Source organism: Marinifilum flexuosum, from assembly GCF_003610555.1.
GTDB lineage: Bacteria > Bacteroidota > Bacteroidia > Bacteroidales > Marinifilaceae > Marinifilum > Marinifilum flexuosum.
In genome coordinates, this window is record NZ_RAPQ01000009.1 from 515,823 (window position 1) to 573,493 (window position 57,671).

53 protein-coding genes (1 of these 53 only partly in view) are annotated in these 57,671 nt (G+C 35.2%); 31 read left to right on the forward strand and 22 right to left on the reverse strand.

Features of this window, described 5'->3' with window-relative positions; genetic code table 11:
* Positions 1 to 156 precede the first annotated feature (156 nt).
* The 8 genes from BXY64_RS12075 to BXY64_RS12110 all read right to left on the reverse strand — a co-directional run bounded on the left by BXY64_RS12075 (position 157) and on the right by BXY64_RS12110 (position 6,066).
* On the reverse strand, positions 157 to 309 hold the full coding sequence (locus tag BXY64_RS12075; RefSeq protein ID WP_211334487.1) for a GNAT family N-acetyltransferase: 153 nt from the start codon (positions 307 to 309) through the stop codon (positions 157 to 159).
* A 4-nt stretch (positions 310 to 313) separates the two neighbouring features.
* On the reverse strand, positions 314 to 805 hold the full coding sequence (locus BXY64_RS12080) for a hypothetical protein (protein ID WP_120240250.1): 492 nt from the start codon (positions 803 to 805) through the stop codon (positions 314 to 316).
* Positions 806 to 857: 52 nt separating this feature from the next.
* Positions 858 to 1,349, reverse strand: coding sequence for a GNAT family N-acetyltransferase (locus tag BXY64_RS12085; protein WP_120240251.1), 492 nt, complete (start codon positions 1,347 to 1,349; stop codon positions 858 to 860).
* A gap of 223 nt (positions 1,350 to 1,572) precedes the next feature.
* A complete protein-coding gene (gene menB / locus BXY64_RS12090; RefSeq protein ID WP_054717253.1) occupies positions 1,573 to 2,397 on the reverse strand; it encodes a 1,4-dihydroxy-2-naphthoyl-CoA synthase in 825 nt (274 codons plus the stop codon).
* Positions 2,394 to 4,139, reverse strand: a complete 1,746-nt coding sequence (menD, locus tag BXY64_RS12095; protein ID WP_211334488.1) for a 2-succinyl-5-enolpyruvyl-6-hydroxy-3-cyclohexene-1-carboxylic-acid synthase — start codon at positions 4,137 to 4,139, stop codon at positions 2,394 to 2,396. Before menD ends, menB begins: the two co-directional genes overlap by 4 nt.
* 102 nt (positions 4,140 to 4,241) lie before the next feature.
* A complete protein-coding gene (locus tag BXY64_RS12100; protein WP_120240252.1) occupies positions 4,242 to 5,345 on the reverse strand; it encodes an isochorismate synthase in 1,104 nt (367 codons plus the stop codon).
* 3 nt (positions 5,346 to 5,348) lie between these two features.
* Positions 5,349 to 5,765 (reverse strand): PaaI family thioesterase, encoded by a 417-nt coding sequence (locus tag BXY64_RS12105; protein ID WP_120240253.1) that lies wholly within the window; start codon positions 5,763 to 5,765, stop codon positions 5,349 to 5,351.
* A 109-nt stretch (positions 5,766 to 5,874) separates the two neighbouring features.
* Positions 5,875 to 6,066, reverse strand: a complete 192-nt coding sequence (locus BXY64_RS12110) for a cold-shock protein (protein ID WP_110360691.1) — start codon at positions 6,064 to 6,066, stop codon at positions 5,875 to 5,877.
* Positions 6,067 to 6,237: 171 nt separating this feature from the next.
* Between BXY64_RS12110 and BXY64_RS21360 the strand changes: the two genes are divergently transcribed.
* Both BXY64_RS21360 and asnA read left to right on the forward strand, forming a co-directional pair.
* The gene (locus BXY64_RS21360) at positions 6,238 to 6,396 is read left to right on the forward strand and encodes a hypothetical protein (protein ID WP_170150643.1); all 159 of its coding nucleotides are present in this window, start codon (positions 6,238 to 6,240) and stop codon (positions 6,394 to 6,396) included.
* A gap of 218 nt (positions 6,397 to 6,614) precedes the next feature.
* Positions 6,615 to 7,652, forward strand: coding sequence for an aspartate--ammonia ligase (gene asnA, locus BXY64_RS12120; protein WP_120240255.1), 1,038 nt, complete (start codon positions 6,615 to 6,617; stop codon positions 7,650 to 7,652).
* A 69-nt stretch (positions 7,653 to 7,721) separates the two neighbouring features.
* Here the strand turns inward: asnA and BXY64_RS12125 are convergent, their stop codons facing one another.
* Positions 7,722 to 8,945 (reverse strand): S8 family serine peptidase, encoded by a 1,224-nt coding sequence (locus tag BXY64_RS12125; protein ID WP_120240256.1) that lies wholly within the window; start codon positions 8,943 to 8,945, stop codon positions 7,722 to 7,724.
* Between the two features lie 273 nt (positions 8,946 to 9,218).
* On the opposite strand from BXY64_RS12125, the gene BXY64_RS12130 reads away from it, so the two are divergent.
* The 3 genes from BXY64_RS12130 (at position 9,219) to BXY64_RS12140 (ending at position 10,501) form a co-directional block, all read left to right on the forward strand.
* A complete protein-coding gene (locus tag BXY64_RS12130; RefSeq protein ID WP_120240257.1) occupies positions 9,219 to 9,743 on the forward strand; it encodes an SRPBCC family protein in 525 nt (174 codons plus the stop codon).
* A 6-nt stretch (positions 9,744 to 9,749) separates the two neighbouring features.
* Complete coding sequence (locus BXY64_RS12135; RefSeq protein WP_120240258.1) at positions 9,750 to 9,965, forward strand: YgaP family membrane protein; 216 nt, start codon at positions 9,750 to 9,752, stop codon at positions 9,963 to 9,965.
* 164 nt (positions 9,966 to 10,129) lie between these two features.
* Positions 10,130 to 10,501: a DUF3795 domain-containing protein gene (locus BXY64_RS12140; protein ID WP_120240259.1), complete on the forward strand. Its 372-nt coding sequence runs from the start codon at positions 10,130 to 10,132 to the stop codon at positions 10,499 to 10,501.
* Between the two features lie 14 nt (positions 10,502 to 10,515).
* Here BXY64_RS12140 and BXY64_RS12145 read toward each other — a convergent pair whose 3' ends face one another.
* The 3 genes from BXY64_RS12145 to BXY64_RS12155 form a co-directional block, all read right to left on the reverse strand.
* Complete coding sequence (locus BXY64_RS12145; protein WP_120240260.1) at positions 10,516 to 10,980, reverse strand: hypothetical protein; 465 nt, start codon at positions 10,978 to 10,980, stop codon at positions 10,516 to 10,518.
* 221 nt (positions 10,981 to 11,201) lie between these two features.
* On the reverse strand, positions 11,202 to 12,551 hold the full coding sequence (locus tag BXY64_RS12150; protein ID WP_120240261.1) for a sensor histidine kinase: 1,350 nt from the start codon (positions 12,549 to 12,551) through the stop codon (positions 11,202 to 11,204).
* The gene (locus BXY64_RS12155) at positions 12,541 to 13,911 is read right to left on the reverse strand and encodes a sigma-54-dependent transcriptional regulator (protein ID WP_120240262.1); all 1,371 of its coding nucleotides are present in this window, start codon (positions 13,909 to 13,911) and stop codon (positions 12,541 to 12,543) included. Before BXY64_RS12155 ends, BXY64_RS12150 begins: the two co-directional genes overlap by 11 nt.
* 180 nt (positions 13,912 to 14,091) lie before the next feature.
* Here BXY64_RS12155 and BXY64_RS12160 point away from each other — a divergent pair, with 180 nt between their 5' ends.
* From BXY64_RS12160 to BXY64_RS12175, 4 genes are read left to right on the forward strand one after another with little or no spacing between them, the layout of a single operon-like run.
* Entirely contained in the window at positions 14,092 to 14,802 is a 711-nt protein-coding gene (locus BXY64_RS12160) for an ABC transporter ATP-binding protein (protein WP_120240263.1), read from the forward strand.
* Between the two features lie 32 nt (positions 14,803 to 14,834).
* Entirely contained in the window at positions 14,835 to 17,180 is a 2,346-nt protein-coding gene (locus BXY64_RS12165; RefSeq protein ID WP_120240264.1) for an ABC transporter permease, read from the forward strand.
* Between the two features lie 11 nt (positions 17,181 to 17,191).
* Entirely contained in the window at positions 17,192 to 19,552 is a 2,361-nt protein-coding gene (locus BXY64_RS12170; protein WP_120240265.1) for an ABC transporter permease, read from the forward strand.
* 51 nt (positions 19,553 to 19,603) lie between these two features.
* Complete coding sequence (locus BXY64_RS12175) at positions 19,604 to 22,015, forward strand: ABC transporter permease (protein ID WP_120240266.1); 2,412 nt, start codon at positions 19,604 to 19,606, stop codon at positions 22,013 to 22,015.
* Positions 22,016 to 22,070: 55 nt separating this feature from the next.
* Here BXY64_RS12175 and BXY64_RS12180 read toward each other — a convergent pair whose 3' ends face one another.
* Together BXY64_RS12180 and BXY64_RS12185 are read right to left on the reverse strand one after the other, a co-directional pair.
* Positions 22,071 to 22,436: a putative zinc-binding protein gene (locus BXY64_RS12180; protein ID WP_120240525.1), complete on the reverse strand. Its 366-nt coding sequence runs from the start codon at positions 22,434 to 22,436 to the stop codon at positions 22,071 to 22,073.
* Between the two features lie 18 nt (positions 22,437 to 22,454).
* Positions 22,455 to 23,615 carry an adenylate kinase gene (locus tag BXY64_RS12185; protein WP_120240526.1) on the reverse strand — a complete coding sequence of 387 codons (1,161 nt, stop codon included), beginning with the start codon at positions 23,613 to 23,615 and terminating at the stop codon, positions 22,455 to 22,457.
* 331 nt (positions 23,616 to 23,946) lie between these two features.
* Between BXY64_RS12185 and BXY64_RS12190 the strand changes: the two genes are divergently transcribed.
* The 3 genes from BXY64_RS12190 (at position 23,947) to pdxH (ending at position 26,584) form a co-directional block, all read left to right on the forward strand.
* Positions 23,947 to 25,452: a NapC/NirT family cytochrome c gene (locus tag BXY64_RS12190; protein ID WP_120240267.1), complete on the forward strand. Its 1,506-nt coding sequence runs from the start codon at positions 23,947 to 23,949 to the stop codon at positions 25,450 to 25,452.
* Between the two features lie 78 nt (positions 25,453 to 25,530).
* Complete coding sequence (locus BXY64_RS12195; RefSeq protein WP_120240268.1) at positions 25,531 to 25,929, forward strand: hypothetical protein; 399 nt, start codon at positions 25,531 to 25,533, stop codon at positions 25,927 to 25,929.
* A gap of 10 nt (positions 25,930 to 25,939) precedes the next feature.
* Positions 25,940 to 26,584 (forward strand): pyridoxamine 5'-phosphate oxidase, encoded by a 645-nt coding sequence (gene pdxH, locus BXY64_RS12200; protein ID WP_245996656.1) that lies wholly within the window; start codon positions 25,940 to 25,942, stop codon positions 26,582 to 26,584.
* Positions 26,585 to 26,766: 182 nt separating this feature from the next.
* On the opposite strand, the gene BXY64_RS12205 is transcribed toward pdxH, so the two are convergent.
* Complete coding sequence (locus tag BXY64_RS12205) at positions 26,767 to 27,756, reverse strand: PfkB family carbohydrate kinase (RefSeq protein WP_170150644.1); 990 nt, start codon at positions 27,754 to 27,756, stop codon at positions 26,767 to 26,769.
* A gap of 304 nt (positions 27,757 to 28,060) precedes the next feature.
* On the opposite strand from BXY64_RS12205, the gene BXY64_RS12210 reads away from it, so the two are divergent.
* Positions 28,061 to 31,549: a hypothetical protein gene (locus tag BXY64_RS12210; RefSeq protein WP_120240270.1), complete on the forward strand. Its 3,489-nt coding sequence runs from the start codon at positions 28,061 to 28,063 to the stop codon at positions 31,547 to 31,549.
* Between the two features lie 546 nt (positions 31,550 to 32,095).
* On the opposite strand, the gene BXY64_RS12215 is transcribed toward BXY64_RS12210, so the two are convergent.
* From BXY64_RS12215 to BXY64_RS12240, 6 genes are all read right to left on the reverse strand, one after another.
* Positions 32,096 to 33,328 carry a hypothetical protein gene (locus BXY64_RS12215; RefSeq protein ID WP_120240271.1) on the reverse strand — a complete coding sequence of 411 codons (1,233 nt, stop codon included), beginning with the start codon at positions 33,326 to 33,328 and terminating at the stop codon, positions 32,096 to 32,098.
* A gap of 175 nt (positions 33,329 to 33,503) precedes the next feature.
* Positions 33,504 to 36,389 (reverse strand): FAD-binding and (Fe-S)-binding domain-containing protein, encoded by a 2,886-nt coding sequence (locus tag BXY64_RS12220; RefSeq protein WP_120240272.1) that lies wholly within the window; start codon positions 36,387 to 36,389, stop codon positions 33,504 to 33,506.
* A 228-nt stretch (positions 36,390 to 36,617) separates the two neighbouring features.
* Positions 36,618 to 38,276 carry an L-lactate permease gene (locus BXY64_RS12225; RefSeq protein ID WP_120240273.1) on the reverse strand — a complete coding sequence of 553 codons (1,659 nt, stop codon included), beginning with the start codon at positions 38,274 to 38,276 and terminating at the stop codon, positions 36,618 to 36,620.
* A gap of 419 nt (positions 38,277 to 38,695) precedes the next feature.
* Positions 38,696 to 38,905 carry a hypothetical protein gene (locus tag BXY64_RS12230; protein WP_120240274.1) on the reverse strand — a complete coding sequence of 70 codons (210 nt, stop codon included), beginning with the start codon at positions 38,903 to 38,905 and terminating at the stop codon, positions 38,696 to 38,698.
* Positions 38,906 to 38,925: 20 nt separating this feature from the next.
* Positions 38,926 to 41,070 (reverse strand): L-lactate dehydrogenase (quinone) large subunit LdhH, encoded by a 2,145-nt coding sequence (ldhH, locus tag BXY64_RS12235; protein ID WP_120240275.1) that lies wholly within the window; start codon positions 41,068 to 41,070, stop codon positions 38,926 to 38,928.
* A gap of 9 nt (positions 41,071 to 41,079) precedes the next feature.
* On the reverse strand, positions 41,080 to 41,553 hold the full coding sequence (locus BXY64_RS12240) for a LutC/YkgG family protein (protein ID WP_120240276.1): 474 nt from the start codon (positions 41,551 to 41,553) through the stop codon (positions 41,080 to 41,082).
* 517 nt (positions 41,554 to 42,070) lie between these two features.
* On the opposite strand from BXY64_RS12240, the gene BXY64_RS12245 reads away from it, so the two are divergent.
* From BXY64_RS12245 to BXY64_RS12330, 18 genes are all read left to right on the forward strand, one after another.
* Positions 42,071 to 42,814 carry a hypothetical protein gene (locus tag BXY64_RS12245; protein ID WP_120240277.1) on the forward strand — a complete coding sequence of 248 codons (744 nt, stop codon included), beginning with the start codon at positions 42,071 to 42,073 and terminating at the stop codon, positions 42,812 to 42,814.
* A gap of 340 nt (positions 42,815 to 43,154) precedes the next feature.
* A complete protein-coding gene (locus BXY64_RS12250; RefSeq protein ID WP_120240278.1) occupies positions 43,155 to 43,526 on the forward strand; it encodes a hypothetical protein in 372 nt (123 codons plus the stop codon).
* 7 nt (positions 43,527 to 43,533) lie between these two features.
* Positions 43,534 to 44,052 carry a GIY-YIG nuclease family protein gene (locus BXY64_RS12255; RefSeq protein WP_120240279.1) on the forward strand — a complete coding sequence of 173 codons (519 nt, stop codon included), beginning with the start codon at positions 43,534 to 43,536 and terminating at the stop codon, positions 44,050 to 44,052.
* 700 nt (positions 44,053 to 44,752) lie between these two features.
* On the forward strand, positions 44,753 to 45,880 hold the full coding sequence (locus BXY64_RS12265; RefSeq protein WP_120240281.1) for a TlpA disulfide reductase family protein: 1,128 nt from the start codon (positions 44,753 to 44,755) through the stop codon (positions 45,878 to 45,880).
* 207 nt (positions 45,881 to 46,087) lie between these two features.
* Positions 46,088 to 46,555 carry an IS200/IS605 family transposase gene (gene tnpA, locus BXY64_RS12270; RefSeq protein ID WP_120240282.1) on the forward strand — a complete coding sequence of 156 codons (468 nt, stop codon included), beginning with the start codon at positions 46,088 to 46,090 and terminating at the stop codon, positions 46,553 to 46,555.
* 68 nt (positions 46,556 to 46,623) lie between these two features.
* The gene (locus BXY64_RS12275; RefSeq protein WP_120240283.1) at positions 46,624 to 47,247 is read left to right on the forward strand and encodes a TlpA family protein disulfide reductase; all 624 of its coding nucleotides are present in this window, start codon (positions 46,624 to 46,626) and stop codon (positions 47,245 to 47,247) included.
* Between the two features lie 57 nt (positions 47,248 to 47,304).
* Positions 47,305 to 48,690 carry a DUF4932 domain-containing protein gene (locus tag BXY64_RS12280; protein WP_120240284.1) on the forward strand — a complete coding sequence of 462 codons (1,386 nt, stop codon included), beginning with the start codon at positions 47,305 to 47,307 and terminating at the stop codon, positions 48,688 to 48,690.
* A 169-nt stretch (positions 48,691 to 48,859) separates the two neighbouring features.
* A complete protein-coding gene (locus BXY64_RS12285) occupies positions 48,860 to 49,135 on the forward strand; it encodes a hypothetical protein (protein WP_120240285.1) in 276 nt (91 codons plus the stop codon).
* Positions 49,136 to 49,351: 216 nt separating this feature from the next.
* On the forward strand, positions 49,352 to 49,993 hold the full coding sequence (locus tag BXY64_RS12290; protein WP_120240286.1) for a SanA/YdcF family protein: 642 nt from the start codon (positions 49,352 to 49,354) through the stop codon (positions 49,991 to 49,993).
* A gap of 287 nt (positions 49,994 to 50,280) precedes the next feature.
* Complete coding sequence (locus tag BXY64_RS12295) at positions 50,281 to 50,850, forward strand: hypothetical protein (RefSeq protein ID WP_120240287.1); 570 nt, start codon at positions 50,281 to 50,283, stop codon at positions 50,848 to 50,850.
* A 31-nt stretch (positions 50,851 to 50,881) separates the two neighbouring features.
* Entirely contained in the window at positions 50,882 to 51,724 is an 843-nt protein-coding gene (lgt, locus tag BXY64_RS12300) for a prolipoprotein diacylglyceryl transferase (protein WP_120240288.1), read from the forward strand.
* Positions 51,725 to 51,735: 11 nt separating this feature from the next.
* On the forward strand, positions 51,736 to 51,912 hold the full coding sequence (locus BXY64_RS21365; RefSeq protein ID WP_170150645.1) for a hypothetical protein: 177 nt from the start codon (positions 51,736 to 51,738) through the stop codon (positions 51,910 to 51,912).
* A 7-nt stretch (positions 51,913 to 51,919) separates the two neighbouring features.
* On the forward strand, positions 51,920 to 52,465 hold the full coding sequence (locus BXY64_RS12305; protein ID WP_147375985.1) for a hypothetical protein: 546 nt from the start codon (positions 51,920 to 51,922) through the stop codon (positions 52,463 to 52,465).
* 210 nt (positions 52,466 to 52,675) lie between these two features.
* Entirely contained in the window at positions 52,676 to 53,275 is a 600-nt protein-coding gene (locus BXY64_RS12310; RefSeq protein WP_120240290.1) for a rubredoxin-like domain-containing protein, read from the forward strand.
* A gap of 38 nt (positions 53,276 to 53,313) precedes the next feature.
* The gene (locus tag BXY64_RS12315; protein ID WP_120240528.1) at positions 53,314 to 55,008 is read left to right on the forward strand and encodes a beta-N-acetylhexosaminidase; all 1,695 of its coding nucleotides are present in this window, start codon (positions 53,314 to 53,316) and stop codon (positions 55,006 to 55,008) included.
* Between the two features lie 111 nt (positions 55,009 to 55,119).
* A complete protein-coding gene (locus BXY64_RS12320) occupies positions 55,120 to 55,707 on the forward strand; it encodes a Crp/Fnr family transcriptional regulator (RefSeq protein WP_120240291.1) in 588 nt (195 codons plus the stop codon).
* 176 nt (positions 55,708 to 55,883) lie between these two features.
* Entirely contained in the window at positions 55,884 to 56,447 is a 564-nt protein-coding gene (locus tag BXY64_RS12325) for a YceI family protein (RefSeq protein ID WP_120240292.1), read from the forward strand.
* Positions 56,448 to 56,508: 61 nt separating this feature from the next.
* On the forward strand, positions 56,509 to 57,120 hold the full coding sequence (locus tag BXY64_RS12330) for an NAD(P)H-dependent oxidoreductase (RefSeq protein WP_120240293.1): 612 nt from the start codon (positions 56,509 to 56,511) through the stop codon (positions 57,118 to 57,120).
* 59 nt (positions 57,121 to 57,179) lie between these two features.
* Here the strand turns inward: BXY64_RS12330 and BXY64_RS12335 are convergent, their stop codons facing one another.
* Positions 57,180 to 57,671, reverse strand: the 3' portion of a protein-coding gene (locus BXY64_RS12335; protein ID WP_120240294.1) for an NAD(P)H-dependent oxidoreductase. The gene runs 177 nt beyond the window's last position; 492 of the gene's 669 nt are visible here — the last part of the coding sequence; its start codon lies beyond the right edge, outside the window; it ends in the stop codon at positions 57,180 to 57,182.

The window sequence follows — 57,671 nt, forward strand, 5'->3', positions numbered from 1 at the left end:
TATCATCAAAACTCTTGAATTCAGAACATCCCCCTTAATCCCCCTTGAAAGGGGGAATTTGGATCTTGCCAAGATTCCCCTCTTGAGAGGGGATAAAGGGGAGTGTTTGTTCAATATCATTGATCCCCTCAACAAAAGTAAGAGCATCAAATTTATTTAGCCTAACTCCTTTTTCAAAACCGACATCACCAATTTGTCGTGAAATTCTCCATCACGATAACAGGCTTCACGTAATTTGCCTTCCAATTTAAAACCAGCTCTTTGGTAGGCCTTTACTCCACCCACATTGGGTTCCGAAACTGTAAGCATGATTCTATTTAAAATTAGATCCTTGCAACTTGCTTAACACCTCATCAAAATCATCAACAAAAACCTCAACCAAATGATATCTTTTATTTGTAGATCTATCTTTCAAAACAAGACCTGCCAATTGTTTATTCTCATAAATTGGGAATTTTTGTTTTGTATGACGAACCTGATCTAAGGACAACACAATACTTTTTGATTTCACCCATAAAACTTGTGGAGTTGATATTAAAAGGTCATTACCTACGAACTCTATAGATTCAATTGTTCTTCCAAGAAAAAAAATGGTTCTTATAGGTATTATTAGTCCCAATAACACAAACAATGCTGAAAAGAATATCGATGAAAAAATGAACATCCCTTCGACATCATGAAAACGTATGGAAGCTGCCTTCATAAATAAAGAGCTGATCAAAAGCACAACGATAAAACCTTTTATTTGGTGCTTCATCATTCGATACAAACTCTTTTCACCCCTTTCATTAATTGTACATTTCATACAGAATCTTCTTACAATATCAATTGATAATTCTTTAATTACTAATTGTTAATTAAATCTCCCTCCCATAATACACATGGCTACACCACTCCCCATCAATATTGGCAATATTGGGAAGGCATGCCCAGCGTTCGAAACCGAACTTTTCCAGTAGTTTAATGCTTGCAGTGTTGGGTTCCAACAAAATTGCAAAAAGATTTTTGATATGGTATTGAGGAGCTTTTTTGATGGCAAAATCCAATAGCTTGCTACCAATGCCTTTGCCCTGGTGATCATCGTGCAAGTAGTAGCTTACTTCTACTGCGGTTTGCAGGGCTCTTCTTCCTTGTCGGTAGGGCGAGTAACACATCCAGCCAATGATTTCATTGTTTTCCTCTGCCACAAATACGGGATGGGTATCGGGATTGTGAGAGGCAAACCATTTTTCACGTTCCTGCATGGAGATTTCTTCCAAATCGGCAGTGCAAAAACGCTTGCGCACGGCTTGGTTGTAGATCTCGTTTATGGTGATTAGGTCGGATTGGGTGGCTGGTCTGATGTTCATGTCGTAGAATTAAACCACAAAGGTAAATGAAGGGGTTCACGAAGTAACACGAAGGAAAACTTGCTAATTATCTGAAACATCCCCCTTAATCCCCCTTGAAAGGGGGAATTTAACCATCTTGCTTAGATTCCCCTCTTGAGAGGGGATAAAGGGGAGTGTTTGTTCATTATCATTGATACCCTCACCAAAAGTGAGAGCATCAATTTATATTTTCGTAATTAAACTATCCCGGGAATTTCGGGAACTTTTGGAATTCAGGGTCGCGCTTCTCCAAGAATGCATTCTTTCCTTCCTGCGCTTCTTCCATTAGGTAATACATCATGGTAGCATCACCTGCAAACTCCATTAATCCGCGCTGTCCGTCTAACTCTGCGTTCAAACCACGCTTGATCATACGAATAGCCATAGGGCTGCGCATCATGATGGTCTTACACCACTCTACAGTTTCGTCTTCCAATCTTTCCAAAGGCACTACGGTGTTTACCATACCCATGTCTTCAGCTTCTTTGGCAGTGTACTGCTTACAAAGGAACCAGATCTCACGAGCTTTCTTCTGGCCTACGTGGCGAGCCAAATAGTTCGAACCAAAACCAGCATCGAAACTACCAACCTTAGGACCAGTCTGACCGAATTTTGCATTTTCAGAAGCGATAGTCAAGTCACAAACCACGTGAAGTACGTGTCCGCCACCAATAGCATAACCGTTCACCATGGCAATTACAGGCTTCGGCATAGAACGGATTGCCTTGTGCAAATCCAATACATTCAAACGAGGCACACCGTGCTCATCGATGTATCCACCAACACCTTTTACATTCTGATCACCACCTGAACAGAAAGCCTTGTCGCCAGTTCCTGTCAACACAATTACACCAATATCGCTGCGCTCGCGGCAGATATCCATAGCATCCAACATATCGAAGTTGGTTTGCGGACGGAATGCATTGTACACCTCAGGACGATTGATGGTGATTTTTGCGATTCCTTCGAAAAATTCGAATTTAATATCTTCGTATTCCTTAATGGTAGTCCAGTTTCTAGTTGTCATACCTTCTCTTTTATAGTTTTAAAATAATTTATTAGCACTTGATCGTTTATCGTTCGTGGGGTTTTAATCTCCAGAACGGCAGCTCTTTCGTTTGCTGCATAGAATTCAGGCAGTACGTTTTCTACCTCTGTTTCATTTTCGGCGTAAAAGTAATCCAATCCGTAGGTTTCTGCCAGTTTATCGGCACGGTATTCCTGTACTGTCTCAAAATATTCTTCCAACTCATCCACACCCGATGGACCGGATATGAATCGGAAAATTCCTCCTCCTCCATTGTTGATGAGAATGATTTTCAGATTTGGCTGCAGGTATTTGTTCCACAATCCATTCGAATCATAGAAAAAGCTGATATCTCCTGTAATCAGCGTAGTAGTTCTGCCATTCACCAAGGCAGCTCCTGCCGCTGTTGATGTACAGCCATCTATTCCACTGGTTCCTCGGTTTGAGTTATAAGTAATTTGATCGGATGTCTTGAACAATTGAGCATATCGCACCACCGATGAGTTTGCCAACTGTAGGTTTCCCCCTTCCGGGATAGCTTCCAAAATCTTCTCGAAAGCTTTCATATCACTCCATTGCAGTTTATCCAGGTATGTCTCATGAATTTTGCCTACTGCTGCATCCCTCTCTTTCCAAAGATTTGCATATCCACTTTGGGTATGATTCAATGCTGGCAACAACTGACGGAAAAATGCCAGTGGAGACACATCAATGTGAGAAGTCAGATTCTTGAACGTATCAATAAAATGATCCTCTTTGCCTACAAACCAATGCTCCTTTGGACGATAATCACGCAAGAAAGATTTGATCATTTTGGACACCAATGGCCCACCAAAATTGATCAACAAATCAGGCTGAAACTCCTTTTTCTCCTCCTCTTTCACCGAGCAGATTACCCTGTCGATACAAGGCAAGAACTCTTCTCCATGCAAATTGGCAACCGATTCGGTCATTACCGCCACATTTGGCTTTTGGGCCAATTGCATCAGCAATTCATTCAGTTCTGGCTGTTGGTGCAGCAAGCCTGCCAATATCAATATCTTTTTGTTCGAATTAAAAGCCTGAGCCAAGTCTTCAACACTTTCTTTGCTCAATTCATCCACCGAACTCACTTTACGGATTACCCTTTCATCGGTATCAGGATATTGTTTTACCCCATACAAAGGTTCACGCAAAGGGAAATTGATATGAACCGGTCCCATTCTACCCGATTGCGCTTTCGTTAAGGCCTCGTTAGCCATGCGATTCAAATACCAGCAATCATCAGGATTATTGGCATCTAATGGCAATTGGTAGCTGTCTTTCACAAAACCTTTGAAAACATCAGGCTGTGGAATGGCCTGGCTATCATCCTGACCGATCCATTCCGTAGGGCGATCGGCCGAGATTACCACCAAAGGCAATCGTTGATAGAAAGCCTCGGCAACAGCAGGTCCGTAATTCAACAGCGCCGTTCCCGATGTACAAACCAAACCCACGGGTTTTCTGGTTTGTTGTGCAATCCCCAAGGCAAAATAAGCGGCACTGCGCTCATCCACAATCACCAAACTTTTAATTCGCTGATCTTTTGCAAAAGAGATGCTTAGCGGAGCATTTCTGGAACCTGGCGATACGATAACATATTCCATTCCTTTGGCCCAACAGATATCAATCAATTCTTTCACTCCTTTGATATCTGAATAATTGCGCTCCATGTATTTTGTATTTTCTTTTTCTATTGTAGAAGTAAATTCTGAATTCATATTTAAGCTTTTAGCTTTCAGACAAAATACTTTGTACTTTCTCCTTGATACTTTGTACTTGAAAGTTTTGCCTTTCGCAATCCAAATTTAAAACAAATTCGCTTATTTAATCACTTTAAGCAAAGTTTGCGCTTTAAAACAGGTTTCCATCCATTCTTTTTCAGGATCAGAATCAGCAGTGATTCCTCCACCTACAAATAGTGCCATACTTTCCTGAAGCACCTTCATACTTCTCAAATTCACAAACAAAGCCAAACCGCCATCAGCATGAATAGGGCCTAAAAATCCAGCATAATACTCTCTCTTATGTTTCTCCACTTTTCGGATTAAATCCATTGCCTTATTTTTTGGCAAGCCACAAACCGCTGGTGTTGGGTGCAAGGCTTGGGCAAAACTGGAGATCTGATCGAAACTTAATGCTGTGTTTGCTTTATAGGTAGTTTTTAAATGAACAACATTACCCGCTTGTACTGTAAAAGGACCTTGCTTCTGATAATCATCAATCTGATAATTGGAAAGAAGCTCTTCGATATATTTACTCACGTATGCTTGCTCTTCTATCTCTTTTTTCTCCCATTCAACAGATTGAACCGCTCTATCACCTAGTTGCTGTGTTCCCGCTAAGGCTACTGTTTCTATTGTTTTCCCATCAGAATTCAGGAATTTCTCCGGGCTAGCACCAATCCACAACCCTACTCCTGGTATATCTACCATGGAAACAAATGCATTAGGATAAGTTTCTTTCAATCGAAGAAAAATTGATGTTGCATCTTTACGTCCTTTGCCATTCAACACATGCACTCTGGAAAGAATCACTTTATCAAGCTTTTTACTCTTTAAATCGGCAAGCATTTCATTGATTTGTTCCAGATAATCCTCTTTCGAACTTTCATAAACTTCCGAATCCTCATCAATCTGATCAGGTAAGCCTGAAAAATCAAAAAACTCTGTTGAATTTGAGCTAAACTCGAATTCTGGATCTATGAAATAAGAAGCTTGTTCTGTGTCTATATCAAAAGGTGCAAATAAAAAACCTTCCTTCCCTTTCAAATCCAATAAATTGGTAAACTTAGATGGACTTGTTTGAATTCCGATTTTGATTTCTTGATCTCCTGGCAAAGAATATGCGTAAAACGAAAGTCGTTTTTTTATGCACTGCTCAAGAAAATATTGTGTTGATTTTTCTTTGTCCTCCAATTGGCTCATTCTCTATTTTTTAATGATCACATTGGTTATTCGACAAATCGACACCAGTTTTTCTTGTTCATTTAGCACATTCACCTCAACAATATGAGTCATTTTGCCTTTGTGAACAAACTTGGCTTTGGCAATAATTTTTCCCTTTCGCAGGCTTCTGATATGATTGGCATTAATCTCCATCCCCTTTACATCGTAGTTTTTCAAATCTGTATGAATTACTGAAAGTGCACTTCCAACAGATTCCGCCAATGCCAGAGTAGCTCCTCCATGCAATATCTTCATGGGTTGCCAATGGTTTGAAGTCACCTCCATCTCAGCCACCAAATAATCCTCACCTACTTCTGTATATATAATTCCCAAATGCTCCATTAAAGTTTCGGAGCACATCTTATTCAAACTTTCTAATGCCTCAGTATTTTTAATCATTCTACAAAAATAATGTTTTCGTTAAGACTACATTCATTACTTGCTTATGGAGCCAAAAAAAGCTCAATTAAATTGAGCTTTACCTTTAGGAAAAATATCTTAATAAAAATTAGTCAATTTTTACATTAACTGCATTTAATCCTTTTTTTCCTTCTACAACATCGTAAGTTACGTTATCACCTTGGTCAACTTTGTCGATCAAACCTGTAACATGAACAAAAATGTCTTCTTGTGTTTCATTGTTTTTAATAAAACCAAAACCTTTAGTTTCATTAAAGAATTTTACTGTACCTGTAGGCATTACTTAAAAATTTTAAAATTATTACGTAGTAAATGTACGTAATTTGATTTAATAAGTACACAAATATCTAATTATTTTCACATTTCTTGACAAAGAATTAGCACACCACTTACATTGACTGATATTCAGATTGATATAAATAAAATGCTTAAACAAGAAAAGTTTAATCTAATGAACAGAAAATCTCAATCTGTAAAAATGACTTTTGGTAGTTTAAATTTTAATCCTACATTTGTAAGCAAGAAAGACAAAAAAATGAGACAATTCAACAACAATAATAACTTCTTTAATAATTTGATGAATAATTCATCAGAACTGGGAAGGCTATAGTTGTTATCGAAAAAATATTTTACACGAGCCTTCCCAAATTGGGAAGGCTTTTTTATTTATAACAAATGGTACAATTTTTCAACAATAATAATAACAATAATAATTCTCCCCCAAGGTGAGGAAGTAGCATTGTTATACCATATTACAAGCCTTTCTCACCACAGAGAAAGGCTTTTTTATTATCAACTTATTTCTATTAACTAAAATTTTAAAAAATCATGAAAAACTTAATTATTCCTAAGGCTTACAAAAGCATCTTATGTCCTGATGCAACTGAAAAAGCAATTAAATTTATTAAAGATCAGTTTCAACTTCAACTCTCATCGGAACTGAAACTACGTAGAGTTACAGCACCAATGATTGTATTGAAGGGTACTGGTTTGAACGATGATTTGAACGGTATTGAGCGACCTGTAGCATTTCCAATTAAAGGCTTGGGAGAACAAACTGCAGAGGTAGTTCACTCCTTGGCAAAATGGAAAAGATACATGCTTGGTGAACTTCAAATTCCTGTAGGTAAAGGACTTTATACCGATATGAACGCCCTTCGTCCTGATGAAGATTTCACCAACCTTCATTCAATTTATGTAGATCAATGGGATTGGGAAAAATCAATCAGTAAAGAAGAGCGAAGCATTGACTACTTGATTAGAACCGTAAAGCAAGTTTATGCATCCATTAAAAGAACAGAGTACATTTTAAGTGAATACTACCCAGCTTTAAGTCCTCAATTGCCTGAGAAAATTACTTTCATTCACTCGGAAGAATTATTGGAAAAGTATCCTGACTTAACTCCTAAAGAAAGAGAAACTGAAGCTGTGAAAGAATTTGGAGCAATCTTTATTATTGGTATTGGAGGAGAATTGAAAAACGGAGAACCACATGATGGTCGCGCTCCTGACTATGATGATTGGACTACTCCTTCGGTTAACGGATATAAAGGCTTAAACGGAGATATTATTCTTTGGAACCCTGTTCTTGAACAAGCTTTTGAGATCTCATCAATGGGAGTTCGAGTAGATGAAAAAGCATTGCAGGAACAGCTTGAATTAAAAGGAGAAGAAAAACGCAAAGAGTTAATGTTCCACAAAAAGTTGCTTGCTGGTGAATTGCCTTATTCAGTGGGTGGAGGAATTGGTCAATCACGTTTGTGTATGTTTTTACTACGTAAGGCTCACATTGGTGAAGTTCAATCAAGTATCTGGCCAGATGAACTGAGAGATACTTGTAAAAAAGCAGGAATTATATTCTTGTAATGATTGTAGTCCCCCTACAAAAAAAGAGGCTGTCTAACTGACAGCCTCTTAAAACTTATGAAAAAAAATCTATCTGTGAGCGATAGGATCTGCATTTCCGTCAGGATCATTATTCACATATCCATCTGTATTAATTGGGCCCAATAGCAACAATCCACAAACGTGAGGTGCAGCCATTGATGTTCCACTCATAGTACCATATCCTCCATTCAAATAACATGACTTAACATTTACTCCTGGAGCACAAACATCAACAGGTGTTCCATAATTTGAGAATGAAGCAAAATTGTCATTGATATCAGAAGCTGATACAGTATAAACATTTGGATGGTTAGCTCTAGCTGGAGAATAATACAAAGCATCATCAGATGAATTACCTGCTGCAATTGAAATCAAAATTCCTAAATCAGCAACAGATTTCACAGTCTCATCGTAAGCATCGTAAGTATAACGAGATTTTGGTCCTAAACTCATATTAACAGCATCACCAGGCTGACCTTCAGCAGCAATATAATCCAATGCAGCCATTGACCAAGACATGTTACCATTACCTCTTCTGTCAAGAACACGACAAGAAACAACTTTAGCATTAGGAGCAACTCCAATTACACCAATTGAATTATCCAAAGCAGCAACTGTACCTGCTACGTGAGTACCATGTCCATGCTGATCGTCTGGAGTAGTTTTACCTTGAGTAATGAAAGTTTTACTTCTTGCAACATCAACGTTCAAGTCTGGGTGATCCATATCAATACCTGAATCAATAATCCAAGCAGTTTTTCCAGTACCATCACCAGCACCACCTACGCGTGTAATTCCCCATGGAGTTTCTTGTGCAGGTTGAGTACTTCCACCTCCTGGTTTTCCCAATGAGATTTGAATATCCTTCTCTACACGCTTTACTCTTGGATCAAGTAACAATTTTGCTACCTGATTTTCATTTAGTTTTACAGAGAAACCTTGAATTGCAGTACTGTAAGTATGCTCAACATTTTCTTCTGAGATTCCATTGCCTTTTAGGAACTTAACTACGTGCGACTTCATGCGAACTGCTTTCTTTTCGTAGCCTTTTAATCCTTTCAATTCACTCTTTAAAACAACATCATCATTAAATTGAACAACATAGGTACTCTTACCGCCTTTATTATCAGCAAATCCCGATTTCACATTTAAGGTAGCTTCTGAGCTTTCATTCAACATTTCATCCTCAATAGAATTGTCACAGGATGTTACTACAGAACCAATTAGCGCTAATAATAGCATGGCTTTCATAGAATTTAAAAAATTCTTCATAAAAATTAAATTTTTATTAGTTAGTGATTAAGTGGTTAATTACAATACCCTTACACAAAATGCTTGTTTTACATTGTCAAGTGCATTGTAAATTTGATATACACCTATATATTCTCCTTTTTCCAAAAAGGTAACCCAAAAAATGAAGTTTTTTTTCAAAAAAATTACCACACAAAACACAACAGATTGATATTTCGCACCTTAGTCTCGTTAATTATTTTTCTTATCATTTCTTTCTGCTTATATTTAGACTTAATCATCAAAATACTCCCTATGAAAATCTTACTATACATTATCGGAGTTCTTGCCCTAGTTGTTGGCATACTCCACTTTATGGCTCCAAAAACTTATCAGGTAGATAGAAAAATTGTTGTTTCAAAAGATGTTGATACAGTTTTCAAAAGCCTATGTTCGTTAAAAGAACAACAAATTTGGTCTCCTTGGGCTGAAAAAGATCCAGAGATGAAAATAACTTATAGTGGTAATGATGGTACCATTGGTTCATTTACACATTGGACAGGAAATAAGGATGTAGGTGAAGGTAAACAAGAAATTAAAAAGATTGAACCAAATTCTTACATCGAAACTGAACTGCGATTTCTGGAACCATGGGAATCTACGAGCACTGGCTTTTTTGAAATTAAACCTGTTGCCGAAGGAACTGAAGTTACCTGGGGCTTTAAAGGCAAAAACACTTTCCCTAGCACTGTGATGATGTTTTTTATAGATATGGATAAAGCCATTGGTCCTGATTTTGAAAAAGGACTGGCGAAGTTTAAAGCTTACATCGAAAAATAAACAGCTATGAAGAAAAATATGGGAACTTTAGATCGCATCTTAAGAGTAATTGTATCAATAACCCTTGCGATTCTTTATTTTACAGATATCCTAACCGGAACCTTTGGTTTAATTGTATTCATTTTTGCCTGTGTAATGTTTCTTACAAGTATAATTGGCAATTGTCCACCATATACATTAATGGGAATTAACACATGCAAGCTTAAACCAGAAAAAGAATAAAAAAATTCGTGCCAAAAATGAACCTCGAAGAGTTTTTCTTCGAGGTTTTTTTGTATTATAAAACATCTTGAAATCTCTGATTTTCTTAGCTATATTTAAACAATTCATGATGCATTTTGCATAAGAATACGGCATGCATAAGTATCATAAAAACCTAGCGACCTATGAACAGAATTCAAGACAAAGATCGGATTGCCTATTGTGGAGTTAATTGCTCAACATGTCCGGCTTATGTTGCTACGCAAAGGCAACAGGAGAAGGTAAAGGTTAGAATTGCTAAACTATGGTCTGATGAAGATCACAAATACGAAGCCTGCGAGATTTCTTGCAAAGGATGTCATGAACCTTGGGGTAAAAAGTTTCGCCATTGCACCGAGTGTGCCGTAAGAGAATGTGCAAGACAAAAACTGTATAACACTTGCGCTGAATGTGATGAATATCCTTGTAACAAACTAGTAGATTTACATCACACTCTGGATAAGAAAATTGCCAGAATTAATTTAGATGACTTAAGACAAAACAATAAAGCTGGTTAATTCCAGCTTTTTTTTTAGAATATTGGCAAGTTAATGGCCAATCTCCGAATTTGAAAAGCCAGAGAAAGACATTTTTCAACAGCTCGATAATTTTCCATTGGTTGCAGAATTACTGTCTCCACATTCTGATTTTTATTATTGAAATACCAGGATCGATGATGCCCATCGTGAACAATGTAACGTATTCTCTTTTCCAGGTACAGATCCCAAACGATAATAGGAGGAAACTCCTCTCCTTTTTCAGCAATATATTCATGAGCCGCATCAACCATGTGCAGTTTTTCTTGCTCTAAACGAACTTGACTAGCCCACAATACTTTTGGATTCATAATTTTAGGTGGTAAAATTTTAATATGCTCAGGTTTCAATTGAAACTGCACACTTGCCAACTTGCACAAATTTGCCGTGGTATTTCCTTTTACCCAATGCGTTCTCCCCAGAAAGGCATTGTAACCTCTCTCCCTTTCTGCCGGATCCATAGAAAGCAATAATTTAGTTATCTCGAATGGGGACTTGATCTGCATCATATACCCTCAAGTTACAAATATCTGTAGACAATGGGGTACTGTTGTACAGGGTATTATAATACCTCACACTCTATAAGCCTAACTATGGATTGTACATTAGCTTAAGGATAGACACTGCATTAGCATAAGGATGTAGAGTCTATTCTTCCACTGTTCTCATTAAGCAAGTTCAATCAAAACTGTAAGGTAAATTCAGTAAGGCAATTGGGCTTGGAACGAACGGCAATAGTACCGCTATGCAATCTCATTATTTGTCTCGACAAGTTTAATCCAATTCCAGAACCTTTTTCCTTGGTGGTAAAAAATGGAGTAAAAACATTGTCAATTACATCTTCTGGAATTCCTGCTCCATTATCTCGAATAATGATAAAATTAACTGGATTCGCTTCTCCCGTGGAAATGAACAAAGTTTTATTTTCAGTTTCTTTCAGTGCATCAATCGCGTTTCGAACCAAATTAATCAATACTTGAGTAATCAATTTCTCATCGGCAATTAATTCCTGATCCTTATCCTGAAGATGATATGTAAACTCTATTTTCTCAGCTTTGAATTCTTCTTTAAAAAGCATTTCAATTTGCATGAAAAGTTTCTCCATCCGAATCAACTCAAAATATGGCTTAGGCAAATGGGTTAGATTTTTGTATTCATCAACAAACGCCAAAAGTCCCTTGCTTCGTTTTCGAATGGTGGTTAAGCCCATAATGGTATTGGAAATCGTTCCCTCATCAATAAAATCATCTTTTGATTTTTCCTCATTGTTCTGATACAATTCAATCAAACTTGCTGATAACATAGAAATTGGACTAACCGAATTGGTAATTTCATGTGCAAAAACACGAATCAACTTGTGCATGGCATCCATTTCTCCTTTGTCAACTGCATTTTTAATATCCTGGAAAGCAACCACTTTCAACTGTTCATCTTCCAGTCTAAAACTTGTGGCTTTAACTGCCAATTTTAAAATTCTGTTTTTAACCAAGTAATTCCTTAACTTTTGCTTGCCCGATTTTGTTCTTTCCAAAAAATCAGGAAACTCCTTATCGATACATTCCAATTCGGATATATTCAAAAAATCCTCCACCAAAAACAACTCTTTAAAAGCAGGATTGCACAACTTCACATTCCCTTCTTTATCAAAGGCTAGAAGTCCGATCCCAACCAATTCCAAAGTATGCTGAAAAAAAATAAAATCCTTTTCCTTCTCTATTTTAACCTTTCCAAACGCATTGATAATATGGTTAAAACTTTGGTGTAGATTTTTAAAGGCCTTGTCTTTTTTTTGCTCATTAAAAACCAGTGTTGCATCCTGATATTGAAAGGCGTCAAAAAAGCGAGACAAATCTCTATTGGTTTTATTCACATAGTGCAATAAATAAACAATTTGCAACACCCATAGTACAACCAAACTATAGGTTGTAACCACCATATATTCTTTCGAATGAACATATAAAAACAACACCGGGGTAAGCGATATTAAAATCACCTGTATTATTATTCCAATATAGAATTGCCTATAAATCATACTTTTTGATTTTGTCGTACAAGGTTGAACGATTAATTCCTAACTCTTTTGCTGCCATACTCATATTTCCTCCCGTAAACTGAATGGCTTTTTTTATCAACACCCGTTCATTTTCTATTAGGTTAAAACTATCAGGCATTACTTCAGTTTTTTTAAGCGATTCCCCAATCATTATGTCCTCAGCATTCAGCTTTGCCGAATCATTTAAGATTACAGTCTTCTCAATGATATGTTGTAACTCTCTAATATTTCCTGGCCATGCATGTTTCTCCAGCTTTACTATGGCTGATTTATTCATCTGCATGCTTTCCTTAGCATATTGCTTTGTAAATTTTTCAAGGTAAAATTGCGATAGCTCTGCAATATCTTCTGATCGTTCTTTTAAAGATGGTAATTCCAATGATATGGTATTTATTCGATACAACAAATCCTCGCGAAATAATCCATCTGCAACCATTTTATGCAAATTGCAATTGGTTGCTGCAACAATTCTAACATCAATTTGTACAGGAGTACTACCGCCTACAGGAATTACTTCTTTTCGTTGAATCACAGTCAACAACTTCGTCTGTAAATGCAAGGGAACATTTCCAATTTCATCTAAAAACAAGGTTCCTCCTGATGCCAATTCAAATCTTCCCATTCGGTCCTCTTTAGCATCGGTAAAAGCTCCTTTCTTGTGTCCAAACAATTCACTTTCGAACAATGATTCCGTAATTGCACCCAAATCAACATGAACAAAAATTTGATCACTCCTGGTCGAACGCAAATGAACTTCACGTGCAACTACCTCCTTCCCTGTTCCATTCTCTCCTGTAATCAGAACATTGGCATCGGTAGCAGCAACTTTATCCACTGTGCGAAAAACCTCCTTCATTCTGGCAGATTTTCCGATTACAAAACTTTTATTTTTGTTGATTTCCTGATTTAACCTCTTCTGCTTCGACTTCAAACTCTTTATTTCCATTTTAGAACAACGAAGTTGATAAGCAGCCAAAAGCGTTGATAGAATATGCTTCTCATCCCAGGACTTTTGAACAAAATCAACAGCTCCCTCCTTCATAGCTCTCACTGCCAATTCGATATCTCCATATGCCGTAATAAATACAACACAGGCATTTTTATCAAAATCCAGTATTTGTTTTAACCAATAAAGACCTTCATTTCCAGAATTAATTCCTGCTTTAAAATTCATATCCAGCAAAATGACATCATATTCCTTCTCTCTTAGTTTTGATACAAGAACATTAGGATTCTTTATGGTATCAATCGATTCAAAGTGTGATTTTAAAAATAGTTGAAAAGCAAACAGTAACTCTTCATTATCATCTACAATTAGAAGTCGTCCTTTTTGTGGCATAACAAGATGTATCGATTGGTTTTATTTTCAAAGTTAACAGATTGTTGTAATTCACAACATGAGGTGTTGGAAATTCCAACACAAAATATTTCACCAAAATACTAACTGTTTGATTTTCTGAAGCAATTTTATTTGGCACGCCAATTGGCATTACAAAAGCGAACCTTTAAATTGAAAATAATGATAATTACAAAAGACCTTTGCAAAGTTTTTAGAACTGAAGAAGTAGAAACCTCAGCATTACATGATGTTAACCTTCATATTGAGAGAGGAGAGTTTGCAGCCATTATGGGACCATCGGGATGTGGTAAATCAACCCTTTTAAATATTATCGGATTATTAGATAATCCCAGCAATGGAAACTACATTTTTAACAATACTGACGTCTCTAAAAAATCAGAAAAGCAAAGAACCCATTTCAGAAAAGGCAATATTGGTTTTATTTTCCAGAGTTTCAACCTGATTGATGAATTAACCGTTTTTGAAAATGTAGAGCTTCCTTTAATCTATATGGGGTTGACAACATCAAAAAGAAAAGCCAAAGTGAACGAAGTTCTTGAGAGAATGAATATTTCGCATAGAGCAAAACATTATCCCCAACAATTATCGGGTGGACAGCAGCAACGTGTTGCCATTGCAAGAGCTGTTGTTACCAGTCCAAAATTAATATTGGCAGATGAGCCTACTGGTAACCTTGATTCGAGCAATGGTACGGAAGTAATGGAATTGCTAAAGGAACTAAACCAATCTGGAACCACTGTTGTAATGGTAACTCACTCGGTAAGAGATTCTGAATATGCTGATAGAGTCATTCATTTGTTTGACGGCAAAGTGGTGTCTGAAAACAAACACAAGCAGATTAAGAGAGAACTTATCAAAGAAAAATTATAATTCTTACTTTTAATCCAAACAAACTTTACAATATGTTTTGGCACAATATAAAGCTTACATTACGAAATCTATATAAAAACCTTACGAATTCCACCATTAACATATTAGGCCTTTCTGTTGGAATGGCAACGGTTATTCTCATCATGCTTTACGTTCAAAACGAATTGAGTTATGATTTATTCAACTCAAAACATGAGAGAATACACAGAATGTATTCAACGTATAATGGAAACTCCGGACCTCGTTGTATGAGACTAACTTCTGAAAATTTCTCCTCAAAAATACCAGAAGTTGAAGAAGTTACTCAAGTATATGGTTTCGATCAACCTATAAACTATGGGAAAAATAGATTTACAGAATTTACTCATTTGTATGTTGATTCTAACTTCTATAAAGTATTTGATTTAGAATTTTTATATGGTCATCCACAAAAAGCACTTTCAAAATTAAATGGATTAGTGCTAACAGATGAATGTTCTAAAATCATTTTCGGTGAGATCAACTCCATAGGAAAGCAGGTTACCATTAATGAATCAACTTATACTGTTGAAGGAATTATAAAGAAATTACCTGTAACATCGCATTATGAATTTGATATTTTAACAACAATGGAATCAAATCCTTGGCTGAAAGATTTAGCTAGTTTAGAATTCATTACCTACGTATTGTTCAATAAAAATATCAATACGGAATTAGCAATTAACAAATCATTAGCTGTTTATAATCAAATCATACAAAATTGGTTTAATAAATATGGGTACGAATCATATGGAAATCTTGAACCTCTTACAGATATTCACTTACATTCTGAAATTGGCAACTATCTTGGAGATCAAGGAGATATTGTATCAATTCTTGTACTAAGTACTCTTGCCCTGCTGGTACTAACAATTGCACTAATTAATTTCATCAATATAATGACGGTTCAATACGAGGCAAAAATGGGTGAAATTGGTTTACGTAAAGCTATAGGCGCAAATCGAATCGAATTAATCAAACAATTTCTTGGTAGCTCGTTCCTGTACTCTTTTGTTTCATTAATATTAGGCATTATTCTATCTGAAATTTTCCTAAATAAATTTAACAACCTAATTCACAGAAACATTACACCTGAATATTTCCATAATCCGTCACTATTATTTGGCTTAATTGGAATATTTGTCTTCACCGGTTTTCTTTCAGGAGTATACCCTGCACTCTACCTAACTAAATTTGATGCTGCTGAAATAATTAAAGGTGATTTAACAAAACGAAAAGGCAGCTTATCTTTTACAAAGATTCTGGTTATTGTGCAATTTACCATTTCAATCAGCTTAATTTCCAATCTGTTAATAATTCGTCAGCAAACCAATTATTTAGAAAGTGCCGACTTGGGCTTTCAGCCTAATAATGTAATGGGAATCATATCCTTAAGCCAACCGATTAGAAGGTCTTTTCCTGCCATTAAAGAAGAATTATCTAATATTCCAGAAATTCAATTCATAAGTGCTAGTGATCACTTTCCTGGTGGTGGAGCAAGTGGACAAGGCTTTTATTTGCTTGGGCAAGAACAAAGCAGTTCAATGGATTGTGCTGAGTATAGAGTACAAGCTGATTATTTTGAAACGTTAGGAATAGAGTTTAAAGAAGGTCATTCTTTTAAGGAAGGCAATAAGTCAGATCGCTATGGCATAATTATTAATGAAGCCGCTGCGAACATGATTAACACAAAACATGTTTTAGGTTCTAAGATTAATTATGCAGATACGATTTACACAATTCAGGGAATTGTTAAAAATTTTCATTTCCGATCACTTCGAAGTAAGATTACTCCTCTTCTATTTAGTAATCGATGTTTTGGATTATATACCATATTAATAAAACACAATACAAAGAATTATAAAGAATTAGAAATAAAAATTGAAAATGCATTACGCAAGTTCGATCCTAGTTACAATCTAAATGCTATCAATGTTGAAAAAAGAAACCGAAGTCGCTACCATCAGGAGAGACGAACAATGAAAATAGCAATGTACACTTCTATTTTATCCATCATCATTGCTTTAGTTGGTTTATACTCGCTAAGCTTATTTATGATTCAAAAACGTACGAAAGAAATTGGCATACGTAAAATAACAGGGGCGTCTATAACTCAAATTTCAAAGCTATTTCTAGGATTATTTAGCAAGTGGATCTTAATTGCTTTTGTCATTGCAATCCCCATTTCATGGATCTGTATGAATCAATGGCTTAATGGCTTTGCGCGAAAAATTGACATCGGAGTTTTACCATTCCTAATTTCTGGTAGTGCAACCTTGCTCATTGCTCTTTTAACAGTTTTCTATCATACCTGGAAATCTGCAAATCAGAATCCAATTGAATCATTACGTTACGAATAAATTATCAAAATATGCTTTGGCACAATATAAAATTATCCTTTAGAGGCTTGTTGAAAGAAAAATTAAATTCAACAATTAACATTGTCGGTTTAGCAATAGGCATGGCAGCAGTACTATTAATTTCTATCTACGTTCAACACGAATTGAGCTATGATAAACACAATGAGAAACATGATAGAATTTTCCGAATACTAACCAAAGTTATACAAGAAGAAAAGGAGGAAATTCTACCAAATTGTCTTCGTTTAACAGAAGATAATTTTGCCAGACATATTCCAGAAATTGCGGAAATCACTGAGGTTTATAATTTGAATTATCTAAATATTAAAATAGCTGATAAAAAATTTAGAGGGATTCAAGCATTGTGTGTTGACACTAATTTTCACAAAGTTTTTACTTTAAAAAAGCTTTCTTCTGCTAATCCGAATAAGCTATTTTCGACACCAAATAGTGCAGTAATAAATAGGAGTACTGCCAAAAAATTATTCAATACAACTGATGCTGTTGGAAAAGAGTTTGAGAGTATGGGAAAAACATTTACCATTGCTTCTGTAGTAGAAGATATTCCTCTTACTTCTCATTACGATTTTGATGTGCTTATTCCATTTACAGCTTCAGAATATATGAATAACATGAAATCTCTGGAATATTTATGTTATACTTTGTTAAAAACAGAAATAAACACACAAAAGGCACTTGATAAAATTAATCGATTATATAACAAAAAATTAAACGATCGATTTGGAGTTTACAATCTTAAGGTAGAATCTCTTACTCAAAAACTAACTGATATCCATCTTAAATCAAATTATGAAACGCACCTTAAACCACAAGGTAAAATCAATTCTATTTACATTCAAATTATCCTTGCAGCATTAATCTTGGTAATTGCAATTATCAACTTCATTAATATTCTTGTTGTTCAATATGATAGCAAACTAAGTGAAATCGGCTTACAAAAAGCCATTGGTGCAACACGCTTTAGTGTGATAAAAAGAATCTTTGTTTTAACTCTTATAATGGTACTTTTTGCCATTTTACTTGGAATTATTATTTCAGAAATACTACTGCCTTTCTTTTCAGATTTAATGAATAGAAGCCTTAATATTAATTATTTTGGTAATCCAATCCTATACTTGGGAATTCCAACACTCGCCATATTAGTAGGAGTACTTTCAGGTTTGTACCCTTCTTTTATCATTAGTAAATATTCACCTGCGAGCATTATCAAAGGGAATACTAAGTCAAATCATAAAACTAACAAGTTATCACAAGCCTTAGTAGTATTCCAATTTACCATATCCATGATACTGATTGCATCCGTTATCATAGTTCAAATGCAGATTAAATTCATGAAAGAAAGCAATTTGGGTTTTGAACCTGATAAAGTAATTGCCATTAACAATTTGAGTGGAAAACAGGCTCAATCATACGAGTCAATTAAACAAGAACTTCTAAACAATCCTAATATCGCAGATGTTAGTGCAAGTTCGCATTTACCTGGAGGTGGCTGTAGCGGACAAGGTTTAAAAATGGCTAATACCAGCGACGAAGCAACTAAATTGATAAATGAATATCGTGTTGCTCCTGGCTATTTTGAACTTTTAGGCATACAGTTTATTGCAGGAAGTGCTTTTGATGATTTTAGTAAGGCTGATGAAAAAAGCATAATTCTAAACGATAAAGCTTTAGAATTATTGAATATTAAAGATGCAGTTGGTAAAGATGTAATTTTTCATGATACCATATATTCCATTAAAGGAGTCGTTAAAGATTTCCATTATGCTTCCATGTCAGAAGAAATACAACCATTAATGTTCAGTTATTCCAAAAGAGTTGACAACATCCTAATTAAAGCAAAACATCATCAATATTCAAGTGTGTTAGATGATATAAAAAGAACCATTACTCAATTTGATGAAGGAAGAGCCATAAACTATGAGTTGATAGATGATATTTGTCGCAACCGCTATCAAAAGGAAGAACAGGAAGAATCCTTAGCCATTTCCTCTTCAATTTTGTCAATTCTTCTTGCTCTACTTGGATTGTATGCTCTAACCTTATTCATTATTCAACGAAGAACCAAAGAAATAGGAATTCGAAAAGTTGCAGGAGCAAGCATTCTACAAATCATTCGTTTGCTATTTTCAACTTATGCCAAATGGTTATTGATTGCCTTTGTTATCTCAATTCCTTCTGTATGGTTTATCATGCATGTTTGGCTTGAAAATTTTGCTTATAAAGTTCAAATAGGAGTACTTCCATTTCTTATTTCCGGAATTATTACTACTCTGTTTGCACTACTAACAGTTTCAGTTCAAACCTGGAAAGCAGCCAATCAAAATCCTGTTGAATCTTTACGTTACGAATAGGGTAATGATTTACAAAATCAAACTAAATACTAACCACCAACAACTATAAATATGATCTGGAACAACCTTAAAATTGCCTTTAGAAACCTTTGGCGAAATAAAATATACTCTTTTATAAATCTTTTTGGACTGGCCATTGGTTTAGCTGGTTGCATAGTACTATCATTATATGTTATAGACGAATACAGTTACGACAAGCACAACAAAAATCACAGTCGAATTTACAGGATGAACACCTCAATTAAAATGAATGAATTCGAATTGACTCATCCAACTTCGTCACCGGTTTTGGCTGCAACCTTAATAGAGGATTTTCCGGAAGTAATTGATGCCTGTAGAATTGTTGAGCTCTTTGAACCAACTGTCATTAAATCGGAAGAAAAAGGTTTTACGGAGAAGAATTTTTATTGGACCGATCCTTCCATCATCGAAATTTTTGACCTTCAAATCCTGAAAGGAAATGGAGAACAAACACTTGCAAATCCTTATCAAGTAATTATTTCTGAAAAGACCGCTTTAAAATATTTTGGGACAATTGATGTAATTGGCAAGCAAGTGAAAATGGAAGATTTCGGTAAAGATCAGGCTTACACAGTATCGGCTGTAGCAAAAGATTTGCCTTACAATTCACACTTTCATTTCCATTTTTTAACCTCTTTCAAAACCAGTTTTAAAAATGAAGTAACCAGTCATTATAACGATGGAGCCTACACCTATGTTCTTTTAGATAAAAAGGCAAACGGAGACGCTTTTATGAAAAAAGTACCGGGCTTGGTAAAAAAATATATTGAACCGGCATTGAAGAGTACCAGAAACATGAGTCTAAAAGAGTTGGAATCCAATGGTGATTATTACCGAATGTTTGCCATGCCTTTAGCAGATATCCACCTGCACTCTACTTCCATATATGAGTTGGAAAAGAATGGAGATATCAACAATGTGTACATATTCCTGTTCAGTTCAATTCTGATACTACTGATTGCCTGTATCAATTTCACCAACCTGAGCACGGCAAAATCAGCTCAAAGAGCCAAGGAAATTGGCGTTCGAAAGAGTTTAGGATCAACCAGAAAAAGATTGATCATGCAATTCTTGTCTGAATCGATACTTTTAAGCTTTGTGGCTTTACTGGTTGCACTTTTATTGGTGGAACTAATGATTCCTGTGGTAAATTCCTTACTTGACAAACAATTGGGCGAGCTTTATTACTCAACTCCTGAACTGATTCTACTTTTCCTTGGAATTGCGCTATTTACAGGATTATTCGCAGGTAGTTATTCTGCTTTTTACCTATCAAAATTCGATCCTGCCAAAGTATTAAAAGGAGAATTAAAATCGGGACAAGGCAAATCACCTCTTCGTCAAACCCTGGTAAGTTTCCAGTTCTGTATCACCATATTTTTATTTGTTAGTACTCTGATTGCTTACCAACAAATGGACTTCATCAAGCAAAAGGATTTGGGATTCGATAAAGAAGATCTTTTAATCGTTAGAAATGTACAAAGCCTGAGTGCAAAGGAAGCATTCAAAGAAGCATTCCTTAAAAATAGCAATGTGATTGATGCCTCTTTAACCAATAATATTCCAGGAGGTTTTTACGATGGCTTCTCCATGTGGAAAACCACTGGGGATGATCAAAATCCATATTCAACTAGATTTACGACAGCTGATTTTGATTTTGCAAAAACGATGGGCATGGAGATGGCAAGAGGAAGATATTTTTCTAAAGATCATTCCTCTGACAAAGATGGTTTGGTAGTAAATGAAGCCTTGATGAAAGATATGAACTTAAACAATCCTGTTGGAACAGTTGTTAAAACACATATGGGAAACAAAACCATTATTGGTGTAGTAAAAGACTTCCATTTTGTGTCTCTACACATGAAAATAGGTCCCCTGGTATTTTTACATCCTGAAGGATTACCACAATCGTACCTGGCAATTAAATATCGAAAAGGTCAAAAGAAAGAGGTGCTTAACCTATTAAAAAACAACTGGAGTCAACAAGGATCAGGATCTCCTTTGGATTACTTTTTTATGGGTGACCAATTTGCCAATCTTCATAAAAACGAGAACAATACCATGCAGCTTTTCTCCATATTTTCCATTCTATCCATTCTGATTACGTGTTTGGGCTTATTGGGATTGAGCTCATTTACAACCGAGCAGAGAACCAAAGAGATTGGCGTAAGAAAAGTTTTGGGCGCAAGCGATTTTAGCATTCTGCACATGCTAAACAAGGACATTTTAAAATGGATGTTGTTTGCCATTATTATTGCCAGTCCAATTGCATGGTATATCATGAACAACTGGCTGGAAGCCTTTGCATATCGTACGACAATTGAATGGTATATCTTTATTATTTCCGGTGCAGCTGCCATGATACTGGCAATGGCAACCATCAGTTGGCAGGCATGGTTGGCTACAAGGAAAGATCCTGTAGAGGCATTACGATATGAATAGTTAATTCCAAATAAAAACTCCCAAGAATCATATTTCTTCGGGAGTTTTTATCCTACTACAAATCACAGGCAACTTTATAAATGGCATGAATTCTATGTTCTTCTGCGAGTGAACTTCCTTTCACATAACCCAAATCACTCAAGCGCAAATGAGTAAAGTTTTTCAGGCCATTGCGCTCCATTGTTAATTTACCACAATCCAAATTACATCCATCAATTACCAAACAGTCTGAATTTTTAACCGAATCAATCATTTTAGGGATTCCAGCACCAACAAAAGCCAAACATTTCATCTGTGCAATCTTGTTCTCGTTCATCTTTCTAGCAACCAAATCTGTTAATTCGCCAACGTCCGCAGCTCCAGAGCAGGCAAATACAACTTTTGAGCTTTTTCTTTCACAATCACATTTTTTATCATTCATCATTCAGGATTATTAGAGTTATTGAATATCATCCTTAATTTCATTTGCAATCCGATCAAAAACCTCATCGAACTCTCCTACTCCATCCACTTTCATTACTCCATGAAGCTGATTGTACTTCTCAATCACAGGAACTGTTTTGTGTTCATGTTCTTGCAAGCGCTTCACAATTTTCGAGGTTTCAGTATCATAAGGCATACATCTATCTGTTTTACTTCTTGCATCTAGCCTATTTATTAGTTCCAGAGTAGGCACCTCAATTTCTATAATCTTACTAATCGATGAATTGTGTTTTTTTAATAAACCATCCAGAATATAGGATTGCACTAGAGTTCTTGGAAAGCCTTTAAAAATAAAACCTTTAACACCATTCGAGTTTTCTATTTTCTTTTCAATCAATTGAACAACTATTTCATCTGGCACCAACTCTCCATTCTCATACAACTGAATAATATGCATGCCAATTTCAGAACCACTTTTAATTTCATGATCCAGCATTTGTCCGGTAGCAACATACTCTAAGCCAAACTCATTTGCCAAAGCGATTCCTTGCGATCCTCTTCCCGATCCTGGATATCCGAACAACACAACATTGTACAAACTCTTGGCTAGTTCTTCATTTATTACTTTCTGGATTTCCAGATTTACTTTATCAATGGATTGATTTCCATTAATTCCATGATAGATCCCTTTGTCTTTGTAAAATTGCAAAATTGGCAAAGTCTTATCTCTATACTCTCTTAATCGGTTTCTTATCACAGCCTCATTATCGTCCGATCTTCCGGAAGTTTTACCCCTATTCAATAATCTCGAAACCGATATTTCTTCTTCCACCTCCAAACTTATCAAGCAATTTAAAGATGTGTTTAGTTTGATCATCAAACCTTCCAGAATATAAGTTTGAATGTAAGTTCTGGGAAATCCATCGAACAAGAATCCATTTGCATCTGGGTTCTCGGTAATGGTTTTTTCAATAATCTGTACAATAATCTCATCAGAAACCAAACCACCGGAAGCAATTATATTTTGGGCTTCTAAGCCTAACTTACTCCTTTCCTTTATTTCTTTTCTCAATAGGTCACCCGTTGAAATATAGAACAGATTGTATTTCTTAATCAAAAATTCGGATTGTGTTCCTTTTCCCGCACCAGGAGGACCGAATAAAGCAATGTTTAGCATAGGCATGAATTTAAACCGTTAGAATTTGTCAATTTACAATACAATGTAGCACATATATAGCTTAAGTTCAAGAGCTTTTTATACTATTGGTAATAACTTGATTGCCTAAAAGAATATCTAAACCGTGCGAACTCGTCGATTTCAAATCGATAATTATCGATTTATCTCCTTATCATTAAAACACAACAAACCATAAGAACCTGATCTACTGCATGTTTGATGGTTTTTAAATTGTAAATCATGAATACTAAGAATAATTTTAAACTACTACACTAAGTAGATAATATTCAGACTTTTCCATAAATTATTGTATCAACCAATAACGAAAACTATGAAACTTCCTAAGTCATTTTACAATTGGACATCAATAGTTGGAACCAGCATTGCAATAACCGCATTCTTTTTAATTGTTTTCTTTTTTTGTGTATCGGTTCTTTTCAATCAAGGTGGCTCCTATTTAGGTTTAGTAATATACATTGTGTTACCAATATTAATGGTCATTGGAATGATACTAATTCCAATAGGTATGCTTATTCAAATCAGAAGAAGAAACAAGCAAATGTTCATTTCAGAAGGAATGAAATGGCCCAAAGTAGATTTGAATGATCAAAAGCACAGAAACGCTTTTACCATTTTTGTTATCGTAAGTTTTATCTTCCTATTTTTATCGTCAATAGGAAGTTACGAGGCATTCGTTTATAGTGAATCCAATCAATTCTGTGGTACACTTTGTCACTCTGTTATGGAGCCCGAATATACCACCTATCAAAAATCGGCTCATGCCAGAGTGGGCTGTGTTGAATGTCATGTTGGCGAAGGCGCCGATTGGTTTGTAAGATCAAAACTTAGTGGTTTATATCAAGTTTATGCTGTAACTACCAATAATTATCCAAAACCTATTCCTACTCCAATTGCAAATTTACGACCGGCTCAAGAAACTTGTGAGCATTGTCATTGGCCAGAGAAATTCTATTCAAAGCGAACCAAGTTTCAAAGGAATTTCCTAACCGATAAAAACAATACTGAATGGAACATTACCCAACTCATGAAAATTGGACCAGATCATCATACACAACAATTATCAGAAGGAATCCACTGGCATATTAATCCAAACATCAAAATAGAATTCATGTCAGCTGATGCTAAAAATGAATTTATACAATGGGTAAAATATACCAACACAAAAACAGGTGAAGTTCACATTTACGAAGACATGATGATGGAGCCTGATTCAGCTTTTTATGCAGATGCCAAACTCAGAACAATGGACTGTATGGATTGCCACAATCGCCCATCCCATGTATACCTGTCTCCTCCTGATTTTATTGATGAATATTTAGCAGCTGGAAAAATTGACAAGAACATACCATTTATAAAAATGGCTGCAATGGAAGCTCTTAAAGATTCCTACTTCACCAAGGATAGTGCAGACCTAATGATAGCACAGAAAGTGAAAGAATACTATACTGAGAATCATCCAGATATTGCGAAAAACAAAGCTGATGACATCATGGCTTCAATTGAAAAAATACAAGAAGCCTATCATCAAAATTCATTTCCTGAAATGCGTGTAAAATGGGATGTTTATCCTAATCACAAGGGGCATTTAGAATCAAATGGTTGCTTTAGATGTCATGATAATTACCACAGCACCAAAGATGGCAGAGTCATTTCCAAAGATTGTAATTTGTGTCATATTATTACCGAACAAGGAAAACCAGACTCTTTGCAACATGCTGTTTATGGTGAACAATTAGAATTTAAACACCCTATTGATATTGGTAGCGATTGGAAAGATTACAACTGTACCGATTGCCATGCATATTTGTATCCTTAAGTAAAGGATTAAACTTATTCTATTTGGATTTGTTTTAATTAAAGAAGATATTCGCATTAAACAAGAACAAATCGGAATATGAGTAAGAGAAGATTGACAGGAGAAGAACTTCACGAATTGGGAATCAAGTGGGTCTACAAACACATAAAAGATGAGTTTGAAGTCCTATCGGTAAATATTGAATTTGATAAGAATCCACAAATTTTAGCCAAAAAGGACGATGAAATGCATTTTATCGTTGTTAAGACTAGCACTTATCCTGATGTTGGATCGTTGACTTCTGTGGCTGCAGAAGAAATTATCAAACACGCCGATAAACACAAGGCTAAAATTCTATTTGCACATGTTGGTGTAGCAAACGCAGATGCCAAAGATGAATCGGGGATGCAATTCCCAGAAAAAGATGGTCATTATTATATCAATTACACGGGATTAACCATAGAACCAAACATTTTGCTTGACCCAACCAGTAACTAAGATCGAACTTATGACAATGAAGGAAGAATTTAAACGCATCAGGCATGAATATGGAAAAAAAGAGCTACTAGAATCAGATATTAGTTCAAATCCATTCGAACAGTTTAATGTTTGGTTTTCCGAGGCAGTAGATCAAAATTTACCTGATGCTAATGCAATGTGCTTGTCAACAGTATCGAATAATGGCAGACCATCATCAAGAATATTATTACTAAAAGACTTTGATGAGGATGGATTTTGTTTTTTTACAAATTACGATAGTAAAAAAGGTAAAGAAATAGAGAGCAATCCTTTTGTCAGCATGGTTTTCTTTTGGCCCAAATTAGAACGTCAGATCAGAATTGAAGGAAAAATTGAAAAGCTGGATACTAAAAAATCCGATGCTTATTTCAATGAAAGACCAATTGGTAGCAGAACCGCAGCAGCTGTATCTCCGCAAAGCAAAACAATTGAGAACCGTGATGAATTGGAGAAAATGTTTTTTGAATTCTCAGAAAAGCATGGAGAAAATTTGAAAAGACCATTTTTTTGGGGAGGCTACAAATTGATTCCTGATTTATTTGAATTCTGGCAAGGAAGAAAAAATAGATTAAACGATAGAATTGAGTACAAACTTGAGAAAAACTCTTGGATTTACCGAAGACTTGCCCCATAAAAATAAACATTCGTCACCACTATTAATCCATTGATACAATAAATCAAAAAAAGCAACTTTCCTAGGGTTACCTATTCCTTATTTCGAGAATAAAATAATGAGATTAATTACCTAAACGAATTTTTCTCACTCAGTAAATTGTATGTAGTAAATTCACCCTTCCCTGTCCAGGAGGGGTGTTTTTATTTCTTCAGTTTACGCACAAACTCAGGCGAAACAAAATTATCAAAACTCATGCATACGTGTTGTGAACAGCAAACTGCAAACTCCACCATTTCCTGTATTTGTTCTGATTTTAATAATCTAATATTCTTTTTACCAATATTGGCAGTAACAATAAAGTGGGCAATGGAAGCATTAAAGGTATCCCCAGCTCCCACTGTACTTACAGGCTGAATTTGTGGCACTACAAATGAATGTAATTTGTCTGTATATACAAATACTCCATTTTTATTAGCCGTATAAATCAACACTGCTGACGAAACCCCTTTTAACCAATGCTTAGCCTCTGTTGCCTTTTTTACTCCACATATCAACTCAAAATCTTCATTAGAAGCCTTTACAATATCGGCTAAGGCCATATTTTCCTTAATGTATGGAAGTACATCTTTTAATAATGGCAAGTGTTGTGCTCTAAAATTAGGATCGTAAATGATTATAGCTCCTTTTTCTTTACAGGATTTTAGAAAGCTAACCAAAGTAGATCTAAATTCTTCCTTTATTGCCAAAAACGAACCGAAAAGTATTACATCATCTTTATTTACATCATCAGGAAATATAATATATGACTTCTTTCCTGCACGAGTTTTATAAAACGCATAATCCGCATTTCTGTGTTCATCGAGAAAAGCCAGTGCTAAGCTAGAGTTGGTATCAGTAAACCTGGATATGTTCTGAGTATCGACTGCATTCTGCTCAAGAAACTTAATAATTTGCATTCCTACTCGATCCTCTCCCAACTCACTAATCAAGGAAACCTTAATTCCTAATCGCCCCAAACTAACCGCAGAGTTTAAAAATGATCCTCCAGGTCTCGCCTCTACAGGTTTATCATCTTCAAAAAACAGATCCAAAACGCAATCTCCTATGGTATATACCTTTCTCATTACATATTCAATTAAAACCAACGCTTCAAAATTATTAGAAAATGTCCAACGAAATGCTAAAATCATCAATTTGGACCCTTTTTTTTCTAAGTCCATGTGAAAAAATTGATCTATTTTTGTATAAAATCGATTCTCGCAAGCCAGTTTTTAATAAATCTCTTAAAAATCTATAATTTAGACTGAGTCTAGATTAAATGCAAACTATCAAGATTAAATCGTTTTCGATTCATGCAATTTTATCTAACTAAAAATAGCAAGGTTAAATTGGAGGGATTGGGGCTATAGTGTGGAATGCAGGAATTTTTGCCAAGTGAAAAAATAAAGTATTTTTGATTCCGTCATTCCCTAAGCAAACAAAAATTGGAGACATATGCAAAGTAAAAAACCAAGCGAAATTAAAAAGAAGGTTAAGGGTAGTCAAAAAGACTTAATCCGTTATATCAACCTTCAATTGGCTTCTATGGGGCAACCTATTTACAAAGGAGATTCCCAAGAGGGGAAAAAGCAATTATCTGATCCTAAATTTATCGAATTGACGGATAGTTTAATCCAAAACTATCGAGCTAAATCTCGTCTATTAGCAGATCATCTTTGCCCTGCCGACCAACGTATACAGAACTTTCTGAATGATTATTTAAAAGATGTAGATGATGAAGTTGCTCAACTTCCTACTGATACATTTATTCTTGACCAACCTGGAATAGCAAGAGAATTAAGTTTGCCTCCAAACAAGGATGAACACATTACAGAACTTTTAAGTTCGTATAGAATAAAACAAGGTGTACTTCACAACCCAAAACACGACAGAAGGACTACTAAAGGTTCATTCCATATTGTAGAAGGTAGTCTTCCTGTACCATTGGATAAAATTGAAGTACCTAAAATAGCATTTTCAAGATTCTTAAAAGCAGCACTTACTCCATCTGCAGAAACCAAATTACTGCCTTTCACATCTGCACAGGAAGACAAAGCTGAATTGATGGTATCTCTTTTACTTCGTCCAATTGTTTGTCCTGAAGTAAAAGATGTAATTAGCCAAAAATCTATGGAAGTTAGATTCTTTGCTCCAGGTAGTCTTGTAAGTAACCTGGACTTTGTAGAATCAATTTTCGGTAATGCTGGTGATCCAAATATCCCTGCTAATGATTCTGGTTTGGATATTGAGCACTGGACAGGACACTCTGGATGTATTATTTTGGCTCCTCAATTAACCAAGCTTACCAAAAAAGAGTTAGGCTTACCACATTACGATGATGCAACAGAGCGTCAGAAAAGAGATGGTGTTTGCTGGATTAAAGAAGACGAACTTTACAACAATGGTACTGCATTTAAACTGACTTGCCGCAGCGAGAATGGTGTTGTAGTTACTTTAATTGCTGATAACTATTTCGGATACTCAAAAAAAGAGATCAAAACACAAATCAGTTTCTCTGCTAACCTTTATGGTCTGGCTGAAGAAGAACATGCTGGTGGTGCTATTGCTTTCCCAAGAAAGAATTTAGGAGATAGTTTTAGCGGATCATTGTTCATGAAGAACGTATTGAAAAAGCAATACAGCTACGATGAAGTGGTAAAAGAGTTCGGAGCTACCATGGATGTATATCCTGAAGGATTTGCCGTTGATAAGGAGTATTCAAACATTTACTACATCAATGAAAATGCAAACATTGATCTTTACCAAAGCAAGGTAAGCTGGGAAAAAGATGGAAAAGAAGAAAGCATTAGATTGTTACCTGACCATTACTATGTGCATCCATCTGGATACAAAATGCACATGGAGAAACACCCAACTGCTCCATCATGGAGATTAGTAAGTACTGCTTCTGAAGGGACTTTCTGCCACAAACCATGTACTGTATCTGGTGGTGGTAAATCTGAAATTTCCAAATCACTTCTGAATGCTATTATTTATAGTTCATTCTATGTTCAAGACATGGAAAAAGACTTTAACCTGGCTGATGAAGTAATTAATCACGATTATACTAAACGTTGGAAAGATCATCCAGATAGAACTGAACCATCAAGATCTTTATTAAGCTCTGATCGTTCTTTAGGATCTGTAGTTAAGTTATTAACTCCATCGAAATATTATACTGCTGAATACAATGCATTTTTGGACACAATTCCAGATCACGTTAAGGCATTGGTGTTATTCGTTAAGAGATTCTATCGTCCGGAACGTACCGATAGCAACTGGAGAGATTACTTTTCTGTGGATGTAATCAACGGTAGAAAAGGACACGAATTGTTATTCAACAACCGTAAAATTGTTGCTAGTTACCTACGTGTAGGATTCGCTGATGATAATTCATGGTACTTGAACAAATTGCGTCAAGATTTTATTGCTGCGGCTAAGATTCAAATGGAAGATGATATTACTGCTTCTGTAGTACTTCCTGCAAATCAATTGAAAAATCTTAACGAAGCTTACGATAACAAGAGTGTTAAGATTACAACCAACTGTGAGAAAAGATTCTTCCAGCGTCCCGATGAAGCAATTCACCGAGGATATGACAAAGAAGCTGAAGCAGATCTATCAATGAGAAATAACTTTACATCGAACTACGAACCATTGACTACGGAAGATGGTAAGGAGTTAATTGCTGATGCAATTGGTTTTGACATGTATACCAAGCCAATTCAGGAAGTAATTAAACGTGGAGCCGATAGTAAGAAATCTAACTATTTTATTTCTCCATCACATCCTAGAATTGTAAACGGAACTCCTACCAAGAATCCAAGATATCTGCAAATCAGACCTGATTTGGTAAATCCAATTGATGATAGATTGGCTGACGTAGGTATTCGTTTGGCAAGAAGAATTCCATTAGACCAGGCAGTTTACCATCCAGTAAATGCAGTTCTACCTGGGCGCAGAAACAATCCAGCAGAGAAAGAAGTTGGTATCCGTGCATTGAGTGTTTACAACCCAATTCACTACCAGGAGTTGCCTGAATTGTTCATGGACTTTATTTGTAGTTTAACTGGTAAATCTCCATCAACAACCGGAGCGGGTACTGAAGGAGCATTAACAAAGGGACCTTTCAACATGTTGTCGCCAACTACTGACTTGAACAATGCTCTTCTTTCTTATATTCTTACCGGATATCAAGGATTCTCATCGGCAGCAGGTCACGTTGGAAATGAAAACAGATTCGACCATGATGTTTCATTGTTGATTCCTGAGTTGTGGTGTCGTTTGAAAGAAGAGAACCGTGATCCTAAATTGTTGATTAATGAAGGGTCATTGGAAAAACTGGATGACTTCGAATATGAAGGAGAAAAAATCTATGCATCTCGTTTAGGATATCGCATTACAGAAGAGTTCTTGTTCCGCTATATGAATCGCATCTTTGATGAACCTCAAAATGTATTCAACGAAAGAATGTTGAAACCAGAGATTCAGGATATGGAATCATATATTGATGGCATTAAGAACATCTGTGAAGCTCAGGAAAAAGTTGCTATCAACTACTTTAACGATAATAGTGTTGAGGCTGCTATTCCTCCATTAAAGATTCTATTAAGCATTATGGCTTACGGAGAATATGAAGGGAAAGAGATCTCTGATCCTGAATTGCGTAAACAATTCGATCGTGATGTAGTAATCAATTCTGATTGGTACAAAGAAAGATTGAAACGCAAGCAGCAAATCGATATTGAATTCTACGAAAAGCAAATTGCTTATATTGAATCATTCATGGCTAAGAAGTTGAATGCTGAATGGAGCGAAGACCTAAGCCTTGCAGATCGATATGCAAAAGCTAAGAAGGATTTAGAACACGTTAAATCTGCTGAATATCTTGAAAGTTTAGTAGGTACAATTGGTGCTGATCCTTTGTGCAGAAAAGCTGAATAATTAAACCTTCGATAATAAACAAAAGGGCGACTCATTTCATTATGGGTTGCCCTTTTATTTTATAATTACTAATAATAACCAAAAAATATCAGCTTTAGTTATTTTTTATTCGACAAAATACTATTGGACTATAAAAAAGAAAAAGCCCGTGACATAGGGGAATCACGGGCAACAATTCTAAAGGGTTAATTAACCTACTAACCAACCTTACGGTTGAACCTTTAACTCATTACTACCTCTCGGTAGGAATTAGACTCTAAAGATATAAGATTTTTTCAAATTTTAACATTTTTAAACAATTATTTAAGCTTTTAAATTTATTCTATACAAACCATAATGAATAAATTGATTTTCCTAACAGCTTAATACAACAACTTAATACAACATCTTTTCTTATTATAATAACAGTTTCTACACTATAATTGAAATATACACAACATAAAAGCCTCAAGCATTAAGCTTGAGGCTTTGTAAAAAACCACCAGTATATACTTATACTAGCTAAACGTACAAAAATTGAAAACAGGCTTTCTTAGTCTTATTTTTTTAGAAAGAATATTTTAGGTGTACCATAAAACGAGCACTTCCTACTTCCGATGAATCTGCAACCTTACCATTTACCTGAGTAGTTCCGTAAGCAGCTGCTGTATATAAAGCTTGTGTACCAATCATGAACTTACCAGAATACCACTCCACTCTTGGACCAAACTGATATACGTAATCAACATTAGAACCTCTACTATACAATCCAACAAAGCCATTAACATCTGTAGCTAAATCGTCGCTTGCACCAAGATTCTTAGTATATCCTGCAAATAAGCCATAACGAACATTACCTGTTGTCGTGTAAACATCAGACCAAATAGATTGTGTAGTAATATTTGTGTATTCGTAATCTCCATTTGCTTTTACGTTCTTCACACCATAACCTCCTAACATTACAAAATTGTACATGTTTTGACCATAAATGGTATGAAGATTCCAAACTACCTTATCAGATTTAACAGTCATCCAGGCATTCATTTGAAGACTTGATAACATTTCATCTGTTTTTGCACCCAATGGATTTTCAATCATTGGTTTTAAGAACTTAACTCCAGCGGTTGCTCCCAAAGTAAATCCTTTTGCAAAATCGTATTTCACCTGAGCTGATAATTCTGGAATACTAGCTTGCTGTATATACTTTACATTTGCACCATCAGGTCCTGGAGATTTAAAATCCAATTCTGACAAGGCAGCAATAAGTGCATACCCTTTATCAAATTTTCGAGTGTAACGAAACTGAGGAGCTCTTCCCAAAACATTAAATGGAATACCTCCACCCCAATGCTGTACTTTAGGGAAGCAAGATGTCACAAACATAGGATGCCAGTACTTACCAACCAATAATTCATCCTTTCCCCAATCAAGTTTCACAAATGCGTGTCTTAGACGGAACAAACCTGATTTATCGTTTGATGTTCCAACAAAATCTCCCTGGATAGTAGCAGATCCTTTAGCTCCAAATGCATTGAATCCTGTAACTCCAACGTTTAATCGAGAGTGTATAGAAGTCATAAATAGTTCAGAACGGTCATTTAAATCCTCACCATTGATATCGTAATCTTTTGCTGCAGGATAAAGAAGTACTTCTCCTTCGCGAGCATTAACTGTTTTTCTTGTATCAAAAATAGCTTCCGCAGATACAAATCCACTAAGTTTAACTTTGATATCTTCTTTTTTTTGAGCAAAAGATGCCAATGGCAACAAACTCAATACTATTGCTAATAATTTTTTCATAGTGTTTTCATAGGTTAAAGCTTGAAACAGGACGCACCCCGATTCGGCATGCAAGTTAATATCTTTCAGTGGAATACGCCTGTTTCAATATTTTTAAATTTATTATATGGGCATAATACATAGATTAGCCAATAATAACTTAAGTATTAAATAATTCATATTTTATCACCACCAGTTAAATGGCTGCTCTCTCCTTTTTAGCTGGTTTTTTCTTATAATTAGGAGTTGCTTTGATTCCTTCAGTTACTCTATTAACCAAATAAATAATAGACATGTAAGGCACCCCTGCATTGGTAGTTAATCCAATTTCACAAGTTCGGCTATTTGAATAACCTGCTACAACTTTCTCTTTCTCAATAACAGGATGAAGTTTACGAAGTGCATACTTGTTTACTTCTGGATAATTAAAACCTCTGTCACCTGCAAAACCACAGCATCCTACTTCTTCAGGAAGAACAACATGAGAAGCACAAGCTTCAGCAACAGCTTTTAATTTAGCAGTTAAACCCATTTTCGTTGTTGTACATGTTGGATGAACAGCTACAACTTCGTCAACCTTGTTAAACTTCAACTTATCCATCATGAATTCATGAATAAATTCTACTGGTTCGTACAATTTCAATGATTTATCCATCACATTTCTCATGCGATACAAACAAGGCGAAGTATCACATAAAACAGGATATTTTCCATTTTCCGAAGCTTTTAACAATGCAGCTTCCAATTCAGATGATTTCTGATCAGCATGCTCTATCAAGCCTTTACTTTCCCAAGGAGTACCACAACAAAGTGAACTCATTTTGTCAGGGAAGATTACTTCGTAACCAGCCTTTTCCAATAATTTTTGAGTTACCTTGTGTAAAGGCTCTTTGTATGGATCACCTTTAGCTGGCCCCATTGTTTGAGCAATACAAGATGGGAAATAAACTACTTTTAATGGGTTTTCCTGATTAATTTCCTTTGGTTTTGGTCCACTAACACCCTTAGGCATAGCAGGAGTCCACGCTGGAATACTATTACCACTTAGCTTTCTGAATCCACCGGCAATTCCACCAAGCAAAGTCGACCCCATTACAGTATGTACACCATTCACGAATTTTAAGCCGGTACGAATAGTAGAACCAACAGTCGAGAAGTTATTGGCAACAATTCCACTAATTTTTTGAGCTCTGGCAGTATCAACATTCAATGAGCGAAGGTATTTAATGTATTTACCTGTATCGATTCCTACAGGACAAGAAGTAGCACACAAACCATCTCCTGCACAAGTTTGTTCGCCCAGGTAAGCAAATCCTTTTTTCAGCTTCTTTAGCATATCAGGATTTTCACCTGTATTTTCCAAACGTTTTATTTCACGCTGTACAACCGTACGCTGACGTGCAGAAAGAGAAAAACCTGCTGTCAAACAATTTACCTCACAAAAACCACATTCAATACATTTGTCTACAATATCGTGAACAGGCTTTAATGTTTTAAAATCTTTAATGTAGCAATCAGGATCTTCATTGATAATCACTCCCGGATTCAATAAACTCTTAGGATCAAAAAGTTGCTTCACCTCTTTCATCAGTTCATAAGCCTCTTCACCCCATTCATGCTTTACAAAAGGAGCCATATTACGACCAGTACCATGTTCTGCCTTTAACGAACCATCATACTTATCCACAACCAGATAATCAACTTCCTTCATGAAGCTCACATACTGTTCCAATTCTTCTGGTTTATCAAAATTTTGGTTAAAAATAAAATGGAAATTACCTTCCAAAGCATGACCGTAAATCACACCATCCTTATATCCATATTTTGCAATTAATTCTTGCAATTCAGCTGTTGCCTTAGGTAAATCCTCAATATGAAAAGCAACATCTTCAATAATACAAGTTGTACCTGTTTCGCGTAAACCACCTACTGCAGGAAAAACACCTTTTCTAATGTTCCAATATTTTGAATATTCCTCAGGCTTATCGGTAAACTCAATTGGCTTAACCGTTTCATAAGCAGAAAGCAGGTTTTTAATTTCTTTAATATTATTATCCAATTCTTCCTGACTATTGGCCAAAGTTTCGACCAAAATTGCGGTAACACCATCAGGAAAATCTTTTATAAAGGCTGGAATTCCATCAGAATCCTCAACAGCACGCAAAGCAACACGATCAAGCATTTCGGCTCCATGTACCGGTCCTGGTTTCATTGTAACCACCGACTGACAAGCTGTAACAATATCAGGAAAATAGATCATCGCACTAGCTTTGTGCTTATGATTTGTTACAGTTTTCATGGTTAATTCAGACATGAAAGCCAATGTTCCTTCCGAACCTACCATTAAATTTACTATAATTTGGAAAGGATCATCATAATCGATAAACGGATTAATACTTAAACCAGTAGTATTTTTAATGCTGTATTTATGACGGATTCTATCAGCCAATGTTTTGTTGGCTCTTACACAATCGCGAATTTCCTCGATTTTTCGAATAAAATCACCATGAGAATTCATAAACTCTTTTCTACTTGTCTCATCACCAGTGTCCAAAACCGTTCCATCGGCAAAAACCAAACGAGCTGAACGAATTGTTTTGTAAGCATTTTCGTGTGTACCACAATTCATCCCCGAAGCATTATTCATCACAATACCACCAATCATTGCAGAATTGATTGAAGCAGGATCGGGCCCTAATTTCTTTCCATAAGGAGCCAAAACCTGGTTAATGCGAGCACCTACCAAACCTGGTTGCATACGTATCTCTTCGCCACCTTTCAAGATTTCATATCCTTCCCAGTGTTTCCCAGCAATAATTAAAATAGAATCAGTAATTGCCTGCCCCGCTAAACTGGTTCCTGCTGCTCTAAAAGTAACAGGTAAACTATATTTATTGGCTAAAGTAAGAGCTTTTGTAACCTCTTTCTCATTCTGAGCCCTAACAATAATTTTAGGAGTCAAACGATAGAAACCAGCATCTGTACCATAGGCCAAATTTCTAATTTCATCTGTATATAGCCTTGATTTTTCAATGTCTGACTGAATCTCCTCGTAAAACTTTTTATAATTTTCTTCCAACATAGCCTTTATATTTTTCAATTCAAGTCATACAACCTCAATTGGTAACTAGTATGACAAATGTACGTTTTTTCTTAATTTAATAATTGAGCTTATCCAAAAAGTTTGACCTTCCTCTCACTCTTGCTGGTGAAACCTTTTGAACCCTAACCACAAAACAACAAACACTTCAAGGCTTCTTCAACGCGATAATCACACCCTAAGATTACTTTCTGGATAAGCTCTAAATTATTATAATGGCAATGGATTAAATCCAGTAGAAATTAGTACTACCACTACAATCATTACCATTAAATAATATACAAATGCAGGAATTGCGTTACGTCTGATAATTGTTCCTTCTGCACCTATACATCCTACCGTAGCACAAACTGCCACAACATTATTTACACAAATCATATTACCCAATGCAGCACCAATCGTTTGAACTGCTACAATCAATACCTGAGGAATTCCCAAAATAGTAGCTGTTTCGAATTGAAGGGAAGCAAACAACAAATTGGATACAGTCGCTGAACCTGACATAAAAGAACCTAATACCCCTACAATTGGTGAAATAACCGGATACGCATTACCTGATAAATCTGCAATGGCAGTTGCCATGGTAGTTAGCATACTGTCTAAACCTGCTCCGTTTGTACCTGATTTTAACATTAACTGAACCATTGCAACACCCGCTAGTAAGGCTATAGCAGCACCACTTAATTGCTTGAAAGTAGTTTTCCAGGATGTTACAATTTGTTTCTTATTCATTCCGTGCATTACATTCGTAATTAATGCAACCAATATGAATGGAATGGTACCTGGAAGATAAGCCCACTTTAATACGTAGGTTAATCCTTCAATACCCAATACGTTTGACAAAGTAATCGTTTGCGCTGCCAACCATCCTTTTAAGCCTAAAGAAGGAATACGAGTCACAACCAAAATAACAGCAATTAGTACATATGGCATCCATGCTTTAACCAAGCCCATTTTAGCCTCACCAGTATCTCCGCCATTATCATTCGATTTCCAGCTTGCTTCCCACTCTGATTTTGGAGGGAAATCCCAAGTTTTTTTAGGAATTAAGAATCCACGCTTTGCAGCAAATACAACAATACCCAATCCGATAAATGCTCCCAATAGTGAAGGAAGATCAGGACCTAAAGTAGATGCAATCAATACGTAAGGAATACCAAATGCTAAACCTGCAAAAATTGCGAAAGGAGCTGCAGCCAAAGCTGGCTTAATCGATCTTTCCTTACCAAAGAATTTGGTCATAATGGCAATACCCAATAAAGGAATAAAAATACCAACCAAAGCATTAGGGATAGCAATCCACTTGGTTAAGGCCAGTTTAAATACCTCAGGATTAGCAGCCACATCGGCAAGATTTTGTTCCAGGGTAACCATAGCACCACCACTAATAGGCGTACCAACCGCACCGTAAGGAACAGGAACCGAGTTAAAAATAAGAGCAACCATGGCAGCAGCCAAAGGCGGGAATCCTAATCCTACCAAAAGTGGTCCCGCCAAAGCGGCTGGAGTACCAAAACCGGCAGCACCTTCGATAAAAGCACCGAACATGAAACCAATAATAATTGCTTGTATACGTCTATCGTTTGTAATCCCATTAAAACCATTGTTGATGGTGGTCATTGCCCCCGACAGTTTCATGGTATTCAAAATTAAAATCGCTCCAAAAATAATAATCAGGATATCGAAAGCTTTTAGGAAGCCAAATACCGAATATCCAAGAATGTGGTGAATATCAATTTTCCATACTCCAAACGCCACTGCTATTGCCACTAGTAAAGAAAGTGGCAAAGCCTTCTTGGCTCCCCAGTTAAAGCCAACCATTAACACTATGGTTAAAAGAATTGGCGAAAAAGCTAATAATGCATTCATAATAAAATAATTTAGGTTTTAGTTTGCCTTGATAAGAAATTTCCAGTAAACCTTTTTTAGCATTTGATTTAAAAAAGGGCCTGCCCTTGGCAGGCTCCTTTTAAAACTCAATAGTTATGTCAATAACTGCTAACAAAGGTGTTATAAAAACGATAATCTTTTCAATGACATTGATTTGTACTAACCTGAATTTGATTAAAATATAGTCACAGTTTGAATTGATTTTGAGTAGAAATTTTCTCAAATTTCCAAAGGAATATCGGGCTATTTCAAGGCGATTTGAGAGAATTTATGCCAAAAGCAAACAAACTCTTAAAAAAGTCATATTCATACAATCTTTACTTTAAAAATTTTTCAAAATATCCCGATATTCTTTCATAATTTTCAAATCAAATCTTGAACAAATCTGACTTTCTGTGTCAAATATTTTTATTCAAAATCAGGTTACTAGATTTATTATCTGTAGCAAATGGGTTAGATTTACTATAGTTTTTTAATAATGAATTGCGATTTCGAAGCGGATCTCCTACAATAGTGGTATTATGCATTAGCATATCAAGAGCCACTAACTTTTGTTTCAAGTCTTTCAAACTCTCCTCAAGATGTATTCTATTGCTTTTTAAATCCATAATTCGAATATTTTTAACATTTAAACAATTTCCAGGTAGTTCTCAATAAACTCTGTCAAGTGAAGTACTTTTACAGGTACTTTCTTGTGCATCAAACCACCATTAATTTGCATCACACAACCAGGACAATCGGTAACCAATAATTCAGCTTGGCTAGCCTGAATGTTCTCAATTTTCTTGTTTAATATTCCATTGGAAATGCTTGCAAAATCAAGAGAATAAGTACCACCAAATCCACAACACACATTGCTATCGGTAAGTGGAACAAATTGTTTTCCTATTAAATTTGAAAGGAATGATTCCGCAGAATAACCTAATGAACGAGAATCATGACAAGGTGTATGGTAAGTCACTTTTTTGTTTCCTTTCACTTTGAATTTGATGTTATTTTCCTCCAAGAACTTACCAATTGGAGTTACCATATCGCCTAACATCGAAGCTTTCTTATATCTATTTGGATCTTCTTTCGTGAAATCTAAAAACTCATGCTTAATAGCGCCACCACAAGTAGGACAAAGTACTAGCAATGCTTCGTAATCCTTAGGTTCCTGCAGATTATCAATAGTATTGTAAATCATTGTTTTGGCATTATCCGGATCACCCGAAGCAATTGCAGGAATACCACAGCAAGCTGCTTTTTTAGGAATATCGACCTGAACACCGCTCTTCTGCAATAGTTTTACCATGGCCAATCCCATTTCAGGATAGAAATACTCTACCGCACAACCTGGGTAAAAGAATACTTTTCGGTCTGAGGTAAATTGATCGAAACCATCTTTGTAGAATCGCTTGCTAAATGTTTTAGAAGCCAAAGCCGGGAATTTTCTGAAATCCATTTCCTTCGGTAACATTGGCACAGTACCAATAATTTTTTCATCATTGGTTTTACAAGTCTTTGTTAATGGAAATTGGAAATTTGCCCCCATCGAAAGAACAGATTTCATTCTATCCGGCTTCGCTACCAAGTTCTTAAATACTTTCTTCTTTATAGGATTGATTCCATACTTCTTCCCTACTACCAATTTCAAATCTGAAATCAAAGTTTGCAAATCGATACCCGATGGACAGTTGAAAGAACAAGCTCTACAACCAATACACATTTTCAGGATATCTTTTGCTGCTTCGTCGCCCTGGTAAAGAGCCGTTAAAATCAATCCAATAGAACCGATATAACGATCGCCATAAACATGACCACCTACCATTTCGTAGGCCGGACAAATGTTGGCACAACTACCACAACGTACACACTTTAATGCTTCTTTAAATTTTGGATGCTCGAAAAATGCCAAACGTCCGTTATCTAAGAATACATAGTGCGTTTCCTTAATACCTTCTTCGTTTTTATATGATGGAGTACGTCCCTTAATCCATGTAGTATATGAGGTAATGGTTTGTCCGGTTGCACTCTTTGGCAATACACGTACAATATCCAATGCCTGATTAAAATCGTCACACAATTTTTCGTAACCAACCAATACAATGTGTACCGGAGGAACGGTTGACGACAAACGTGCGTTACCTTCGTTGGTAACCAAACCGATGGTTCCTGTACTGGCTACAGCAACATTAGCTCCAGTCATACCAACTCCTGATTTGAAATAAGAATCACGCAAGAAACGACGAGCGATTTCAACCATTGCTTTAATATCATCCGGATCAACCTCTTCGCCTGTGTAATCGGCAAAGATTTTAGCCACTTGCTGGCGGGTTTTATGAATGGCAGGCATTACCATATGCGAAGGATGCTCGTTGGCCAACTGCAGAATCCACTCTCCCAAATCAGTCTCGATAGGCTGCAATCCTTCTTTTTCCAAATAATGGTTCAACAGAATCTCTTCCGAAGTCATCGATTTTGACTTCACCATGTATTTGGCATTGTGTTTTTTCATTACATCAGCAATGTATTTGCAAGCGTCCTCGCCTGTTTTCGCTTGAAATACCTTACAACCATGTTTCTCTACATTTTCGCGAAACTGGTTGAATTGCTGCATTACTTTATTTAAATCTCTGTCCTTTAAATCGTGAACACGAGTTCTTAACGATTCAAAATCCAATCCTTTATATGCATTTTCCTTTGATGCCTTATAAGCAGTAGCAAAGTTTTTAAGGTTTTTGTACAAAACCTCATCTTTCAATTTTTCGTTTATCTGATCGTGTATCTTCATAGCTGCTCCTTATAAATCATTCAAAATATAAACTGTCATCTCCTTTGGCCCGTGTACACCTACTGTTAGTACACGCTCAATATCGGCGGTTCTACTCGCTCCGGTAATGAATGCAACGTATCCGCCCTTATCTGATGTTCTTTCTTCCAAAAAATCGGCCACATGATTTAGTGTGCTTACCAATTTGCTTAGTGGCATAACCACCAAAAGTTTTTCGGCAAGACAGGTAGCCAACCTTTTATTTTCCTCGCAACTATCAAGTACAACTGTTCCCGTTTCTGCTATACCATAATCAACTTCTACCAGTGCAGTTCCTATTCCTTCCTCACCAGCTCTAACGTCTTTTTTAAGATTAAAACTTGGGACATCAACATAGTCAAATCTCTCCTTCTTAAGTAACATTGAAAACTCATCGTTCGATAGAACCAAATTCTCGCTACCTACTAGTTCTGACTTTTCTATAAATCTTTCTAAATCATTCATAGGATTAAGTTATTGTTTGAATAAATCGTTAGGTTCGAAATATTGTTGCCAACTCTCTAACCAAGCCTGATGCCAAAAAAATCAGCACAAGACTATTCAGAATCATTCAAAATATTTATTCTTGATTTTCTGCACTTTATGCGATCGAAAAGGTTTTAAAAAGTCTGATTTCAATCGATTTCGAAAGTGTTCAACATTGAACAAGTATCGTTTATAAGCTGTGCCATTTTGAACAGTTGTGCAGTTTTGAACGCTAATATTCATCCCTATTTAAAAAGTGATCAAAATAGACTAGATAGAAATAATTAAGAGAGAATTCTCAAATAATTTAAGATCATTAAGTCTTATTTTATTTATCAGTATTCGAATCCTCAGTAAAATGGGGTGTTTTATAATTTTTAACAGAAAATTTTTTAAGAACCTTTTTGCACATTAACATATATTTCATAAATTCAAATGTCGAAAAAATGATTTTTAATACTAACCGGTCGTATTATTCGGCCATAAAACCCAAAAAATGACAGATACAACTACAACCAAAAGCATGGAAGAATTGGTAATGGAAATTCCTGTTGAGCAGATTGTACAGCCTACTATCCCTGTAAAAATCACAATTGGTGAAGCTGCTGATTTATTAGGCTATGCTACAAATGATAAAGAAGCATTGATAGCCAAAGGTCTTACTGAAGAAATGCTTACCGATCTTGGTTTAAGGTCGAGGTTCTTGAAAGAAAAGCAAGGAGATTGGGTTGCTGTATACCAATCCTCATTAAGCAACACCAAGGAGTGGAACGAAAAACTGGAAGAAGCTAAGCTTTTAGACCGAGAATTAGAACATGACTTTCAGTTTGCCTTTAGAAAGAATACCAAGGCATTGCAAGTTTTGAAAATAACACTGGATGGTGAAGGAAGTAGTGATTTAATGCAGGATCTTAGTAATTATCCAAAAATTGCCAAACAATATCCTGAAGAAATGGAAGCCATTAAGTTTGATCAAAACAAATTGGTAAGAGCAACACTTCTTTCTGAAGAATTGCAGGTACTTCGTGAAAAGGTAGATGGTGTAAAAAATAGTGGCGACAGACCTGAAAAGGATATGCGCGATAGAGCATATACCTACTTGAAACAATTGGTTGATGAAATTAGAGCATACGGTAAGTATGCATTTTGGAACGATGAAGAAAAACAAAGAAGGTATGCGAGTGAGTACGCAAGACAAAAAAACGAGCGAAATAAAAAAGAAGAAGAAATTGAAAACTAGCTGAACACCCTAAATCTGTTAGGCTGTTTTGCTACAGGAGGGTAATTTTGGCTACAGGCCAGTAATTTTCGCTACAGAAGGGTATTTTAGGCTACAGACATATAAAATTTGGCTACAGGAGCTCTTTTTTCGCTACAGAAGTACTCTATTTGACTACAGGCGTATAAAATTCACTACAGAAGTATTGAATTCTGCTACAGACTAGCATTCTACCCCATGAGAGGCCTTGCTTCTCATTAGCACTCTATAAATAACTAACGGTCGAAACATCCCACGCTTTGGTGTGGGGTGTTTTATTTGAGCACATTCCCTTTATCCAATAATTAACAATAGTGATTCAATGAATACATCCTTTGAAAAAAGAATAGAACGTTTTTTGCAAGAACAACCTGAATCCGATGCTGCAAAAATTATATTGAAGTTAAAACAACAATACCCACACCACAAGACTTTTTACGACATATTTGACAGCTTTTATTCCAAAATTGGCGGAATTTTTGGAACTCAAACCTTGTTTATTGAAAACTCCAACAAAGAATATTATACACCCTATATTCAATTTGCAAAAGGTAACCCAGTAAACCTACCTGAAGGAAAGAGGTTATTATATGATCCAAGCGTTCCTTTTTCAGAAGAAGAGTGTTATAGCAAACTAGCGAAAAAAATAGTTTACACCCTACTTACAGTAAAAGACATAGAACAATATATTTAAACCAACAATGATACAGCTTAATAATTTTAAAAAATTTGACCCTTTGAATGATTCACCTTTAGACATTCCAGACTCCGAGGGAAACTATATTATAGTTCTTAAACCCAATAAAAAACTTCCAGAATTAGGAATAACCTTCACATGCAAAACAATTGATAACAAGAAAATTATTTACACTGGAATTTCTAACAAAAGTTTAAGGTGTAGAGATTATAAACAACACTTTAATGGAAATGCTGGAAACTCAACATTAAGAAAAAGTATTGGCTCTTTATTTGGTTGGAAAAAAATACCAAGAGATAAAATAAATAACGGAAAAACTAAATTTAACAAAGAAGATGAAGATAGGTTAAGTAAATGGATGAAGCAGAATTTAGATCTCTACTTTTTAGCTAATCCAACTCCAAAAGAAAAAGAAGTGGAATTAATAAATCAATTAAATCCTCCTTTAAACCTATCTAAAAATAAGAATAATGAAAATGCTGAGTTTAGAGTAGAATTATCACGCCTAAGAAAAATAAAATAAATTCATGCTAAAACAGACATCAAGTTTTTGCATAGTAGATATCAATATATTCAATTTATGATACATTCATTGAAAAAAGGCTCTTCGCTGTTATATATTCAAATGAAAACTGGCCCTACTAAAGATTTATGTGGAGTCAATTTTAAAATAGAGTATTCAAATGACCACCAATTGGTTAATATATATGTAGATCTAACTGAAAACCTTAAAAAATCAAATGATCTCAATGATTCATTTTCAGACACAACTAAACTAGAAAAAGAAATCAACACAATAGAGTATGTTCAAATAACAGATCAGTATGTAATCCAAAAACTTAAAGGTCATCTAAATAGAATGGATCTTAAAAATTGTACATTTGCTTTAAACTTAATGATTAAGAAAGTGCATAATTTTAACATTATTATTAGAAAATCATCCGACGACATACTACTTGTAAAACAGAAGTAATTTAGATATCAGGGCTACGCCCCTAATACACAATTCTTATTTCATACTCTACGAAGAGTACAGGACTAACGTCCCTTGATTGAAAAAATTGGAACATCAAACTTAAAATAAAAAACATAGGCGCGTTAGCGCTAAAATCATAGTAGAAAAAAAAGTTTTGAAGCAAGCTGAGGGGCGTTAGCCCTGAGATCTAATTCGCCTACAATTACAAAAGGAATTTTTATATCCCTAATTATAAAGAACCAAAAACATGAAACAAATTCTATTAATTGCCTTCGTTGCACTATTAATGTCATGTCAGCAAAAACGTGACACTTATCTTATAACGGGTAATCTTACAAACATCCCCGATAGTTCCATAATAAACCTATACATTGACTATGGTGATATGGGAAAACGTATTGCTACCGATACCGTTATTAATGGATATTTCGAATTCTCGGATTCTCTGGTAAAACAACCAAGTAAGATGAACCTAAGAATGAAAGATTGGCAAAATTTTTATGGACAATGCGATCTGTGGGTTGAACATGAAAAAATTACGGTAAATGGAGACGGTAAGTATTTGGCTACATGGCAGGTTGTCAGCAATATTAAAGAACAAATTGTGTTGAATAAGTTTGTTGAGGCTACTAGAACATTGGATGCAACAATAGATAGTTTGAGTATTGCACGAATTAAAAGCATAAATAATAGAGAAATTGCATCGGAAATGATGCGTGAGATAGATTCATTATACAAGAGAAAACAAAATATTGAGTATGATCTGATCAAGGAGAATCCAAACAGTCGAACTGCTTTAAACAAATTGTACTACAAAATAAAATTCGATAAAAGCACTCCAAAAGAGGAAGTACAAGAAATTTACAATAGAATTGATGAAGAATATAAAAACACATTACATGCTCAGGGAATTTTAACATGCTTAGAGGATCGTAAAGCTCCTGAAATTGGGGATAACATGATTGATTTTGTTGCTCATGATACCGATGGAAAAAATCACTCGCTAAGCGAGTACAAGGGAAAATACCTTTTACTTGATTTTTGGAGTATGGGATGTGGCCCTTGCATGATGGCCATGCCTGAAACAAAAAAATTAGATTCGCTAAATAGAGATCAACTATGCATTATTGGCCTTAATATGGCAAGTAGCGAAGAAACATGGAAAGATGTCTCTATAAAGAAAAACATTTCGTGGGTTAACCTATCGGATGGTAAATCTACTTTCTCTGGAATTTCTTCGGTATATGGCATAACAGCTTTTCCAACCTATATTTTAATTGATCCTGATGGTAAGATAATCGACAAATGGATGGGGTACAGCAAAGGACATTTGGAGGAGAAATTGAAAAAACACATTGAAAATTTAAAGGTGTAGGTTCGCAACATTCTTTTGAAGATATAAGGATATTTAGATATCAGGGCTACGCCCCTAAGCTTAATTCGCATTGCATATTCTACGAAGAGTGCAGGACTACGTCCCTTAACAAAACAGCTATGGGGCGTTAGCCCTAAAATCTTCGTAGCAACATCAGTTCATGTAAATAACGAAAGGGGCATAGCCCTGACATCTAATTTATAAACCATGGCAAACACATACACTCAATTGTACATTCAATACATTTTTTCTGTAAAAGGTCGAGAAAACCTAATCAAAAATCATTTTAAGGATGAGCTGGAAAAAATGATGTGTGACATTATTAGCAATCACAATTGTAAAACCTACGCTATCTATTGCAATCCCGACCATACACATGTTTTTGTGGGAATGCATCCAACCATCTTTCCTGCTAAATTGATGGAACAGGTAAAATCTGGTTCTTCAAATTGGTTGAATGACAAAAAATATATCCCCGGAAAGTTTTCTTGGCAGGATGGTTATGGTGCTTTTACTTATTCAAAATCGCATATAGACATGGTAGTTAAGTATGTTTTAAACCAAAAAGAACATCATAAAAAACAGACATTTAAAGTTGAATATTTATCGTTTTTGAAAAAGTTTGAAGTCGATTATAATTCAAAATATCTATTCGAATGGTATGATAATGTATAAATGTTAGGGCTACGCCCCTTGACAAAGTAACTTGGGGCGTTAGTTTTGAAATAAATGATCTTAAAAAAATGAAACTTAAAAACCTAAAATTCCTTATCCTTCTACTTTTAATTTGCAGTTATGGATATTCGCAAAATTCATCGCAAGAAAAGGCAAAAAAGCAGTATTTAAAACAACTTAAATATCTACAAAACAAAAAAGCTCCAAACTTTTGTCTTTCAAATAAATTTGGGGAAGAGGTAAAGTTAGAAAAGTTTAAAAATAAAGTGCTTGTGATTGATTTTTGGTCAACACACTGTAAACCTTGTATTCAAGATTTTCCAGATCTAGAAAAGGTAAAAGGCATATTGAAAGATTCTACAAACATTCAGTTTATTGGCATTTGTATAGATACAGATAAACAACGCTGGAAAGATATGCTTGACAAATATAAATTAAGTGGTACTCAATTATTTCTTGATGAAAATTCGGACACAAATGCAAATGAATTTTATTTTAAGAAGATTAAAGAATTTCCTACATACTTGCTCATTTCTTCATCGGGAATTATTCTAGGTAGTTTGCCTTTTCCAACACAACATGAATTCATGGCATGTGTAATTGCCAATGGAATAAACAACATGAATACTGCACAATCAGCTGAACAAATATTTGACAATCCAATGATTATAAAGAAGTACACGCAAGAATAAATTAAAATACTGCCAGTAAAAGCAGATACAAAACAACTAACCAACAAACACCTTACCATGAAACCCAAAACAAGATTATTAACATTATTGCTACTACTGACAACAAGTATCAGCTCTTTTGCTCAAGACAATTTAAGTCCGAAATACGATGAGCGAGTTGAATTGCTAAGTGTAGTGTTCCGTTTGGCACAATCGCCGGAATATATTAATAATGCAGTTAAGCTACATGCTGATGCTGCTGATGAATACTTTAACAAGTATAGCAATCATGAAGTAGTGAAGCTAGCCCAAAAACTTAAAAAGAAACGAGGTGTTGGCTATGATGCTGTAATGTCGATGGCCATTCAGCTGGAAATTAAAAACAACTCGGTCTATTTTAATCCACAATTGAATAAAGATGGTTTGGATGATCGTTGGGGAAATTATGCCGATGAATTTGTTCTGGCACTTCGAAATTTTTACCAGGAAAGTAAGTTTAATACATTCTTTAAAGCCAATCAAAAAATGTATGATTTGGCCTGTGAGCGCTTTCAAATCGTTTCCAATGAAATTAAGATTGAATGGTTCGAAAAGTTTTTTGGCTACAAACCCAAAGGTAAATACCATATTGTTGTAGGTTTGCTACACCGTGGAAACTATGGTCCAAAGTATGTAACAAATTCGGGTGAAGAAAACATATACTCCATTTTAAGTGCCTATAAGGTTGATAGTACTGGATATCCAGTTTTTAAGAAGCACCAAAAGAGCACATTGGTTCATGAATTCTGCCACTCGTTTTGTAATCCATTAGGTGAAAAATATTATTCGGATATGGAGTCGAAAGCAACGGATTTATTTGCTTCGGTTTCAACTTTAATGAAAAGACAAGCCTATGGATCGGCCAAAACCATGATTTATGAAATATTGGTGAGAGCTTCGACCATAAGGTATTTTGAAGACAATGGAGCTAGTAAAAATGCAGTGGAGAAATTACTTAATGCTGAAAAAGCTAAAGGTTTTCTGTGGATAGATGAATTGTATAAAGCATTAGAGCGATATTCATCTAACCGATCGAAATACCCTACCCTAAATGATTTTATGCCCGAAATTGTAAAGGTGCAGAACAATTTAATAGCAGATGATTTGTTAAGCGAATTTAGAAGCAATTGCCCAAAGATTATTCGTACATCATTGAAACAGGGAACTAACAATGTAAGCACTTCTTTAAAGGAGATTATTGTAGAGTATGATAAACCAATGGCTAGCTACGGAATAAGTGATAAAGGCAAACAGCCCAAAATGGATTTGGAATGGCAAAACAAAGAAAGAACCATTCTGTGTATTCATGTTGAACTAGAACCTAACACCAAGTATTTGCTTGATTTTCGTTCTGTTTTTAACGAGGACAAACAAGGCTTTCCTCTGCAAGAAAATTTTGAGTTGGATTTTACAACTGGGGAATAAGCAAGAACTAATCAGAAATCAGGGCTACGCCCCCAGATTAATATGGTATCTTATTTTTCTACGAAGATTTTAGGGCTAACGCCCCAATTAATTCATATCTTTTGTACTACGAAAGACAAAGGGTTAGGCCTCTTTAATTTGATAATAAATACCCATAAAACACCACAACATGACTCTAAAAGAATTATTCGACATCGCAAAATTGCAACTCCAGGATTTAACCGACCTGGATACTCCTGATTTTAGATTAGAGCAAGCAGAATTACTAAAAGAGGATGACATTTGGGAGATTGTAGTGTCCTATTTGGTTGAGGATACCAATAAAAATACAATTCCATCGGCTGCTTTGACTTCTGAGCATCATTTTCAGAGAGTATTTAAAAAGATCAGAATCGACAAGGACAAAAATGTGGTTGGTTTCTATATGTACGACAGCAGAAAGTGATTCTATTTTAATTCAGCAAATTAAATATATCCCCTAGCTAACACAGAATCGCAACTGGTGTTAACTAGGGGATTCTGTTTATAAATAATTTTAGCGACACATTTTTAATGTTTAATTGTTTTGGTAACTTAGGAAGGTGAAATTCATAGGTCTCCCGCTTTAAATTCAATAATGCTATTTCTGCAACACTTTAGTAATTTTTTATTTTATAGATAAATGATATATATTAAAAAGATATTTAAAACTTTGTTTTTCATAGGTATTCTATTTTTGATTGGTATCTATGGATCTAATAAATTGGTTGAAAAAGCTGCCGCAGATAAAATCTACAATAGCACAACGAAAATCCCTCATAATAAAGTAGGCCTATTTCTTGGTACGGCCAAGTATGTATCAAATGGCCAGATTAATCTCTATTACAAGTACAGAATTGATGCTGCTGTAGCATTATTCAAAGCTGGTAAAATTAAGTTTATCCTTGTAAGTGGAGACAATTCAACCAAGGAGTATGATGAGCCATCAACTATAAAAAAAGACTTGATAAGTAAAGGTATCCCTGCCAATAAAATTTACCTTGATTATGCAGGATTTAGAACTCTAGATTCTGTTGTTCGCTGTAAAGAAATTTTTGGTCAGAATAGCATCACCATTATCTCTCAACAATTTCATAATGAAAGAGCCATTTATATTGCCAATTGCAAAGATATTCATGCGATTGGTTTTAATGCTAAAGATGTAAGCGTGCATTATGGTTTTAAAACTCAGCTTAGAGAAAAGCTTGCCAGAGTTAAAATGGTAATTGATTTGGTAATTGGTAAAGAGCCAAAATTTCTTGGTGATAAAATTGAAATAAGATGAAAACAATACGATTAATGATAAAAACTTGTAACGTAAATTAATTGATAATATAAAATCACTTGATCAATATTACTATAGCCAAGTCAAGAATATTGATGTACTTGTGCTCCATCATTGATATTGGAATCATAGCTTTCATGAAACGATATATTAAAAAAGCAAATTAGCCGCCATTCTTTACCAAAGTATAACAACTTACTATTTTATAGCAGTAAATAATTTTACCAAATCATTTTTAATGTTTAATTGAATTTGTAATTTAGAAAATTCAAAAACTAAACATAGATATGCCTGATTTGATCAAGAAAATAGAAAAAGTGATGCGTGCTTTTATTCCTGCTGCAACACCATATATAGATATTGAGAAAAAACTTAAAACTTGGGAAAAGTTTTCCGATAAAAACAATGGAACATTGCAAATAAAAAGAACTGGCAGCAATACTTTTAGTCGTTTAATCATGGAGGTTCCAATTAAAAATTACATGGTTCGGTTTGAGGAATCAGATATAAACCTCTTAAGAGTTACCTGCAATTTAGGAATAAAGGATTTTCGCTTCTATATCACATTTGAAGATGTAATTGAAAAGATTATAAAATCGTTTTATAACCAGGAAATTGAAATTGGTGACAAAGAATTTGACGACAGATACCTGATTACTACAAACAATGAGAGAAAGATGAAAAATATCTTGTCTGATAACAAATTGAAGAACCTTCTACTAAAGAATAGTATTTCCAACTTTCATCTGGCTAAGGGTGAACTTTTTATTTTAGGAGATCGCCATATAGATGAAGCTGAAGAATTTGAAATCATACTTGAAATTTTTAAAAGTTTGATTTCAAAAGTCTGCCAATAAATAAAATACATGAATAACACTTTAAAGAAAAATGATTTTAACTCAAATCAACTGGAACCCAGATCCTGAAATATTCAATATTTTAGGCATATCCATACGATATTACAGCTTACTATTTCTTAGTGGTATCCTATTGTCGATTACTGTTTTGAAATGGATCTTTAAACAGGAAAAGCTACCAGAAGCCAATTTAGAAAAACTATCCATGTATGGGATAATTGGTATTCTGCTTGGTGCCCGACTAGGACATTGTTTGTTTTACGAACCTGGCTATTACTTAAATCATCCTTTGGAAATATTATTGCCAATTCAGTTCACATCCAGCAGTGGAATTGAGTTTACAGGTTATAGAGGATTGGCCAGTCATGGAGGTGCGCTTGGTTTAATCATTGCCCTGTTTCTTTATTCACGCAAGACCAAACATTCTATGCTTGATACCATCGATTTAATTGCCGTAGTTACCGGATTGGGAGCTGGTTTTATCCGCTTGGCCAATTTAATGAACTCGGAGATTGTTGGTATGCCAAGCAACAAAGCATGGGCTTTTGTATTCGAGAGAATCGATACCATTCCCCGTCATCCAGCTCAATTGTACGAAGCCATCTGTTACTTCCTGATTTTTGCTTTTATGCTGTTTTTGTATAAAACCAAGAGAGCGCAATTCAAAAATGGAGTACTCTTTGGAACTGTACTGTTTCTGATATTTACAGCTCGTTTTTTTATTGAGTTTGTTAAAGAAAATCAGGTAGCATTCGAATCGGGTATGCAATTCAACATGGGACAATTGTTGAGTATTCCCTACATTATTGTTGGGCTTGGGTTTATCGCATATGGAATTAGTAAAACCAAAAAGCAATTGAGTTTGCAAGTTTAAATTATAGAAACATGAGAAGAAATAAGATAGTAATTGATGTGCTGTTTATTGTTCTGACAGCAATTATTCTAACAGGATTGAATTACTTTGAATTGCTGGAGAATTTTATTGGCTATGCTTTAGTTCCTATTTTAGTAGCCTATTTTTTAGGGCAGCAAGTTGAAAGAAGATTTAGTAACACTAAATAAATAATCTATGATGAAGATATTTGTTACTCTGGCATTTTGCATAGCCTATTTTGCATGCCATGCTCAAATGAAAAATTCTAATCTGAATTATAAAAATGACACCATTCTTAAGGTTGTTTATAAAAGTAAGAAATCACAAAAGAAAGATCCTGCCTATTTCATAAATGGTAAACATATTAAAGGTTTTAATCCAGCCACAATTGCTCCAAATAATATTGATAGCATAACAGTATTTAAGGAAGACTTCACAATCGACACAAAATCATACTATGGACAAATAAATATCTTTCTCAAAAAAGGATACTCTCCTAAATGGATATCTTTAAATGACTTAAAAAGGAAGTACATAAAAAGTGTTAATACTCCAACCATTTTCATGTTAAACAATGATTTTATAAAGTTAGATTATAGTGAATTCTTTATTGATGAAAAATACATTTTAAAATTGGAAGTAGAGTCAATGCATAAGCAAATAGGAGATATTCAAATTGCTCGAATTTTAACCAAGACTGAAGACAATATCAAAAAAGCAAATGAGATTCGAATTCGGTAGATTCGAAAATCGAAGATTTAACAATCATATCAACCTATAAGTTTAATTCTTGCCCAAACCTCTTGGAACACAGTAAATTTTTCATTGAATAAATTAATAGATAAACTTTGTTGATTCTTAATTTAAATTTAGTCCAATATCTATTTTGACATATTGTTTTGCATGATTTGGTAAATTTATGCGTTCTATAACCTAAAAAATTAACCAACTATGAAAGAAAAACAAGAGGACAAACTGTATATCTGTAAACCTTGTGGCTATGTAATGAAAGAAAGCGAACTACAGGATGTATGCCCTGCTTGTGGTTTACCAAAAAAAGTATTCGAACAATACAAAGAAAGAATGTCTCCAGGGCGAAGTAGAATTTTACACCTCGATTTGCATCCTATTGCAGTTCATTTCCCCCAAACTACATTGGTTTTTGCACTTCAGGCATTGCTAATCAATCTATTCTTCCCAAACTTCTACCCTGAAATTTTATTGGGTACAGCAAAATTCTCGGCAGTAATCTTTCCATTTACTGTTTTTGGTGCCTTTTTAAGTGGAATGATCGATGGTAAATTGCGTTTTAAATCGGTAACCACTCCTATTCTTAAAAAGAAAATCATTTACAGTACCATAATGCTTATTGCTTCCTTTTTCACACCATTTTTAGCATGGAAAGGGATTGAAGATTTACAATCAAAGATTTTGTTATTGATTTGTGGTACTATCGCATTAATCTGTGGTATTGTACTTGGACATGCCGGCAAACGATTAATGAATATTGGTATGGGTGGTGCTGTTAAAATTTGGGGAAGGAAGTTTTAAGGATCATATTTTACTATTCAATCTTATAGATGATAACCATGAAGAATCTACTCTTAACATTGGCATGCTTTTTTACTTTAGCATCCTGCAATAATAAAATGAAGGATTACGTAAATTCTGATCAGGATTATACCATTATTCCAAAGCCAATTGATATCCAAGTTAAAAATGGTCGGTTTATTATCGATCAAAACACAAAAGTAACAGCTGATAAAGATCTGGAAGTCGAAGCTCAATATCTTGCAGAGATTTTATCTCTTTCAACAGGAAAGGAAATCCAATTTACAGATAAGAATACTAAAGGTAATATCAATTTGATCATCGATTCTTCATTGGAATCCGACGAAGCTTATATATTATCGGTTGATTACAATAAAGTTAAAATTAGTGGTAAAACTGCTAAAGGTATATTCTATGGTATACAAAGTTTACGTCAACTTATTCAAAAGAAAGCACGCTGCGAAAGTGAATCTGAAATTGCCAGTATTCCCGCTACTCTTATTACTGATGCTCCCAGATATGCATACAGAGGCATGCATTTGGATGTAGCCCGACATTTCTTTTCAGTAGATTTTATCAAACGATATATTGATATTTTGGCAATGCACAAAATGAATTCATTTCATTGGCATTTGACCGAAGATCAAGGCTGGCGAATCGAAATCAAGAAATATCCAAAACTAACTGAGGTAGGTGCCTTGAGAAACGGAACCATTGTGGGCAATTACCCCGGAAGTGAAAATGACAACCTAAAATATGGTGGATATTATACTCAGGAAGAAGTGAAGGAAGTAATTGCTTATGCAGCAAAAAATCACATTACTGTAATTCCTGAAATTGAACTTCCTGGTCACAGTAGTGCTGCTATTGCAGCTTATCCATTTCTGAGCTGTTTTCCGAAAGAAAATAGCATCGTTCCAAAAGGTATGATTTCCGAAGGATCAAAAAAAGCTCAAAGAAATGGCAAGCCTAAAATCGTACAGGAATCATGGGGCGTATATGATGATGTTTATTGCGCTGGAAAAGAAGAAACCTTTGAAGTTCTGGAGAATATCTTAAGTGAAGTAATTGAATTGTTCCCTTCAAAATACATCCACATTGGTGGCGATGAATGTCCAAAAGGAAACTGGAAAAGGTGTTCTCTTTGTCAGAAAAGAAAAAAAGAGCACGGCTTAAAGGATGAGCATGAACTACAAAGCTATTTCATCCAACGAATAGAAAAGTTTGTAAACAGCAAAGGAAAAAATATCATTGGATGGGATGAAATTCTGGAAGGGGGTTTGGCTCCAAATGCTACGGTAATGTCGTGGAGAGGCAATAAAGGAGGAATTGAGGCAGCTAATGCAGATCACAATGTGATCATGTCGCCAAACTCTCATTGCTACTTTGATCATTATCAAGCCAAAGACAGAACAAATGAACCCATTGCAATAGGTGGTTTTCTTCCTGTAGAAAAGGTGTATTCTTTCGATCCTACTCCGGATGAATTGGAAGCAAGCAAACACAAATACATTTTGGGAGGACAAGCAAATTTATGGACAGAATACATCGGAACTGAAGAGTATGCCGAGTATATGCTCTTACCACGACTAACAGCCCTTTCGGAATCATTGTGGTCGCAGAAAAAAATGAAAAACTGGGATGATTTTAAAGTGAGATTATCAACTTTTAGAAAAAAGTATGACGAATTGGGTTTGAATTACGCCAAGCATGTTTTCAAAGACGAAGAGTAAACTCCAAATAAAAAAATAAATAAGAAGGCAATTTCCAATTATGGTAGTTGCCTTCTTGCATAATTCAACTCTCACATATATTTTTAAAGTTCAAGAAAGAAATCAATTGCAATGACTACTCCTGAAGAAAACAAACTGATATACTACGTTAAGAAATGGGTGAACATCACCAAGGATGATGAATCCGCTATTTTATCTGCATTCGAACAAGCCAGTATCAGAAAGAAAAAAGACCTTTTAGTTCCGGGAGAAATTTGCAAGTACAATTATTTCATTATAAAAGGATGCATACGCACCTACTATATAGATGACAAGGGAGTAGAACATATCTACCACATTCGATTTGATAACAATTGGGTTGGTGATTTGGAAAGTTTTTTCAGTCAGAAACCTTCGAAATACTATATAGAAGCGCTCGAGGACACTCAATACATTCGCATTTCAAAAGATCGATTGGATCAATTGTATGATGAAGTTCCTGCTTTTGATCGTTACTTTAGAATTCTTTTTCAAAAGGCCTATGTAAACACCCTAAAGCGTTTAAATGCTAATATGTGGGAACCGGCTATCGACAGATACAAGGACATGCTAAAGGAGCATCCCGATATGTTTCAAAGGGTTCCACTTACCTATATTGCTTCATATCTTGGTATAACACCAGAAAGTCTTAGTAGAATCAGAAAGAAAAATAATCAATAGACTTCCTGATTTTACAATACCCTATTATCTATTTTTTTTCAAACTTCACTTGACATAGGTCAATTTTATTTCTTAACACAGGTCAAGTACTTCAAGTTTTCATGCTTTTACATTTGTATTAAAAGATATTCAAAACAGAAGAATACAATTTTAATACAACAAATAAATTAAAAGTCATGAAAAAGTTAAGTTTATTATTGGTGCTATTATTTGTAACTGGCATCTATGTTTTTGCACAAAAAAACCAAGTTAAGATTAATGAATCTCAAGTTAAATGGACTGGAACAAAAATAGGCGGATCTCATAAGGGAGAAATCAAAATTGAACATGGGTTCCTTTCTTTAAAGAGTGATCAAATTATTGGCGGTGAAATCGTTATGGACATGAACAGCATTACCGTTACTGATATTGAAGACCAGGGATACAATCAAAAATTAGTTGGCCATTTAAAGTCAGATGATTTCTTTGGAGTTGAAAAATTTTCAAACTCGAAGTTTGTGATCAGCAAAGCAACAGAATTTGCAGATGGCAAGGCAAAAGTTACCGGACAACTTACCATTAAAGGCAAAACGGAAAGCTTAAGCTTTGATGTTTTTAAAGATGGAAACAGCTATACTGCACAAATTAAAGTTGACCGTTCAAAATTTGATGTTCGTTATGGCTCAAACTCATTCTTTGACAACTTAGGCGATAAAGTGATTGGCGATATTTTCACTCTTGACATTTCACTTATCATTTAATTCCTCATCACGGCAAGCATGGGATTTATCCCATGCGATTCTAATAAAAAAGCAAAATATCATGAATATTTTAATCGTAAAATACCTACCATCAGGTAGTAAATCAAATACTCTTGGTTTATTAAACCACTTTACAGAAAATTTAAGTACAAAACACAATATTACGGAAGTTGACTTGCTTAAATCGCCTCCAAAATATTTCGACGAGCTTACATTAGGTGCTTATGCCAAAAGAAACTTTGGTGGAATTGAACTTGATTCAAAAGAATCAGAAGCCATAAAACCACTTGATGAACTAAATGAACAATTTATAAATGCTGATTTGGTAGTTCTAGCTCTTCCTATGCACAATTTTTCATTGCCGGGAATCGTAAAAGTATATTTAGATGCGATCATGCAAAGCGGTAAAGTATTCAAATATGAAAATGGAACTCCCCTTGGATTAATGGATAAAATGAAATTTGTAACACTTTACACCAGTGCAGGTAAATACCTGGGGGATTATGAATTTTTAGATAATGTAAAAACCCTTCTAAAAATAGAACTCGACTTTATGGGCATTAAAGATTACGGCTTTGTTCATGCCAGTAGCGGAAATCCTGACAACATCGAATCTGAATTCGCAAATGCAAAACAAGAAATTGATCAGATAATTCAAAACTGGAACATATAATCCACAAGAAACAAAATGATTATAGAAAGGAGATGTTAGCGCATCTCCCTTCTAATAATTTACTTCACCCACTCAACAATTTCTTCCATCGGAAAACGTGATTGAGGAAAGGGAGAATCCTCTTTTCTATAGCCAAATGCTACCATTGCTGCAACACCAAGTTTATTCATATCTACAATTCCTTCGTCAACTAAAATTTCTTCAACCTTGGTTCTGTCGAAACCTTCAATTGGACAAGAATCAATTCCAATTTGAGCCGCGGCTGTCATCATATTTGCAAATGGCAAATACACCTGTTTACAAGCCCAGTCAAAAATTTTACGATCATCTGTTAAGTCGAACTCATTATCCATAAAGTTGCCAAAGAATTTTAACTTCATCTCTTCAATATCAGCTGGAAGTTTATCCACCTCTTGCGATTTGTATTTTAGATATTCCGATCCAACACGCATTTCATCTCCTTTACGAGCCAAAAGAATAACAAAGTGACTTGCCGAAGCCAATTGCTTTTGTGCTCCCCAACTAGGTTCTGACAATTTCTCACGTAGTTC

Coding starts and splice junctions, on each gene's coding strand:
- BXY64_RS12075 (WP_211334487.1), bottom strand. CDS start 309: ATGCTTACAGTTTCGGAACCCAATGTGGGTGGAGTAAAGGCCTACCAA.
- BXY64_RS12080 (WP_120240250.1), bottom strand. CDS start 805: ATGAAATGTACAATTAATGAAAGGGGTGAAAAGAGTTTGTATCGAATG.
- BXY64_RS12085 (WP_120240251.1), bottom strand. CDS start 1,349: ATGAACATCAGACCAGCCACCCAATCCGACCTAATCACCATAAACGAG.
- menB (WP_054717253.1), bottom strand. CDS start 2,397: ATGACAACTAGAAACTGGACTACCATTAAGGAATACGAAGATATTAAA.
- menD (WP_211334488.1), bottom strand. CDS start 4,139: ATGAATTCAGAATTTACTTCTACAATAGAAAAAGAAAATACAAAATAC.
- BXY64_RS12100 (WP_120240252.1), bottom strand. CDS start 5,345: ATGAGCCAATTGGAGGACAAAGAAAAATCAACACAATATTTTCTTGAG.
- BXY64_RS12105 (WP_120240253.1), bottom strand. CDS start 5,765: ATGATTAAAAATACTGAGGCATTAGAAAGTTTGAATAAGATGTGCTCC.
- BXY64_RS12110 (WP_110360691.1), bottom strand. CDS start 6,066: ATGCCTACAGGTACAGTAAAATTCTTTAATGAAACTAAAGGTTTTGGT.
- BXY64_RS21360 (WP_170150643.1), top strand. CDS start 6,238: ATGAACAGAAAATCTCAATCTGTAAAAATGACTTTTGGTAGTTTAAAT.
- asnA (WP_120240255.1), top strand. CDS start 6,615: ATGAAAAACTTAATTATTCCTAAGGCTTACAAAAGCATCTTATGTCCT.
- BXY64_RS12125 (WP_120240256.1), bottom strand. CDS start 8,945: ATGAAGAATTTTTTAAATTCTATGAAAGCCATGCTATTATTAGCGCTA.
- BXY64_RS12130 (WP_120240257.1), top strand. CDS start 9,219: ATGAAAATCTTACTATACATTATCGGAGTTCTTGCCCTAGTTGTTGGC.
- BXY64_RS12135 (WP_120240258.1), top strand. CDS start 9,750: ATGAAGAAAAATATGGGAACTTTAGATCGCATCTTAAGAGTAATTGTA.
- BXY64_RS12140 (WP_120240259.1), top strand. CDS start 10,130: ATGAACAGAATTCAAGACAAAGATCGGATTGCCTATTGTGGAGTTAAT.
- BXY64_RS12145 (WP_120240260.1), bottom strand. CDS start 10,980: ATGGATCCGGCAGAAAGGGAGAGAGGTTACAATGCCTTTCTGGGGAGA.
- BXY64_RS12150 (WP_120240261.1), bottom strand. CDS start 12,551: ATGATTTATAGGCAATTCTATATTGGAATAATAATACAGGTGATTTTA.
- BXY64_RS12155 (WP_120240262.1), bottom strand. CDS start 13,911: ATGCCACAAAAAGGACGACTTCTAATTGTAGATGATAATGAAGAGTTA.
- BXY64_RS12160 (WP_120240263.1), top strand. CDS start 14,092: ATGATAATTACAAAAGACCTTTGCAAAGTTTTTAGAACTGAAGAAGTA.
- BXY64_RS12165 (WP_120240264.1), top strand. CDS start 14,835: ATGTTTTGGCACAATATAAAGCTTACATTACGAAATCTATATAAAAAC.
- BXY64_RS12170 (WP_120240265.1), top strand. CDS start 17,192: ATGCTTTGGCACAATATAAAATTATCCTTTAGAGGCTTGTTGAAAGAA.
- BXY64_RS12175 (WP_120240266.1), top strand. CDS start 19,604: ATGATCTGGAACAACCTTAAAATTGCCTTTAGAAACCTTTGGCGAAAT.
- BXY64_RS12180 (WP_120240525.1), bottom strand. CDS start 22,436: ATGAATGATAAAAAATGTGATTGTGAAAGAAAAAGCTCAAAAGTTGTA.
- BXY64_RS12185 (WP_120240526.1), bottom strand. CDS start 23,615: ATGCTAAACATTGCTTTATTCGGTCCTCCTGGTGCGGGAAAAGGAACA.
- BXY64_RS12190 (WP_120240267.1), top strand. CDS start 23,947: ATGAAACTTCCTAAGTCATTTTACAATTGGACATCAATAGTTGGAACC.
- BXY64_RS12195 (WP_120240268.1), top strand. CDS start 25,531: ATGAGTAAGAGAAGATTGACAGGAGAAGAACTTCACGAATTGGGAATC.
- pdxH (WP_245996656.1), top strand. CDS start 25,940: ATGACAATGAAGGAAGAATTTAAACGCATCAGGCATGAATATGGAAAA.
- BXY64_RS12205 (WP_170150644.1), bottom strand. CDS start 27,756: ATGATTTTAGCATTTCGTTGGACATTTTCTAATAATTTTGAAGCGTTG.
- BXY64_RS12210 (WP_120240270.1), top strand. CDS start 28,061: ATGCAAAGTAAAAAACCAAGCGAAATTAAAAAGAAGGTTAAGGGTAGT.
- BXY64_RS12215 (WP_120240271.1), bottom strand. CDS start 33,328: ATGAAAAAATTATTAGCAATAGTATTGAGTTTGTTGCCATTGGCATCT.
- BXY64_RS12220 (WP_120240272.1), bottom strand. CDS start 36,389: ATGTTGGAAGAAAATTATAAAAAGTTTTACGAGGAGATTCAGTCAGAC.
- BXY64_RS12225 (WP_120240273.1), bottom strand. CDS start 38,276: ATGAATGCATTATTAGCTTTTTCGCCAATTCTTTTAACCATAGTGTTA.
- BXY64_RS12230 (WP_120240274.1), bottom strand. CDS start 38,905: ATGGATTTAAAAAGCAATAGAATACATCTTGAGGAGAGTTTGAAAGAC.
- ldhH (WP_120240275.1), bottom strand. CDS start 41,070: ATGAAGATACACGATCAGATAAACGAAAAATTGAAAGATGAGGTTTTG.
- BXY64_RS12240 (WP_120240276.1), bottom strand. CDS start 41,553: ATGAATGATTTAGAAAGATTTATAGAAAAGTCAGAACTAGTAGGTAGC.
- BXY64_RS12245 (WP_120240277.1), top strand. CDS start 42,071: ATGACAGATACAACTACAACCAAAAGCATGGAAGAATTGGTAATGGAA.
- BXY64_RS12250 (WP_120240278.1), top strand. CDS start 43,155: ATGAATACATCCTTTGAAAAAAGAATAGAACGTTTTTTGCAAGAACAA.
- BXY64_RS12255 (WP_120240279.1), top strand. CDS start 43,534: ATGATACAGCTTAATAATTTTAAAAAATTTGACCCTTTGAATGATTCA.
- BXY64_RS12265 (WP_120240281.1), top strand. CDS start 44,753: ATGAAACAAATTCTATTAATTGCCTTCGTTGCACTATTAATGTCATGT.
- tnpA (WP_120240282.1), top strand. CDS start 46,088: ATGGCAAACACATACACTCAATTGTACATTCAATACATTTTTTCTGTA.
- BXY64_RS12275 (WP_120240283.1), top strand. CDS start 46,624: ATGAAACTTAAAAACCTAAAATTCCTTATCCTTCTACTTTTAATTTGC.
- BXY64_RS12280 (WP_120240284.1), top strand. CDS start 47,305: ATGAAACCCAAAACAAGATTATTAACATTATTGCTACTACTGACAACA.
- BXY64_RS12285 (WP_120240285.1), top strand. CDS start 48,860: ATGACTCTAAAAGAATTATTCGACATCGCAAAATTGCAACTCCAGGAT.
- BXY64_RS12290 (WP_120240286.1), top strand. CDS start 49,352: ATGATATATATTAAAAAGATATTTAAAACTTTGTTTTTCATAGGTATT.
- BXY64_RS12295 (WP_120240287.1), top strand. CDS start 50,281: ATGCCTGATTTGATCAAGAAAATAGAAAAAGTGATGCGTGCTTTTATT.
- lgt (WP_120240288.1), top strand. CDS start 50,882: ATGATTTTAACTCAAATCAACTGGAACCCAGATCCTGAAATATTCAAT.
- BXY64_RS21365 (WP_170150645.1), top strand. CDS start 51,736: ATGAGAAGAAATAAGATAGTAATTGATGTGCTGTTTATTGTTCTGACA.
- BXY64_RS12305 (WP_147375985.1), top strand. CDS start 51,920: ATGATGAAGATATTTGTTACTCTGGCATTTTGCATAGCCTATTTTGCA.
- BXY64_RS12310 (WP_120240290.1), top strand. CDS start 52,676: ATGAAAGAAAAACAAGAGGACAAACTGTATATCTGTAAACCTTGTGGC.
- BXY64_RS12315 (WP_120240528.1), top strand. CDS start 53,314: ATGAAGAATCTACTCTTAACATTGGCATGCTTTTTTACTTTAGCATCC.
- BXY64_RS12320 (WP_120240291.1), top strand. CDS start 55,120: ATGACTACTCCTGAAGAAAACAAACTGATATACTACGTTAAGAAATGG.
- BXY64_RS12325 (WP_120240292.1), top strand. CDS start 55,884: ATGAAAAAGTTAAGTTTATTATTGGTGCTATTATTTGTAACTGGCATC.
- BXY64_RS12330 (WP_120240293.1), top strand. CDS start 56,509: ATGAATATTTTAATCGTAAAATACCTACCATCAGGTAGTAAATCAAAT.